This is a genomic window from Sphingomonas aquatilis (assembly GCF_014196115.1).
GTDB lineage: Bacteria > Pseudomonadota > Alphaproteobacteria > Sphingomonadales > Sphingomonadaceae > Sphingomonas > Sphingomonas aquatilis.
Window position 1 is genome coordinate 1 of record NZ_JACIDB010000010.1, and the last position, 55412, is coordinate 55412.

At 66.3% G+C, this 55412-nt stretch carries 59 protein-coding genes and 1 pseudogene (1 of these 60 running past the window's edge); 35 read left to right on the plus strand and 25 right to left on the minus strand.

From position 1 onward, the window contains the following. Window positions 1–285 (minus strand): annotated as a pseudogene (locus GGR47_RS16015) (IS21 family transposase); the annotation flags it as partial. Window positions 286–413: 128 nt separating this feature from the next. Between GGR47_RS16015 and GGR47_RS16020 the strand changes: the two are divergent. From GGR47_RS16020 to GGR47_RS16040, 5 genes are all read left to right on the plus strand, one after another. Further along, entirely contained in the window at window positions 414–1043 is a 630-nt protein-coding gene (locus GGR47_RS16020; protein ID WP_183949589.1) for an NADPH-dependent F420 reductase, read from the plus strand. Between the two features lie 91 nt (window positions 1044–1134). After that, a complete protein-coding gene (locus GGR47_RS16025) occupies window positions 1135–2268 on the plus strand; it encodes a restriction endonuclease (RefSeq protein WP_147036664.1) in 1134 nt (377 codons plus the stop codon). Next, window positions 2265–3740 carry a pentapeptide repeat-containing protein gene (locus GGR47_RS16030; protein WP_147036665.1) on the plus strand — a complete coding sequence of 492 codons (1476 nt, stop codon included), beginning with the start codon at window positions 2265–2267 and terminating at the stop codon, window positions 3738–3740. Before GGR47_RS16025 ends, GGR47_RS16030 begins: the two co-directional genes overlap by 4 nt. Window positions 3741–3867: 127 nt before the next feature. Next, window positions 3868–4731: a LysR family transcriptional regulator gene (locus tag GGR47_RS16035; RefSeq protein ID WP_147036666.1), complete on the plus strand. Its 864-nt coding sequence runs from the start codon at window positions 3868–3870 to the stop codon at window positions 4729–4731. A 497-nt stretch (window positions 4732–5228) separates the two neighbouring features. After that, complete coding sequence (locus tag GGR47_RS16040) at window positions 5229–6320, plus strand: hypothetical protein (protein ID WP_147036667.1); 1092 nt, start codon at window positions 5229–5231, stop codon at window positions 6318–6320. 402 nt (window positions 6321–6722) lie between these two features. On the opposite strand, the gene GGR47_RS16045 is transcribed toward GGR47_RS16040, so the two are convergent. Continuing rightward, entirely contained in the window at window positions 6723–7184 is a 462-nt protein-coding gene (locus GGR47_RS16045) for a hypothetical protein (protein ID WP_147036668.1), read from the minus strand. A gap of 57 nt (window positions 7185–7241) precedes the next feature. Here GGR47_RS16045 and GGR47_RS16050 point away from each other — a divergent pair, with 57 nt between their 5' ends. The 4 genes from GGR47_RS16050 (at window position 7242) to GGR47_RS16065 (ending at window position 12376) form a co-directional block, all read left to right on the plus strand. Continuing rightward, window positions 7242–7943: a 3'-5' exonuclease family protein gene (locus GGR47_RS16050; protein ID WP_147036669.1), complete on the plus strand. Its 702-nt coding sequence runs from the start codon at window positions 7242–7244 to the stop codon at window positions 7941–7943. Between the two features lie 191 nt (window positions 7944–8134). After that, complete coding sequence (locus GGR47_RS16055) at window positions 8135–9499, plus strand: hypothetical protein (RefSeq protein ID WP_147036670.1); 1365 nt, start codon at window positions 8135–8137, stop codon at window positions 9497–9499. 155 nt (window positions 9500–9654) lie between these two features. Then, window positions 9655–11868: a site-specific integrase gene (locus GGR47_RS16060; RefSeq protein WP_147036671.1), complete on the plus strand. Its 2214-nt coding sequence runs from the start codon at window positions 9655–9657 to the stop codon at window positions 11866–11868. After that, window positions 11858–12376, plus strand: a complete 519-nt coding sequence (locus GGR47_RS16065; RefSeq protein ID WP_147036672.1) for a coiled-coil domain-containing protein — start codon at window positions 11858–11860, stop codon at window positions 12374–12376. Before GGR47_RS16060 ends, GGR47_RS16065 begins: the two co-directional genes overlap by 11 nt. On the opposite strand, the gene GGR47_RS16070 is transcribed toward GGR47_RS16065, so the two are convergent. Continuing rightward, a complete protein-coding gene (locus GGR47_RS16070) occupies window positions 12322–12774 on the minus strand; it encodes a hypothetical protein (protein ID WP_147036673.1) in 453 nt (150 codons plus the stop codon). The two genes, GGR47_RS16065 and GGR47_RS16070, sit on opposite strands and share 55 nt — an antisense overlap. 44 nt (window positions 12775–12818) lie before the next feature. On the opposite strand from GGR47_RS16070, the gene GGR47_RS16075 reads away from it, so the two are divergent. Beyond that, window positions 12819–13151, plus strand: a complete 333-nt coding sequence (locus tag GGR47_RS16075) for a hypothetical protein (RefSeq protein ID WP_147036674.1) — start codon at window positions 12819–12821, stop codon at window positions 13149–13151. A gap of 101 nt (window positions 13152–13252) precedes the next feature. Here the strand turns inward: GGR47_RS16075 and GGR47_RS16080 are convergent, their stop codons facing one another. The 7 genes from GGR47_RS16080 to GGR47_RS16110 form a co-directional block, all read right to left on the minus strand. Beyond that, window positions 13253–13960, minus strand: coding sequence for a hypothetical protein (locus GGR47_RS16080; RefSeq protein WP_147036675.1), 708 nt, complete (start codon window positions 13958–13960; stop codon window positions 13253–13255). Next, window positions 13950–14624 (minus strand): hypothetical protein, encoded by a 675-nt coding sequence (locus GGR47_RS16085; RefSeq protein ID WP_147036676.1) that lies wholly within the window; start codon window positions 14622–14624, stop codon window positions 13950–13952. Before GGR47_RS16085 ends, GGR47_RS16080 begins: the two co-directional genes overlap by 11 nt. Continuing rightward, the gene (locus tag GGR47_RS19340; protein ID WP_167509762.1) at window positions 14621–14980 is read right to left on the minus strand and encodes an antitoxin Xre/MbcA/ParS toxin-binding domain-containing protein; all 360 of its coding nucleotides are present in this window, start codon (window positions 14978–14980) and stop codon (window positions 14621–14623) included. The genes GGR47_RS16085 and GGR47_RS19340 overlap by 4 nt, the downstream gene beginning before the upstream one ends. Further along, window positions 14977–15318 (minus strand): hypothetical protein, encoded by a 342-nt coding sequence (locus GGR47_RS16095; protein WP_167509763.1) that lies wholly within the window; start codon window positions 15316–15318, stop codon window positions 14977–14979. Before GGR47_RS16095 ends, GGR47_RS19340 begins: the two co-directional genes overlap by 4 nt. Window positions 15319–15958: 640 nt before the next feature. Beyond that, window positions 15959–16600 (minus strand): hypothetical protein, encoded by a 642-nt coding sequence (locus GGR47_RS16100; protein ID WP_147036678.1) that lies wholly within the window; start codon window positions 16598–16600, stop codon window positions 15959–15961. A 13-nt stretch (window positions 16601–16613) separates the two neighbouring features. Continuing rightward, the gene (locus GGR47_RS16105; protein ID WP_147036679.1) at window positions 16614–17018 is read right to left on the minus strand and encodes a hypothetical protein; all 405 of its coding nucleotides are present in this window, start codon (window positions 17016–17018) and stop codon (window positions 16614–16616) included. Between the two features lie 101 nt (window positions 17019–17119). After that, complete coding sequence (locus tag GGR47_RS16110; protein ID WP_147036680.1) at window positions 17120–18109, minus strand: helix-turn-helix transcriptional regulator; 990 nt, start codon at window positions 18107–18109, stop codon at window positions 17120–17122. Window positions 18110–18173: 64 nt separating this feature from the next. On the opposite strand from GGR47_RS16110, the gene GGR47_RS16115 reads away from it, so the two are divergent. Genes GGR47_RS16115 through GGR47_RS16125 form a run of 3 tightly spaced genes read left to right on the plus strand, consistent with a single transcriptional unit; the run spans window position 18174 to window position 22236 of the window. Beyond that, complete coding sequence (locus tag GGR47_RS16115) at window positions 18174–21509, plus strand: TM0106 family RecB-like putative nuclease (RefSeq protein ID WP_183949590.1); 3336 nt, start codon at window positions 18174–18176, stop codon at window positions 21507–21509. Window positions 21510–21561: 52 nt separating this feature from the next. Beyond that, window positions 21562–21816 carry a hypothetical protein gene (locus GGR47_RS16120; protein WP_147036005.1) on the plus strand — a complete coding sequence of 85 codons (255 nt, stop codon included), beginning with the start codon at window positions 21562–21564 and terminating at the stop codon, window positions 21814–21816. Window positions 21817–21837: 21 nt separating this feature from the next. Beyond that, window positions 21838–22236 (plus strand): hypothetical protein, encoded by a 399-nt coding sequence (locus tag GGR47_RS16125; protein ID WP_147036006.1) that lies wholly within the window; start codon window positions 21838–21840, stop codon window positions 22234–22236. A gap of 60 nt (window positions 22237–22296) precedes the next feature. Here the strand turns inward: GGR47_RS16125 and GGR47_RS16130 are convergent, their stop codons facing one another. The 5 genes from GGR47_RS16130 to GGR47_RS16150 form a co-directional block, all read right to left on the minus strand. Continuing rightward, entirely contained in the window at window positions 22297–22896 is a 600-nt protein-coding gene (locus GGR47_RS16130; protein ID WP_183949591.1) for a nitroreductase family protein, read from the minus strand. 46 nt (window positions 22897–22942) lie between these two features. After that, entirely contained in the window at window positions 22943–23536 is a 594-nt protein-coding gene (locus GGR47_RS16135; RefSeq protein WP_147036008.1) for a 7-cyano-7-deazaguanine synthase, read from the minus strand. Beyond that, entirely contained in the window at window positions 23533–24726 is a 1194-nt protein-coding gene (locus GGR47_RS16140) for a PfkB family carbohydrate kinase (protein ID WP_147036009.1), read from the minus strand. The genes GGR47_RS16135 and GGR47_RS16140 overlap by 4 nt, the downstream gene beginning before the upstream one ends. Continuing rightward, window positions 24723–25109 carry a hypothetical protein gene (locus tag GGR47_RS16145; protein ID WP_147036010.1) on the minus strand — a complete coding sequence of 129 codons (387 nt, stop codon included), beginning with the start codon at window positions 25107–25109 and terminating at the stop codon, window positions 24723–24725. The genes GGR47_RS16140 and GGR47_RS16145 overlap by 4 nt, the downstream gene beginning before the upstream one ends. Window positions 25110–25287: 178 nt before the next feature. Continuing rightward, window positions 25288–26052 (minus strand): 8-oxoguanine DNA glycosylase, encoded by a 765-nt coding sequence (locus GGR47_RS16150; protein WP_147036011.1) that lies wholly within the window; start codon window positions 26050–26052, stop codon window positions 25288–25290. 97 nt (window positions 26053–26149) lie between these two features. On the opposite strand from GGR47_RS16150, the gene GGR47_RS16155 reads away from it, so the two are divergent. The 6 genes from GGR47_RS16155 to GGR47_RS16180 all read left to right on the plus strand — a co-directional run bounded on the left by GGR47_RS16155 (window position 26150) and on the right by GGR47_RS16180 (window position 29145). Beyond that, window positions 26150–26476, plus strand: a complete 327-nt coding sequence (locus GGR47_RS16155) for a helix-turn-helix domain-containing protein (RefSeq protein WP_147036012.1) — start codon at window positions 26150–26152, stop codon at window positions 26474–26476. A gap of 93 nt (window positions 26477–26569) precedes the next feature. Then, a complete protein-coding gene (locus GGR47_RS16160) occupies window positions 26570–27250 on the plus strand; it encodes a helix-turn-helix domain-containing protein (protein WP_147036013.1) in 681 nt (226 codons plus the stop codon). A gap of 32 nt (window positions 27251–27282) precedes the next feature. Next, window positions 27283–27630, plus strand: coding sequence for a hypothetical protein (locus GGR47_RS16165; RefSeq protein WP_147036014.1), 348 nt, complete (start codon window positions 27283–27285; stop codon window positions 27628–27630). Window positions 27631–27662: 32 nt separating this feature from the next. Continuing rightward, entirely contained in the window at window positions 27663–28136 is a 474-nt protein-coding gene (locus GGR47_RS16170) for a hypothetical protein (RefSeq protein WP_167509731.1), read from the plus strand. Window positions 28137–28174: 38 nt separating this feature from the next. Beyond that, window positions 28175–28705, plus strand: a complete 531-nt coding sequence (locus GGR47_RS16175; RefSeq protein WP_167509732.1) for a JAB domain-containing protein — start codon at window positions 28175–28177, stop codon at window positions 28703–28705. Beyond that, the gene (locus GGR47_RS16180) at window positions 28702–29145 is read left to right on the plus strand and encodes a helix-turn-helix domain-containing protein (protein ID WP_147036016.1); all 444 of its coding nucleotides are present in this window, start codon (window positions 28702–28704) and stop codon (window positions 29143–29145) included. Before GGR47_RS16175 ends, GGR47_RS16180 begins: the two co-directional genes overlap by 4 nt. Window positions 29146–29231: 86 nt before the next feature. Here the strand turns inward: GGR47_RS16180 and GGR47_RS16185 are convergent, their stop codons facing one another. The 3 genes from GGR47_RS16185 to GGR47_RS16195 all read right to left on the minus strand — a co-directional run bounded on the left by GGR47_RS16185 (window position 29232) and on the right by GGR47_RS16195 (window position 31857). Continuing rightward, window positions 29232–30179 carry a hypothetical protein gene (locus GGR47_RS16185; RefSeq protein WP_147036017.1) on the minus strand — a complete coding sequence of 316 codons (948 nt, stop codon included), beginning with the start codon at window positions 30177–30179 and terminating at the stop codon, window positions 29232–29234. Next, the gene (locus GGR47_RS16190) at window positions 30176–30415 is read right to left on the minus strand and encodes a helix-turn-helix transcriptional regulator (protein WP_147036018.1); all 240 of its coding nucleotides are present in this window, start codon (window positions 30413–30415) and stop codon (window positions 30176–30178) included. Before GGR47_RS16190 ends, GGR47_RS16185 begins: the two co-directional genes overlap by 4 nt. Window positions 30416–30486: 71 nt before the next feature. Next, window positions 30487–31857: a tyrosine-type recombinase/integrase gene (locus tag GGR47_RS16195; RefSeq protein WP_147036019.1), complete on the minus strand. Its 1371-nt coding sequence runs from the start codon at window positions 31855–31857 to the stop codon at window positions 30487–30489. 577 nt (window positions 31858–32434) lie between these two features. Here GGR47_RS16195 and GGR47_RS16200 point away from each other — a divergent pair. Together GGR47_RS16200 and GGR47_RS16205 are read left to right on the plus strand one after the other, a co-directional pair. Next, window positions 32435–33334 carry an HNH endonuclease gene (locus GGR47_RS16200; RefSeq protein ID WP_147036020.1) on the plus strand — a complete coding sequence of 300 codons (900 nt, stop codon included), beginning with the start codon at window positions 32435–32437 and terminating at the stop codon, window positions 33332–33334. Between the two features lie 345 nt (window positions 33335–33679). Beyond that, window positions 33680–34135, plus strand: coding sequence for a glutathione binding-like protein (locus GGR47_RS16205; protein WP_147036021.1), 456 nt, complete (start codon window positions 33680–33682; stop codon window positions 34133–34135). 5 nt (window positions 34136–34140) lie between these two features. Here the strand turns inward: GGR47_RS16205 and GGR47_RS16210 are convergent, their stop codons facing one another. Beyond that, window positions 34141–35025 carry a LysR family transcriptional regulator gene (locus GGR47_RS16210; RefSeq protein WP_147036022.1) on the minus strand — a complete coding sequence of 295 codons (885 nt, stop codon included), beginning with the start codon at window positions 35023–35025 and terminating at the stop codon, window positions 34141–34143. A gap of 25 nt (window positions 35026–35050) precedes the next feature. Between GGR47_RS16210 and GGR47_RS16215 the strand changes: the two genes are divergently transcribed. Beyond that, a complete protein-coding gene (locus GGR47_RS16215) occupies window positions 35051–36640 on the plus strand; it encodes an MFS transporter (protein WP_338112063.1) in 1590 nt (529 codons plus the stop codon). A 216-nt stretch (window positions 36641–36856) separates the two neighbouring features. On the opposite strand, the gene GGR47_RS16220 is transcribed toward GGR47_RS16215, so the two are convergent. Further along, window positions 36857–38122 (minus strand): type II toxin-antitoxin system HipA family toxin, encoded by a 1266-nt coding sequence (locus tag GGR47_RS16220; RefSeq protein WP_147036023.1) that lies wholly within the window; start codon window positions 38120–38122, stop codon window positions 36857–36859. Then, the gene (locus GGR47_RS16225) at window positions 38119–38367 is read right to left on the minus strand and encodes a helix-turn-helix domain-containing protein (protein WP_043061094.1); all 249 of its coding nucleotides are present in this window, start codon (window positions 38365–38367) and stop codon (window positions 38119–38121) included. The genes GGR47_RS16220 and GGR47_RS16225 overlap by 4 nt, the downstream gene beginning before the upstream one ends. 444 nt (window positions 38368–38811) lie before the next feature. Between GGR47_RS16225 and GGR47_RS16230 the strand changes: the two genes are divergently transcribed. Then, window positions 38812–40083 (plus strand): dicarboxylate/amino acid:cation symporter, encoded by a 1272-nt coding sequence (locus tag GGR47_RS16230; protein ID WP_147036024.1) that lies wholly within the window; start codon window positions 38812–38814, stop codon window positions 40081–40083. 41 nt (window positions 40084–40124) lie between these two features. Here GGR47_RS16230 and GGR47_RS16235 read toward each other — a convergent pair whose 3' ends face one another. Then, window positions 40125–41906 (minus strand): cytochrome d ubiquinol oxidase subunit II, encoded by a 1782-nt coding sequence (locus GGR47_RS16235; RefSeq protein WP_147036025.1) that lies wholly within the window; start codon window positions 41904–41906, stop codon window positions 40125–40127. Between the two features lie 59 nt (window positions 41907–41965). Here GGR47_RS16235 and GGR47_RS16240 point away from each other — a divergent pair, with 59 nt between their 5' ends. Continuing rightward, window positions 41966–42397, plus strand: a complete 432-nt coding sequence (locus GGR47_RS16240) for a GtrA family protein (RefSeq protein WP_043060904.1) — start codon at window positions 41966–41968, stop codon at window positions 42395–42397. Window positions 42398–42400: 3 nt separating this feature from the next. Then, the gene (locus GGR47_RS16245; protein WP_147036026.1) at window positions 42401–43129 is read left to right on the plus strand and encodes a class I SAM-dependent methyltransferase; all 729 of its coding nucleotides are present in this window, start codon (window positions 42401–42403) and stop codon (window positions 43127–43129) included. Window positions 43130–43301: 172 nt separating this feature from the next. Here the strand turns inward: GGR47_RS16245 and GGR47_RS16250 are convergent, their stop codons facing one another. Together GGR47_RS16250 and pyk are read right to left on the minus strand one after the other, a co-directional pair. After that, window positions 43302–44321, minus strand: a complete 1020-nt coding sequence (locus GGR47_RS16250) for a glycosyltransferase family 2 protein (RefSeq protein WP_017980422.1) — start codon at window positions 44319–44321, stop codon at window positions 43302–43304. A gap of 113 nt (window positions 44322–44434) precedes the next feature. Further along, on the minus strand, window positions 44435–45889 hold the full coding sequence (gene pyk / locus GGR47_RS16255; protein WP_147036027.1) for a pyruvate kinase: 1455 nt from the start codon (window positions 45887–45889) through the stop codon (window positions 44435–44437). Window positions 45890–45964: 75 nt separating this feature from the next. On the opposite strand from pyk, the gene GGR47_RS16260 reads away from it, so the two are divergent. The 4 genes from GGR47_RS16260 (at window position 45965) to GGR47_RS16275 (ending at window position 47585) form a co-directional block, all read left to right on the plus strand. Further along, a complete protein-coding gene (locus GGR47_RS16260) occupies window positions 45965–46354 on the plus strand; it encodes a DUF1244 domain-containing protein (RefSeq protein ID WP_063689793.1) in 390 nt (129 codons plus the stop codon). A gap of 118 nt (window positions 46355–46472) precedes the next feature. Continuing rightward, window positions 46473–46736, plus strand: a complete 264-nt coding sequence (locus tag GGR47_RS16265) for a DUF2312 domain-containing protein (RefSeq protein ID WP_018250588.1) — start codon at window positions 46473–46475, stop codon at window positions 46734–46736. Between the two features lie 52 nt (window positions 46737–46788). Then, window positions 46789–47079 (plus strand): DUF1294 domain-containing protein, encoded by a 291-nt coding sequence (locus GGR47_RS16270; RefSeq protein WP_063686916.1) that lies wholly within the window; start codon window positions 46789–46791, stop codon window positions 47077–47079. A 68-nt stretch (window positions 47080–47147) separates the two neighbouring features. Then, the gene (locus tag GGR47_RS16275; protein ID WP_147036028.1) at window positions 47148–47585 is read left to right on the plus strand and encodes a nuclear transport factor 2 family protein; all 438 of its coding nucleotides are present in this window, start codon (window positions 47148–47150) and stop codon (window positions 47583–47585) included. Window positions 47586–47591: 6 nt separating this feature from the next. Here GGR47_RS16275 and GGR47_RS16280 read toward each other — a convergent pair whose 3' ends face one another. Then, window positions 47592–49055 carry an AAA family ATPase gene (locus GGR47_RS16280; protein ID WP_063686920.1) on the minus strand — a complete coding sequence of 488 codons (1464 nt, stop codon included), beginning with the start codon at window positions 49053–49055 and terminating at the stop codon, window positions 47592–47594. A gap of 122 nt (window positions 49056–49177) precedes the next feature. Between GGR47_RS16280 and GGR47_RS16285 the strand changes: the two genes are divergently transcribed. The 6 genes from GGR47_RS16285 to ptsP form a co-directional block, all read left to right on the plus strand. After that, window positions 49178–49717: a DUF1003 domain-containing protein gene (locus GGR47_RS16285; protein ID WP_063686922.1), complete on the plus strand. Its 540-nt coding sequence runs from the start codon at window positions 49178–49180 to the stop codon at window positions 49715–49717. A 29-nt stretch (window positions 49718–49746) separates the two neighbouring features. Beyond that, a complete protein-coding gene (locus tag GGR47_RS16290) occupies window positions 49747–50490 on the plus strand; it encodes a YebC/PmpR family DNA-binding transcriptional regulator (protein ID WP_017980430.1) in 744 nt (247 codons plus the stop codon). 154 nt (window positions 50491–50644) lie between these two features. Next, window positions 50645–51151 carry a crossover junction endodeoxyribonuclease RuvC gene (ruvC, locus tag GGR47_RS16295; RefSeq protein ID WP_017980431.1) on the plus strand — a complete coding sequence of 169 codons (507 nt, stop codon included), beginning with the start codon at window positions 50645–50647 and terminating at the stop codon, window positions 51149–51151. Beyond that, window positions 51148–51744, plus strand: a complete 597-nt coding sequence (gene ruvA, locus GGR47_RS16300; protein WP_147037458.1) for a Holliday junction branch migration protein RuvA — start codon at window positions 51148–51150, stop codon at window positions 51742–51744. Before ruvC ends, ruvA begins: the two co-directional genes overlap by 4 nt. A gap of 203 nt (window positions 51745–51947) precedes the next feature. After that, window positions 51948–52976 (plus strand): Holliday junction branch migration DNA helicase RuvB, encoded by a 1029-nt coding sequence (gene ruvB, locus GGR47_RS16305; RefSeq protein ID WP_183949592.1) that lies wholly within the window; start codon window positions 51948–51950, stop codon window positions 52974–52976. A 203-nt stretch (window positions 52977–53179) separates the two neighbouring features. After that, window positions 53180–55412, plus strand: partial view of a phosphoenolpyruvate--protein phosphotransferase gene (ptsP, locus tag GGR47_RS16310; protein WP_147037416.1) — the 5' portion only. 41 nt of this gene lie beyond the right edge of the window; 2233 of the gene's 2274 nt are visible here — the first part of the coding sequence; it begins with the start codon at window positions 53180–53182; the stop codon falls past the right edge of the window.

Genomic DNA, 55412 nt, shown 5'->3' on the forward strand with positions numbered 1-55412 from the left:
GCCATGCTCGTCGCGCAGCCGCTCGAAGATCCGTTTGGCGGTGTGCTGCTGCCTGGCCGGCGACAGGCGGTCCTCGCGCAGCATGGCGTCGATGACCGGCAACAGCGGCCCCAGCTTCGGCTTCTCCGGCGGCTTCGCGCGCCGGTAGCCTGGTGGCAGCGAGAACGCGCACATCTTCGCCACCGTGTCCCGGCTCAGACCGAACACCTTCGCCGCTTCCCGGCGACTATGACCTTCCACGAACACGAAACGCCGAACGACCGCGTAGCTCTCCAAGGCAAACATCCTCGCCGCCCCAAATGGAGCAGCTTACCACTGGCAGGATTTCTCTCCGCCGCACCGGCACCTATGCCGGCGCTCCCGTGGCCGGGTTTGTCACCGCCCTACACACTGTCGGACGAGAGGATCGCCGCATGAGGATCGGCGTGATCGGAGCCGGATGGTTGGGGAGCACGGTCGGCAGGCTGTGGGTCGAGGCGGGTCACGAGGTTCTCTTCTCGTCCCGCACGCCGTCCAAGCTCGAGGAATTGACGGCCGAGCTCGGCGACAACGCAATAGCGGGCAGCTTCCTGGACGCCGCCGAGTTCGGCGAAGTGGCGCTCCTCTCGGTCCGGTATCCCGCGCTGCCGTCGCTAGTGATGCAGGTCGGCGACGCTCTGGCGGGAAGGATCGTGCTCGACGCGTGCAACCCGTTCCCGCCTGACCGCGCCGAGGTCATAGCGGCCGTCGAAGCCGCGGGCGTCGCCCGCACCACGCAACGGCATCTCCCACGCGCCAGGCTCGTCAGGGCGTTCAGCTCGGTCGACGCGGACGAGATCGCCGTTTCGGCCGAGCGCCGACACGGCGGGCGACCGCTGGGAGTGCCGCTCGTGAGCGACGATGTCGAGGCGATGGCCGTGGCGGAAGATCTGGTCCGGGACTGCGGCTGCGACCCGCTCAACCTCGGGACCATGGCGCACGCGCGGATCATAGAGAACGGGGAGGCCGGCTTCAGGCTGCATGCGAACGTCGACGGATTGCGGTCGATCCTCATGAGGGCGTGATCGGCAACAACCGTCGCATGGCAGACGGCGGGTCGGATTCCGCGTCGATCCGGCCCGTGACGAACCGGCGCGGACGTGTCAGAACATCCCCATGGCGATTCTAGACTTTAAGGAGATCGCGCCAGCTCACGTCGGCGACGATCGCGATGCGTTCGAGCTGTTCGCCAGAGAGTTTTTCCAGGCGAAAGGCTTCGACGTCGTCGAGCATCCGGATCGTGGCGCCGACAACGGGCGAGACCTCATCGTCGTCGAGAGCAGAAGGGGCGCAATCGGCACGAGCGAGGTGCGTTGGCTGGTCAGCTGCAAGCACAAGGTTCATTCCGGCAAATCCGTCACGTCCAAGGAGGAGTGGAACATCTCCGACCGGGTGAGCTCGAACGGCTGCCATGGCTTCATGGCCTTCTATTCCACATTGCCGAGTTCCGGCGTGACGGCGATCGTCGATGGTCTGAGGGACGTCCAGTACGTCCAGTACGACAGGGAGCGGATCGAGCGCGAGCTGCTGAGCGATGAGCCCGGACGCGCCGTCGCGCTGCGCTTCATGCCAAGGTCGTTCGCCGCCTGGAGGGATCTCGACGGCGGAGTCACCGGTATCGATCGCCATCCCGCGAAGCCGGCGTCCGTCTCGACGGGGGCGGCTGCAGAACCGGCTGAATGGACAGCTTCGAAGCCCGAGCGGCTCCACTTCGCCGTGCAAGTCCGAAATCACCGTGCACGCTGCGCCCAGATCGAGGTGGAGGAAAAGCTCAACCAGGGAAGCACCGTCGAGAGCTTCGACGTCTCACCCGTCCTCTCGTTCGGCACCATGGAGTACGACGTGAAGGATCTGAACGTGTCGGTCGGCCTGAGGCGGGCGCTGTGCCACGTCACCTCCGAGACCGGGAAGGTCGAGAACGAACGGCTGGGACGCGGCACGCCGGCGCCCACAGGCATGACGGCGAACGCGGGCGACGTCTGGGAGATGACCAGTTGCGGAGGGGGAGTGCTGAAGGGCGACGTGCTCGGTCATCACGTGCTCTGCCGCATCAGGACGCCTCCGGGCGAACGGGGGCATGCGCGACTGGAACTGACCGCATCGCGCAGCGACATCGTGTGCAGCTTCTCGTCGCCGGGCAACGTCGCGCGCGCGACCAAGCGGGTGATGGAGCGCTTCCTGGAGAACGCGCTCTTCCAGAAAGTCTCCGGGCACCTTCTCCTTTCAGAAGTGGAGATGCGCAGCAAATGATGTCCTCAGACGAGATCAGGGGTACGCTGCATAAGCTGTTGGAGGCGGACGGTCTGCCATTCGACCATCTGGTGGAGATCGCGAGGCTCAAGCCGAAGCGCGACTTCATCGATGCCGATCTCAGCGGCGTCGACTTCGCAGGTTCCGACCTCACCGGCTACGACTTCACCGGAGCGAACCTCACAGGCGCATCGTTCGCGGGCGCGATCATCGACGGCGCGCGCTTCACGCGGGCGAACGCGACCGACGTGGTCTGGCCTGAGGGCTGGGACGGCAGGCGGCTTGGATTGAGCCCGCTCCTGTACGCCCTCTCACCCTCACAGACGATGCTGGTGGACCAGCTGCTGGAGGATCTGGAATACAGCCCGGAACGTCGGGCGATCGCCGTGGTGCCGACGGGCGCGGGGGTGTCCGCCATGCTGGCGCAGATCCTGCGACAGGTCGAGGAGGAAGGCCGCTTCCGCAGCGCCCTGGTTCTCACCGAGACGAAGGCGGAGCGGGATCAGCTGACCTCGCTGCTGCAGCAGTCGGGCTTCGCCGCCCCCTTCGGCGACAAGCCACTCGAGAAAGGTGCGATCCCGCTGCCAGGGGAGATATGGGTCGAGACGTTCGGCAACCTGCGGCGGTGGCTTCAGGACGTCGAGCAGGATCATCGCCGGAAGGCGGCCGATCTGGGCTGCTCGCACGTCGTCCTGATGTCGGTCCCCCATCGCAGACGAAAGGACATCGTCACCCTCTCCCACCAGCCGACCTCGCCGGCGATGCTGGCCTTCACCCAGCCCCTGGTCGACAAGATCGACGAGCAGGGCATGCTTCTGGGCGAGCGGATGCGGGAGGTCTTCCCACGCCCCGCGACGATGTTCCCCGTCTACAGGGCGGTCGAAGAAGGTCTGCTGGTGCCGGCGGTGGTCACGATCTTCGACGGGCCGGCGCGCAGTCTGCGGCGCATCTTCGGAGAGAACGTGACCCTGGTCGCACAGAACGCGCAATCCATCGCTTACGACTTCATGCTGGCGGTGGACGCCCTTTCGACCGACGCGCCCGCCCTTCTCCTCGCCCCTGATCGCTCGACGTCGGAGCTGCTGACCAATGCGCTCGACGAAGCCATCCACTTCAGAGGTTCGCGCGAGTGGCCCCGCTCGGCCATCGCCGTCAACGGCAGGAACAAGCGTCTCGAACCATCGGAGCGTGATGCGGTGAAGGGGAGGATCATCGTCACGACGCCCAGCACCCTGGACGGCATGCACATCGGGGACGTCGGCATCGTCGGTCTCGCCAGCAGGCTTCCGGGCCGCCTGGTGACGAAGGTGCTGTTCGGTCCGCCGCGGTCCGAGCGGCGCCGCGTCGTGGACTACACCGGCGTGACGCTCACCGAGAGCCTGCGCCAACTCCACGGCGTCGTCGAGATGCGCGGCGTCTTCGACGAGGGCGTGAGCGTCGAGCCGGCCCATCGATACACACGCGCCGATTGACGCGTGCGCGGGTCCACGTTCTTCGTCCCATCGCTTCGGGCGGGTCGACGCTGTCTTGGCTGGTGCGTGCGAAGGCGTAGATGCTAGGCATCCTCCACTTCGGGAATGAAGGCATCGTGGGAAGGCCGTGACGGACAGATTCGAGGAACTCCGCACGTTCGTCACCGTGGTCTCCTCGGGCGGCATCAGTGCGGCCGCCGCCGAACTCGGCATCGCGAAGTCCGCGGTCTCCCGGCGCGTCAGCGACCTCGAGGGGCGGCTCGGCCTCGATCTTCTGGAACGGTCGGGTAAGCGGACGTACGCGACCGCGGTCGGTCTCGAGTACGCCCGCCGGGCCGCGGAGATCCTCGGTGCCCTCCGGGATCTCGAAACCCCTACAGGCGGGGACGCCACCAGGAGGATCGTGTCGATAGCGGCACCCCCTCTCGTCGCTTCGCGAATCCTCGTCCCCGCCATCCAAGCCTCCGCCGCACCTGGGAAGAGCGACACCGTCTTCCGTTTGATCGAGGAGGGCGCGGAAGGCGCGGACGTGACGTTCCTCCTGCGGGACGAGGCTCGCGCGCAGGACCATCTGGTCCTCGTCAGTCCGCTGATCGTCTGCGGATCGCCGCGCTATCTCGCAGGCGCGCGCTCGCCGCGGCGAATGGCCGAACTCGAAGGACACGCCGCGATCATCGTCGGTACGGATCCCGCGGCCGACTGGCGGTTCGGCGAACGGACGTGGCGGCCGAGGACCGTCGCGATGGTGGCGTCGAACCTCGAGGTGGCCGCCGCCGCCGCGATCGCCGGCCTCGGGCTGGTGCGGATTCCGGAATCCCTCGTCCTCCAGGACATAAGTGAAGGCAGGCTGGTCCCCGTGCTCGCAGACGAGCCGATGGGACATGCGCACCTGTACGCACACGCCGAGGCGTCCGCCGAGATGCACGTCCTAGCCTGCATGGACAGGCTGGTCTCGCTGATCGGAAGCACCATCGGACACGCCGTTCCGTAATTCGACACGGCCGCCGAGCGCAGAGCCATCGGGCTCGCGGCTCACCCACATCCAGTCGTTCCGCATCCCGCGGCGCCGCTTCCGCATCCGAAGCTTACCGACGGAAGGCTCAGCTCCGCGATCGATCGCGAGCGTGCGCGATCGATGCGCCGGCTCGAGCGACAGTGACGGAAATCAAGCCGCGACGGCCGCATCTTTACCGATCCTAAAGAGCATCAAGCGGACAAGCATTGTCCGCTACCACTCGGGACTGCGGCGGCTCGGCAGGGAACAAGTGCGTCGGTGAGGATCACTCGATCGGATCGGAGATTGCCGGCGGAACATCGACGTCCGCTCCGCAAGCGGCGTCGCATCGTCGCTTCATCGCGGGCGGGCTCGGAACCGCGCAGTCCGGCTCCGGCCGGTGCGCCGCCGCCCCGTCGATGTCCGAGACGTGTGCATCAGGACCTGTCCAGCTCTGGCCTCTTTCAGCCCGTGGTCGGGCAGGAGAAAATGAAATGAAGAAGTGCATCATCGATGGTGAACTCCAGCGGGACCTCCCCACCGGAGCGCTGCTGACCATAGAAGCTCTGCTGGACGCCCTCTCGGACGCCCAGATACCATCGCCGCCGCAGCTGCTGAGCTTCGAGGTCGTGGAGGAGGACGAGGAAGGCCGCTGGTCCTACGACATGGATCTCGAAGTCGCGCACGGGGTCGTCCTTCGCGCCGAAGGTGAATATCAAGACGGCGATCATGGGCCGGCGACCCGAGCGTCAGTCGTGGCGGACGCGATGGAGGGGCTGGAGGTCGTCCGCCGCGACCTCGAACGTTACGCTCAGATCCTGCACGAAGCGAGGCTTGCGGCCCGCAAGGTGCTCGCACGGTGGCACGATGCCGGCACACCGACGAGGCTCATCGATGTTCGACTGGACACCTACGACCGCTGGCGTGGATCGATCATTCCACACCTCCAGGTCATCATCGAGGCTCTCGACGAGCGTCTTCGTCCCGCGATCGAGAAGGTCAACATCCTACATCCCTCCATGCTGGTGCCGATCCTCGACGTCGAGCAGGAGGCCGTCCGGAACGGCCTCCGCAAGCGGCGGAGCATGATGGCGGAGGGAGCGGACGGGATGGTTGACCAGCTCGCGATCAACGCCATGGCTCATCACGGCGACGTCGCCGCGCATCTGCGCCTCCTGGGAAAGCACGCCATATACTGGCTGGCCGACGCCACGTGCATCGCCGCGCGCAACGGCCATGTGACCGCGGGGACCGGTGATCCCAACGCCGACGTCCAGTGGATGGAGAACGGCGTCTCGGTGCGGGGCACCACCATTCCGGAGACGCAGCTGATGGCCGCCGTCGGCCGCCCGGTCCAGACGTTGATGGAGCACCCGTTCCTGTCGCCGGACATGATCATCGAGCACGCCTCGTGCGAGGACGACGACGAGGGAGAGTCCATGCTCTCCATCACGTTCTCGCAGAGGACGCATTGGTTCTGCATGTCGTCCGGGCGCTTCTGGGATGGAGATGAAAGGCGGAGCGGCATCGGCGCGCCCTTCGATGCCGCAGGTTTGGTCGAGCGCGCGGTAGGATCCATGCGATAACTTCCGAGCCGCTTGGACCAGCCCGCACACAGGGTTTAGCGTCGTCCAATTCGGGTTCATCGGGGGGCGTGGATACGGCGCGCTGGATCTGTTCGCCTCCCAATTGCGGTCGCGGCGTGGTCGTCCCGACCGGCGAAGGTAGGCGAGGGCACTACGCTTTCCGACGCAGCGCGAACTCAGGTTCGTCGACCAATGCTCTTACGGCGACTTGGCCTCGGACTTCTACTGCGCCGGAGACTTCAGCGCGACGTCGTCAAAGCGCTCAGGCTTCGCCCTGTGGGAGGTGCCCCTAGCGCTTCTTCGCCGAAGGCCGATGCGTGCTCGCGATCGCGGGACGATCGCATCCTGAAGGACGGCTGACCGTCGGTTGAAGGCTCATCCGCGCTCCCGCAACACGTCCGTTTACCTTTGGCGTTGAACTCCCCGCCGCAATCGCTGAACGAGATCGCTGACACGAAGAAGAAGCAGCCGCCCTACAGCGTCGGTCTTTGCTTCTAGCCACTCGAAGACCGCAGCGGCGTCGACTAAAGCGAGTGGATCCCTCCCCACTGCGATATCCGAGTTGACGGTCATGCGGGTCGGAAACTGGGCGATCAAGAGTGGCACTGAACCGGGCTCATCCCACTCTCTCTGCAATGCATCGAGAATTCGGTCCGCCGGCGCCACAAGCGCGACGGCACGCTCAGCGGGAATGCCGAACTGCATGAGCTCCATCGCTACCCCTTCGGCGAGGAAGGCCCTGTCTCGATGCCAATTGGTCGTCTGACCGTAGTGCCGCATCAGGTCCGTAATGAAGGCGTAATGCTGGCGCAACTCGCCGACCCGGTCATCACCGATCCCGAGGGAAAAAGCGAAGCTCAGCACAGCGTCCGCTTCTCCCATCGTCACACTCCACAGATCAAATAGCCAAGGAAATAGCCATTGAGAGACATTCAAGCGACTCTAAAAGAGGCCACGCGGAAGATCATCGTCCTCGACATCGAGACTGGCAATGACCCGGCGGCACTCGCGATGCTGGGCGAGCCACGCGGGCGCGGCGAGCGACCCGCAATCCAGCGGATCCGATCGGCATGTGTGCTGATAGCTTCATCGACCCATCATCGACCCATCGAACTACGATCATATCACGAAGATGGCGAGGACCTGATCCTTGAGAGGTTAGCGGACGATCTCGATCGCGGCGCGGAAGAGGGGGCGCTGTTGGTGACGTTCGAAGGCCGTCGGCATGATCTCCCTACGATACGTCGGCGGGCGGGGCGTCACATGCTCTTCCAACGAGCCGGCCTCACGCACTGGTGCGGCGGGGGCGGAACGCACCTCGATCTTGCCAGAGATGTCTATCCGCCGAACAATGCCGGGTCGCTTCGAGAGGCATGCGCTGGCTTCGACATCCCATTACCGGAAATTGGACGACAGGGTGATCCGCCGCTGCATGTGCGCAAAGGGCAGTTGGACTGCATCGCAACATACCTATTGCTGTTGCACGAGCAGGCGCTCAGCCGCGGAGATGGGAGTTATCTTCTGACCGGTTGGCGCATGGTCGGCTCGCTTCTCGACAGCCGATCCGACCTCGTGAACCTTAGATCCATGGATCGCCCGGCAAGTCTCCCCCGGCGCTTATGAACGGGAAGGCCTCTGTTGGCGATCAATGCGAGACCCATCCAGAACGCCGACGGAGACGTTCCGGACAACTATGTCACGCATGCGCATATTGCACGTGCAATATGCTTAAAAACGCACGGAATTGGGTAGCTCCCGTGCGTTCCTAAGCATGTGACATTGTGAAACTTGATCAGTATACCCAGAGGGCCGGCATGCCAGATCGATATTCCATTCGTTATGAGGACAACGGCACCGCCCACGTTCTCGGCCCCGAAGGTTGGGACGACGACCTCGCCGAGGCTGCCCGCGAGGCGCTAGCCGATCTTTCGAAATCCTCCGAACATGGCAAATACAGTCTTCAGCTCGAACGCTTTTTGAGCTTCGAGTTCGAGGACGGGGAGCGGTGCGACGCCCTGCTCGACGAGGACATCGCGACCGCGCGGGCGCGCTTCGAGAAGTTTCTAGAATCCTTGGGTTGCACAGTGGGGCCAGCGCGCGGACGCCGGGACAAATCCAGATCGGTCAAGCGCAGCGACGGCAACACTGGCGACATCCAGATCGCCATCCGCGTGACGCGCGACTTCTACGACGCCCTTCGAACCAACGGCTTGTACACCGACTGGAACCCCCTCGAGGTGAATGGCTGGGAGCAGGGTTCGGCCGCGCGGGTCGCAGCGGGCAACACGGGAAAGAACGAGCAGGGGCACATCGGTGATGACAGCGGCAACCACTTCCGAATCGCAAACCGCGACTGGTATCCACCGCTGCCGCACGATCCTGTCGGGTTGGGTCGCCGCGTGCTGGCAGCCGTCAATGCGGATCTCGCGGCTGGCCACGAATGGCCACCCGGCGCGGTGTTACTCGTCAGAGCACTCGTCGACGGTGGTGGCCGGTTCGAGGACACGCACGTTCTGACGGCCGCCGACTGGGCTGTCGGGTCACGCTTCGGCCGCGCCATGATCGCCCCGGACAAGGGAACGAACGGCGTCCGGGACAAGGTCGTCGTCATCAGCGAAGAGCATCGGCAAAACCTCGCCGACAGCTTCGACCGCAGGCACAAGGCGGACAGCTCGATACCCAGCATGGCGGCACTCAGAGAGCTGCTCGGCGAAGGGAAGCTAGATGAGTTGATGCGACACCCGCTTTATCCCAACGCCCAAGGGAAAAAACTCACGGGCTCGAACTTCCGCAGCGACTGGTTCCGGCCATGCATGATCCGGCACAAGGTCTACGTGGAGTCGACGCGGGGACAGAAGCTTGCGGCACCGCATTGGCTGCGACGGGCCAACGTCACCGCGCAGGTCGCCCGGACCTTCGGCGCGGGAGGGACGGTGGATGAAATACGAAAGCGGCTGAAGGAGCTCGAGGAGGACTTCGGTTGGAAGTCGAGCATGCTCGAAAGGTACGCCGCAAACTTCTTCCTCACGATCAGGCTTGAAAAGCGCATCGCCACGATGGACGCGATGAACCTCACCGAGGAGGTGCGTCCGCGCCTGACCACCATGAACCGCAGCGACACGGCGTCGGACTTACTCAGTCCTGCGATCAGGGGCCTGCACGGGAGTCTGCCGAGATGACCAAAATAAGCGGGAGGGGGCGGATCCCCGACCTAATCCGCATCGATGGACGCGTCCACATTCTTTCCCGCGCCCTCCGTCCCGGGACGCCGGGCCGCCCCGCAAGCAGGACCGACTACCTCGATGTCGAGCCCTTCCGAGGATCGACACTGTGGATGTCGCGATCGGCTGCGAAGAACATAATCGGGATCCATGGTGAGTGGGTCGACCGCGTCGCCGATCTCGGTCTCCTAGATCGGGAAATCGATGAGGATGCGCACCATTGGTTCAGCATGGACCTCGACTGGACCAAGGAGCGCCTCCAGCAGATCTTCCGCGCCCAGACGCATGTCCCGCGCACGTATGGCGAATTCGAGCTCTACAACGCCCGAAGAAGGATCTTGGGCATCCCGACGGATGAGCCGTATCCCGACGCGATCCTCGATGCCGCAGTCGAGTTCATGGTCGATCTTGGCGTATTTTCCATTCCGGAGGCGAGGGGGCTGCTTATACTCCCCAAGCAGCCGCAGGCGGCCTACGCTGATCTGCGACGCCGCAAAACCGGTATCTGGCGAAGACTCGCGAGATCCAAAGATGAGATCCTGCCGGACGAGTTCCGCGAGCTACTGCCTGAGCCCGTCATCCAGGCGCCGGCAACATGCTACGATCTGGAAGGCGAAGAGCGACCTTCGCCGCCGCCCAAGATCCTGGCCAGGCTCGCCAAGCTTGGATCGCTCATGCCGGCCGCCAGTCTGTACGCGCTACGGATCGCGGGTCGCGGCCTTCAGCTCGCTTTTCTAGAGCAGGTAGTGCGCAATTTCGAAATCCTCGACAGCCTGATTACTGAGGCCGATGTAGACATAGCCGACCAGACGCAGGTCACGCGGTTTCTTGACGGGCTGGCGATCGACGACACGGTGGGCGAAGGCCTAAGCGCTAATCACCGCGACGATCTCACGAGCCTATGGCTCAGTCTGGTCAAGCAGACTGACGCTGTCGCCAGTTCCTCGCCGACCGGGGGCGCTGACCTGCGACCGTTCGTTCCCGTGAGCCACGTCGCGCCGAATCAGTTCCGCTCACGTTACAAGCAACGATTCCAGGGCGCCCGGGAATACAGCGTCGAGCGCAAAAAGCGCACAGCCGAGCTTTCGGACAAGTTCGACTTCATCATCGCCGCCGCACGCCGACGCTGCGATCAATTGGCCGACGTCACAGACGATGTGTTTGCCGAAAGGTCCGCGGTGCTCGACGAACCTTCCGGCAGGATCAAAATCGAGACCCTGAGCTGGGCACTGAGTGAGGACGGGACTTACGATGGCGCTGGCTTGCAGACGATTCATGGTTGGCTCTGGACGGGCGACGCGCTTTGGAAGCGTCTCGCAGGCGATGGGCCCAGGCGCGCGAACCAGGCGGCGCGTCGACTTTATGAGGCGGAAGCCACCGGCGAGAACCTCGGCCTCGGGCGTTTCTATTATCAATACGATCGGACAACCCGTCACGACGGAAGCGACGGCATCACTCCATGGTTCGCAACGATCTTCAACGCCGGCGCGCCGATATCACCGTCGCATCTCGAGGTTGAACATCGCGAGCAGCGTGCCACACTCATCAAGCGATGGAGACTGCCCGGGTTCCATCCGGGTGCATCGGGTCTCCTCTCGTTCGATCATGAAGGAAGCCTCCTGTATCGTCTCGCGCGCGAAGAGGGAATCGATCTGATAGCGCTGGACGAGTTCGATGCCCTCATCCGCGCTTCGCACCTCGCGTTCCGAGCGGGTGCGATGACCGGATGCAGGCTTTTCGAGACTGTGCAGATGGCGCACAAATTCGACTGTTGGCCGGTGATCTCCGTCGGTCCGGCGACGGGGAGGACGGGATGGATGGCTGTTCCCGGAAAATCGACCGATCAGGTCGTCATCGGGAAAAAGGATTTTGCGAAACGCTTCTACATGGTCGACGACGAGACCTACATATATTTCGACGACATGGCGAAAGTGGTCGTACGGCTCTGCCATGCGGACACCGGAAGCATTCCGCTCATCGAGCCACATGCAAATACCGCTGAACGCTGTTATCCACTCCCCTACGTGCTAAGCTTTAACGGGCGCCCGATCTCACCGGGCGACTTGCTCACAGGGTTGCGATACCTGCTTGCCGGGATTCAAGTCTGCACGTTCCACGACACGCGCCACTCGAGCGCGAACCGTGGTTGGACCGAAGGCGAAGACATCGAAACCACGATGCTCAGGCTCGGTCATGCGGTCGAGCGGCACAGTCGATACTATCGAGCTGGGGCGGCCAAGGGCGCCAATGTTGTGTCGAGCGATCAACTCAGTCGTCGATCAGCGGCCGCCAACATGCGATACTGGGAGACGTTCTGTGCCTCGTAACAACGAACGAGATCCGGCAAAACGACCCAGCGGAAAGTCGAAGGTCACGCGGCTGCCGGTCGCGCCGGAGAGCCTTAGGCCTAGCTACGCGAATAGGAAGGAGACGTCACGAAAGGCGGCGACGGCGATCCTGCAGGCCATCTTCGACGCGGGAATGCCCTTCAACAAGCAGAGTTGGATCAAGAAGAAGAACGAGCTGAATGAACAGTGCGATTGGCGAACGACATACGCGCGGCATCTGGCGGATCTGTTCGAAGGTCATCGTCGGCCGACCGCCGACGTTCCCCTTTCCAGGGAGCTGAAGAAGAAGGATGTCGAGATATCGAAGCTGCTCGCTGCGGTTCGTGAGCGGAACACCACGATCGCTAAACTCGAAGAGCGGATCAACCAGCTGGAGTGGGACAACAACCGAATGTCCCGTGGGACGCGCGAACGAAGAAGACGCAAGCTGGCTCAGGGGCGCCATAGCGAAAGCGCGGACAAAGGCAGCGAGGCGATCGCGACGTGAAATCGCTCGACAAAACACTGCGCGGCGGCCGGCGCCAGCACGCCGGCTGCGACCAGGCCGCCCATAGCTTTACGAAACCCCTCGATCGCCTCGGCCACTTCGGACATATGGGCCATATCAACACGCCAGATGGTGTCGGGCATCTCCCGCGGCAGACCGGTCGGATCACTGGCCCAGCGCTCCAGTTCCGCTCCGTGCACCATCAGAACGGCGCCGGATGCCATCGTCAACTCGAACTCGCCGCCGTGAGCACGCGACGCGGCATATCCGACGATACCTGCAAGTGTCTTCGGCGAGACCACGATGCGGACCGGTTGCGCGAGCCGGTGTCCGCGCCCGATCCGTTCCTCGCGCCAGCGAAGCTCGACGGGCCATATGGCATCCGTGGCGCAGGTCATGAACACTTAGCTCTTAGCGAGCCCGCTGCAGGGAGATGTGCTGCATGAACCGCGATCACACCCGCTTGCTGCTGGACATAATGGAGGCGGTCCCGCCCGACGCGCTGCGTCGCAATCGCGTGGGGCTGCTCGCCCGTATGCACGGTCATCTTCTCGCCGAGGCGGCATTTGGCGTCGACGACGTGGGCGAAGTGCCTTTCGCCACTGCTTTGTGCCTCTATGGGGAGCTCACCGGTGCGGAATGGATCAGGCCTACGTCTATTCCGCATTCCGATCTGCTCGTTGCTTCGGCCATGCTTGGGCCGCTCGCGCAACCGGAATCGTTGCACCGTCTTCTCGTTCGACGCCTCGAAGACGCATTCGCGGCAGGTGAGTAGATCGACGCGTTGGCGCCCTCCGGTTGCTTTAATCACCCCAGCCGGTCCCGTTCGTGAAATCGACCGCCACATGTCGGAAACAGTGGACCTGATCATATCCGTCAGTCCTTTGACGAAGATCCATCGGCCATCGCGAAGTTCAAGAGGCCCGCCCAAGGCATTTCGAACGGAACGACGTTCGTCCGGAAGACGAAAGCGACCGCGGGCTGATCGTAGATTCGGATTGCACGTGTCACCGGATAGTCGCGTCCGTCGAGGGTCGGATGCGAGATGATCTGCCCTATCGTACGACCGACTGAGGCCGCGATGAGGGTCTCCGGCATCTCGCTGCGCAGAACGATGTGCGCCAGGTCACCGTCAGTGTGGAACCAGCATTCGCCCAACCAGCCGGCAGCGAGCAGATGCGCGCCGGACACCATGAAGCCGAGCTGCCCGCTGTTGGGCCGCGTCCGAAGGATCACGCCCTTACGGGACATCGAATACGCCATCAGCCTGTCGGACTCCCTCGACCAGGGCGAGTTCGGCGATTTTCGTCCCGCGACGCCCTTGGCCGGACGCAGCGACTGCCGCCGAGGAGGCAGTAGAGCCGAGCGCTTCCCGAGAAGAGGATGGGGCCTGAGCATGTCGGCCAAGCCTTCCAACCCGATCTGGCTGGCGTCGGCCAGATCGCGGACGAAGGGCGATATCCAGGTCACGTTGAGCTGGAGCCTCATCCGGAAGATCCGCAGCTGCTCGACGCGATGGGCCGCCTCGACGCGGGCCTCCTCGGCGTCGATGCGACGCATCACGTCGCCAAGTTCAATCGCCATCGTCGGACACCCCGCCGCCGCACGGGTCGCCGCCCGCCATCAGTCCCACATCGCGCATCCCGGTCCACAGCGTGACCAGCGTTCGCCCCGGCACGAAGCCGTCGTCGACGCGCTCGATCCCGTAGCCCCGCCCGGAGAGAAGATCGGTCGAAGGCAGCAGATCGGCGTCGTCGCCGACAACGAGGCGGACGTCATCCTCCGTCGCCGGCAGCAGGATGCTGGCGCGATCCACACTGGTCTGGATCGAAGCGCCGCCGATGACCGCCATCGCCTCGATCCGACCATTCAAGAGCGTGAAGCTGCAGGTCACCTGCTCAGGCGAGAGGGCGTGCGACCCGGTGAACCAAACCGAAGCCTCGGCTCCCAGCATGCCTCCGTCGAGCCCCGCATTGCGCGAGCTTCGCTCCTGCGGCCCATCCACCATGCTCAGGTGAACGGCAGGCCACTGCGGCGACGGACGGAACGCCGCCGCGACGTCATCGATAGTTGTACCGACCAGCTCGGCGAGGTCGACGACGATGGGGGAGATCTTCCGGATCGCCGACTGCAGATGGAGGCGGAAAACGCGCAGCCGCGCGGACTCCAGAAGTTCCGAGAGCTTGAGGAGCTCCGCGACCTCGTCACGGACGTCCGGCCCTCGTCCGGTGCGCCGGCCGGCGGTCACGAGGCCATGCCCATGTTGTCGATGACCCAGCGCACCCATTCGGGGGAACGCGACATGACGTCGATGGGCGGCCGATCGGCCAGGCTGGGGTTGGCCGCGCGCAGCCATTCGCGGATCCTGCGTTCGTCCCTCCAGATGCGCGAGAGGATGGGATCGAGCTCGACCAGCAGGCGCATCCGCTGCTCTCCGCACAGGACCTCGTAGGTCTCGATCCTGTCGATGGGCCCGGGAGCGAACCCGCCGAGCAGTCCGCAGCGCTCCTCGGGATCGAGCGCCCAGCGGTTCACGACCTCATCCCACCGGCTGAGCACCTCGTGAAGCGGCAGGGCGGGTCCCCGCAGGTACGGCCCGCTCACGCGCCCAGTCCCAGCTCGACGAACGCACGGAACCGCCGCAGATCCGGAAGCGAGGCGGACATCACCTCGAGAGGCGAATGCCAGTTCCACATCTCCGTAGGCGTGCGCAGCCATTCGCAAAGCGTGGCGTCGTCCTCGAACCTGAGGCGGTAGCCGACCTCGATGAGGATGCGCATGCGCCTTTCGGTATCCTGCGGGGGCGAGAAGGTGTCCTCGCCCCCGCAGGGCAGGAGCGCGACCCGCTCGTGCCACGTCAGTTCCCAGCGGACAGCGAGTTCCCGCCAGGCCTTGATCATCTCCATCGTCTCGATGGCGCTTGCTTCGGTTCCGTTGAGCATCGTCGCTCCTCCATGGTTCATGGTGGGCCTCGCGCCGCCGGACGATCCCGACGACGCGAGCCGGGTGGCGACGTCGGGTTGATGGGGAGCTGTTCGTTCTTCATGGGAGAACGATTATCACATATTTCGCTGAATGTAAGAACAAAAGGTGGTTAACGAGAAGTTCTGCCAAACAAGCGGCTTCGAGACCACTGTTCATCCTGCAAATTGCACCACCATCCTGAAATCATCGCACTCCTCTCATAATCGATGTGCAAGAAATCCACAGTGGATTGTCAGTATCGGCGCCATTCTTCATTGGTCTTCCGGGGGCACGTACATTCGGATGGTCGAGAGAAGGAGACGAACGTTGCGCCTTGCCTGGTTCGACATTGCAGCCCGTATCGCGGTGACTGGATCAAGGAGCGGGCAGGCCTCCCGTGTCGGCCTTGCGCGCATCGCCGTGAACGCGATCGGGCGCAGTCCCCGACGCGCGGGTGCCGCGAGCACCGCCGGGACGACATCGCATGTGTACGCCCCCCCTGCCGCCTAGTCCGCGGTCGGGCGGGTGATCGTCCAGAGAACCGAAGCGGACCCCATGGGCCGACGCGGGTCACGTTTCCGCGGTCCACCGTCCACGTGGCGGCGGGCGCCGCCCGAGTCAGTTCCCGGACCGCTCAGACAGTCCGCGCCCCGTGTAAATCGTGAAGCTGACCACCAGCAGCAGTAGGCCGCAGAAGACCTCGTACGTGCTCATCAGCTGAAGCAGCGGATGGCACGCGACGAAACCGCCGCCGCCGCTCGTGGTGATCGTCATCGCACTGTACGTCAGCAGGTCGGTGAACATTCCCGGGCGCTGCGCACCCTTCTGCCACATGTCGGCGGGCAACATGGCGTAGAGGACGGAGAAGTCCAGGATCAGCTCGACGTAGCTGTTCAGCGCGAGGCGCACCCTGGTCGGCCACTCCAACGTGCTCGACGGCTCCAGTCCCGGTCTGAGCTTGTCGAACGCGTCGAAGTAGAAGGCGAGGAAGATCTCGTGGCACCTGGACTGCAGGTACCACGCGATCGGCGCCATGATCGGCCACCACGTGCTCCAGGGCGGCCGCCCGGTCCCATGGCGCGTCACGACGAGGGCGATGCCAGCAAGGATCATACCCGTCACGAGATAGACGACGTTTCGGCGACGGATCAGCATCGTCCTGCCGGCAGGATCGCGCTTCCGCTTCTGCACGTCCGCCAGGAGGTAGGTCGGGGAGAGCGCGAACAGCGCTACCGCCACGGCCTTCGAGCGGTCGCTCATCGGCATACGTCGTTCAAGATTCCAGACCCGTTTCACCGAAGGTCGCCCGGTTGCTAGCGCTCACCCAGGTAACGTGGAGGCCGTCCAGATCGGCGTCGAGCGGCGCGCAGAGGAGATCGGAGAGCTCCTTCGCATCCTGGATGTTGGCGATGACCAACCAGGTCGATGTGGAGATGTGCTTCTCCAGCAACCGGAGGGACTGGATCATCTCGACGAGGGCGGAGCGTCGCTGACCTTCCGTCCCCTTGGCGACGCTGTTCTCGGTGCCGACGCGGTAGTTGATGAGGTAGGAACGAGGCTTCAGCTTCTCAGCCGCATCGACCTTCGATCGTGCCTGATCCTCGGCCTTGGTCAGACTCGCGATCCAGGCGTCGACGCGTCGGCGGCGATCAGAAACACCCGTGGTCGCCTCGATCATCCTCATGAACCCTTCGCCCCCGAACAGCCTGCGACCGATCGCCGTACTCGGCGGAATCCCGGCTCGGAACATGCTGCACAGGCGCGCAGGCGGGTGTCAATTCACGGCAGCGCCTCGAAGTCCCGTCGATGACCGTCCACCAGGCGACGGAGGGCTTCGGGGGCGATCACCTCGACGGACGAACCCCAGGCGTAGAGGTGCCAGCACATCTCCAGGTGCCCGGATGCCATGAATCTGACGAGCAGCGAACCATCGGCCTCGTCCTCGAGGCGCTGGGTCGGATGGAAGACGTATCGGCGAGCATGCGGCGCCGCGTTCGGAGAGAACCGCCAGATCACCTCGCCGTGCTGCGCCTCGCTCTCGAAGGATCCGAAGCCCCGCTCCGCGTGCCTCTGGATGCTGAAACCGCTGTCCATGACGAACCCCTCGTCCAGCACGACGGCCTCGTAGATCTCCTCGACCCGGTAGTGCTGCAGGCGCCCTCCCGTCTTCGCCACGTCGAGCGCCACGAGATAGCGGCGAACGCCGAGAAGCAGACCATGCGGCGCGACCACGCGTTCCCTCGGCTCGTCCTCGTCGCGGCGCCGGTAGAGTATGCGCAGGAGCCGAAGGCCCTTGATGGCATCGTATATCGCATCGTCGACCGCAGCGAGGTTCGCGGGGCGGGGGCCGGGACGGGCGGCGTGCCCCAGCGCCTCGAGCATCGCCTCCTCGTCGACCGCGAGACGCGCATCGACCTCGGGCGGGATGAGCGCGCGCACCTTGCGTTCGAGACGCCGGGCAGTCGCCGCCTCCCGCGTCATACCTGCCTGATCGAGCTCCGCGATCGCCGCCACCAGAGATGCGAGTTCGTCGGGAGAAGGTGTGAGAAGCGGCGCGACCGCCCTCACCGGCAACGACCATCGCGCCCGCGCATCGTCCCCGATCCGCCGCTCGGTCTGAGGAAACGCGCTCTCCAGCGCTTCGGTCATCCGCTGGGCGGTCCGGTGCGAGCAGCCGAACTCGTCGGCGATGTCGTTCAGCGTCACGCCGGAGCGGCGCGTCGCCATCTGCGCCAACCTCACCAGTTCGACCGCCTTCGAAAACGACAACAGACAGACCCCATGACAAGTTCTGACACCCCTTCTATGCTATTCCGGAAGCGAAAGGAACACGATGCGTCTCCTCGACGGTGAACTGCGCCTCTCGGCGACCGACCTGATGCGCTTCAAGGGTTGTCGACATGCGACGACGCTGGATCTGCGGCAGCTGGAGATCGGCGACATCGTGCCCGCAGCCGAGTCCGACGAGGCCGAGCTGCTGCAACGTCAGGGCGATGCGCACGAGATGAAGTTCCTGGAAGGCCTCAAGTCGGCCGGTAGGAGCGTCGTCGAGATACCGAAGGGAGGACTGTCGATCGCGACGTCCACGGCACTGACGAGGGATGCCCTTCGACAAGGTGCGGACGTCGTCTTCCAGGGCGCGTTCCTCCAAGGCGCCTGGGGCGGCTACTCCGACTTCCTCGAGAAGGTGGAAACGCCCTCCGCGCTCGGCGGATGGTCGTACGAGGTCGTGGACACCAAGCTCAAGCGCCGCCCCGATCCCAAGCACGTCCTGCAGCTTGCCCTCTATTCGGATCTCCTCGCCGAGATGCAGGGTACGACGCCGTCGCAGGCGCATCTCGAACTTGGAAACGGCACCCGACACAGCGTTCGTCTCGCTGAGGTCTCCTCCTATGCGCGTTACGCCCGCGAGCGCTTCGAGGAATTCCTGAGCGAGCGACCCGCCACCGCGCCTGATCCCGTGGCAGCATGCGGTCTGTGCCGCTGGCGCGAACACTGCAGGCTCGAATGGGATCGCACCGACAGCTTGGCGCTGGTGGCCGGCATCTCCCGTTCTCAGCGCGGGAAGCTCGAAGCCGTCGGCGTCACCACCATGGCAGGTCTCGCCGGCCTCCAGGATCGGGTTCCCCGTCTTGCGCCCAACACGCTGGCTCGACTCCGCGTGCAGGCCCGCCTGCAGTCGAACCGCCGCGCCGGCGGCGATCCGGCCTTCGAGCTGCGCGATCTCGACCCCGGCAAGGGCTTCGATCTGCTGCCCGAACCTCATGAGGGCGACGTCTTCTACGACATCGAAGGGGATCCGTACTTTCCCGGCGGCCTCGAGTACCTGCATGGCGTGTGGTACCGGCAGGACGGCGAGTGGATCTTCCGCGCGTTCTGGGCCCACGACCGCGCCGCGGAGGGCCGCAGCGTTGCCGATCTGCTGGACTTCCTGACCACGCACATGCAGCGGCACCCCGGCGCGCACGTCTACCACTACGCCAACTACGAGATCGCCGCGCTTCGTCGGCTGACCTCCGAACATCGGGTGCGCGAGGCCGCGATGGACCAGCTGCAGCGCGACCGCCGCTTCGTCGATCTGCTGAAGGTCGTGTCCGGCGCCATGGTCGCCTCCGAGAAGGGCTATTCCATAAAGGACCTCGAGGCCTTCTACATGGAGAAGCGCGCGGGCGACGTCGCCACGGCAGGTGCAAGCGTGGTCTTCTACGAGCGCTGGCGGGAGGACGGCGACGACGAGCTCCTCGCCAAGATCCACGACTACAACCGAACCGACTGCATCTCGACGCAGCTCCTGCGGGACTGGCTCGTGCGGGAGGTCCGACCCGCCGATCTGCCGTGGCCGATCCGCGCTACGACGGCGGCGACGGATGGTCTGCTGGAGGCGGCGGACGAGGATCGCATGGCGGAAGTTCTCCGCGGACGATTGGCACCGGTGCGAAATCATCTCGGCGACGACGTCGCCGAACTGCTCGTGGATCTCGCCGGCTTCCATCAGCGCGAGGACAAGCCGGTGTGGTGGTCGATCTTCGACAGGCTGGCGACCGAGAGCGACGACCTCATCGACGATCTCGACTGCCTTCAGGGCCTGGAGGCGGAGGCAGCCCCCGTGCAGGTCACGGCCAAGTCGTTCGAGCGGACCTACCGCTTTCCGCCCCAGGAGACGAAGCTGCGCTCCGGATCGAAGCCGTGCGTCAAGCCGGCGTCGCTGCCGGAGGACGTCGACCTCAGGTCGATCGATCATCGGGCCGGTACCCTCGTTCTCCGTCGCTCCGCCGCCAAGGGCGCGCTGCCCGATCGCCTGGACCTGATCCCGGAGAAGCCGATCTCCAACAAGACGCTGCGCGAGTCCGTCGCCGCCGTGATCGAGACGCTGATCTCGCGACCCGGAAGCCTGCAGGCCGTCGAGCATCTTCTCGCGAAGGCTCCCCCGCTGTTCATCGACGGTCGACGTCCGGACGGCGTGGTCCCGTCGGAAGCGGAGCTTCCGGAACGGACCAGCGCGGCGATCGGCGCGATGGCCGACACGACCCTCGCCATCCAGGGACCGCCGGGGACCGGGAAGACGTACGTGAGCGCGCTCTCGATCGTCGATCTCGTGCGATCGGGGCGGCGCGTGGCGGTTTCCTCGAACAGCCACAAGGCAATCGGCAACCTGCTCGAAGCCGTCGCCGACCGCGCGGCGGCCGACGGCGTGGCGTGTTCGGTCGTCCAGAAGGGCGGCGGCGACGGCGGGGAAGCACCGCACCCCGGCGTGACGCTCGTGCAGGACAACGACGCGCCCGAGATCGCGGGTGCGCACGTCGTCGGCGCGACCGCCTGGCACTTCGCCCGCTACAAGGACGCCGTCTTCGACCATCTGTTCGTCGACGAAGCCGGTCAGGTCTCGCTCGCCAACATCCTCGCGATGAGCCGGTGCGCCCGCAACCTCGTGCTCGTCGGCGACCCCATGCAGCTCCCGCAGCCGCTGAAGGGCAGCCATCCCGGCAGCAGCGGCCAGTCCTGCCTCGAGTATCTGATCGACGGGCACCGCGTCATCCCGTCCGACCGGGGCGTCTTCATCCCCGTCTCCCGCCGCATGCATCCCGACGTATGCGGATTCGTCTCCGAGGCGGCGTACGAGGGCAGGCTCCACTCACATCCGGTCGCCGCCGAGCAGTCGCTCCACGACGCCGACGGCGTCCGCCTGGTCGGCGCGGGACTGCGGCCGGTGTCCCACGAGGGGAGATCCCAGGTCAGCCCCGAGGAAGTCGACGAGATCGGCGGCATCGTCGAACGCCTCGTCGGAGGCAGGTTCCGCGCCTCGGACGGCACCGAGCGGACGATCGGCCTCTCCGACATCATCGTGGTCGCGCCGTACAACGCGCAGGTGAACGCCCTGCGCACCGGACTGCCGGCGCAATTGAGGATCGGCACCGTGGACAAGTTCCAGGGCCAGGAGGCGCCGATCTGCATCGTGTCGATGACGACGTCCAGCGGCGACGAACTGCCGCGGGACATCGAGTTCCTCTTCTCCCTCAATCGGATCAACGTCGCGGTCTCCCGCGCAAAGACCACCGCCATCGTGCTCGCCAATCCGAAGCTTCTCGAAACGCCGTGCCAGACCGTCGAGGAGATGGCTCTCGTCAACGCCCTCTGCCTCCTTCGCGAACATGGAGGTGACAGGTTCTGACGCTCCGAGCCGCCATGGTGGACCCGCAACTGGAAACGACGGAGCTGGCGACATGGGAGTGCATCGGGAGTTCAGGCACATCGTCGACGTGGACGGGATGCTGATCGGGGTCGATCCCGTCATCGTCACGCCCGCCTCGCTGCTCGCCCGCGCGGGCGTGGCGACGGACCGTGCGGTCATGCTCGTCGTCGACGACGTCGAAACCACCATCGCGGCGGACGTCGCGATGACGCTCTCAGAGACGCAGGTCGTCTTCCTGAGGACGCGGCCACCCTGCGCCGCGATCGAGTTCCGCCGGGCCGCCTAACGCCCAGGGAAAGGAGAGACGATGACGCTTCGGGTCGAGGACGAGTGGAATGGTTGGGATGGCGACACGATCGTCAAGCTCACCGACGGCACGATCTGGCGACAGGTCGAATACCGCTACGAGTACAGGTACGCCTATCGGCCCCGGGTCGCGATCACGGGCGGTGCGATGCTGGTCGAGGGCATGAGCCGTCCGGTACGCGTCGAACGCGTCACGGGTGCCCGCGAGGCGAACGTCGACGGCGAATGGACCGGCTGGTCCGGGGACACCGTCGTCAGACTGACGGACGGCAGCGTCTGGCGGCAGGCGGAGTATCTCTACGAGTACAGCTACTCGTTCCGCCCGGAGGTGCTGGTCGACGGCGACCGCATGCTGGTCGAGGGGATGTCGCAGCCGGTCGGCGTCCGCCGGATCGCCTGACCGCATCCCTCGATCGCTAGATCGACGTCCGCCGACGCGATCGCGAGACCGATGCCCTCGTCACGAACCGAGATGGATCGCGCCGACCGCCGTCCATCTCGGCACGTCGAGCACCTCGACCACGCGCCCTCCCTCGCGCCCCAGGATCACGGATCTCAGGCCAAGGCTCGTGCTCACGAGCGAAAGCACCGCCAGAAGAGCGCCCGCGTCCCGCCACATGAGGCTGTCGTGGTCGTCGTAGCATGCCGCGTAGCGAGACGCGTCGGCTACAAGCTGTACCGTGGTTCCGGCGGTCGCGCCGCACAGCATCGCGACGCTCGCGCAGTTCCTCTCCCGAACCGCCGCGTCATCCTCTGGATGGAGCAGCCGGTGCTTCGCATCGTCGTAGAGCCCGAGAGGTCCCGACCCCAGCGGCAGGGCGACGAGCGACACGCCGTGGATGCCGCCTGCCGAGGGCGCCGTGCGGCTTTCCCACGCGCCGAATCGACCATCCTGTCGGCGCGAGCGGAGCATCGTCGACAGACGCAGCACGGTGGCGAGATCGACTGCTTCCAGATCGCCGCCGATCCCGGACCTGCGCGCGGTCAAGGTGGCGAGGAAGTCCGCTTCGGGAGTACGGATCGGTCGTGGCAGATCCGACGATGAAGACCACTTCGGCAACCACCGCGGCAACCCGGCGGCGTCGGCCCGAGGGGACGGCTCCCGCTCAGTAGCCGACGCCACCGAGCGCCAACGTCGTCTCGAGATGCTTGACGCAGCCCCGGCAGGAGCCACAGGCCAAGGGTCCGGTATGGCAGGAGTGAGCCCAAGCCAGCAGATCGCGCGGAATGCCCGATTGCCGGATCAGATCAACCGTGCTCATTCCGATCGCCGGGGCCGTCACCCGCAATCCACCCTCCTGCTCCCTCATCAACAGGTCGAGCGTCCCGTAGAACGCCGGCCGCCCATCCGCGTGGACGCCGTCGGAAAGAACCGATCCCACCATGATCTCCGTCACGCCCATCGCGACGGCCCTCATTCCGGCGAGCGTGACCAGCAGCTGATTGCGGAACGGCCACCATTCCGAGGCGGGCGCCACGTCGAGCGCCGTGGATCCGGCCATGTCGCCGGACCCGAGGGAGGAACAGTCCACCCGGATCACCTCGTGATCGATGCCCAGGTCGTGGGCGATCTGCACGGAGGCGTCTATCTCGGCCGCGGCGGCGGCCTGCCCGTAATCCATCGTGAACGCGAACGCCGGGCGCAACCAGTACGCCAACGCGATCGAGTCCATTCCTCCGGACAGCAGGATGGCCTTCATGGAAGGGCCCAGACCGCATGGTAGATCGCCGTCACCAGGTCCTCGACGATCCGACAGCCCGTTCCTTCCGGCATCTTGAGATCCTCGGGCCGGACGTTCTGCGCCAGTGCGACGACGGGCAGCCCGCGGGCGACGGCGTAGCCGATCTCGAAGATCGTGCCGGCGTCTCCGCCGTTGAGGATCGCGAGTACCACGTCACACCGGTCGAGACCCTCCAGATCGAGCTTGGCGACCAGATGACCCGGCCCCCTGCCGACGTCATGCAGCGGCGAGAAGACCTCGACGCCCATCTCCAGAAGACGTCTGCGCACCTCGCCGAGCATCCAGAGCTCCGCGAGATTGAAGAAGGGCGCGGCGATGTAGACACGGCCGCTCCCGGGCGTGACGGGCGCGGCCTCGTCCGCGTCGAGTTCGGCCGCGGACGGCGACGGCAGCGCCCTGCTCGCCGAGTAGCGGCTGACCGCACGCGACGCGAGATCGGCGGCTCGGGCGGGCGAGGCGCCGTTCACCCCCCAGTGCAGCGCGAAGTTCGCCGAGAACACGTCGCCCGAACCGATCTTCCAGACAGTTTCGCTGCGATAGGCGGGGATCAGGACGCGGCCCTCCGCATCGGCAACCAACGCGCCCTTTCCGCCCATCTTGAGCACGACGACGTCGGCGTCCTCCCGCGACATCAGCGCTTCTATCGCGCGATCCGGATCCCGCTCACCTGTAAGCTGCAGCGCTTCGAGCCGGTTCAGGATGAGGGCCAATTCGTCGGCGGTGGACCCGTTCTCCCTGAAGCCGCGCGGATCGAAGGCGGACTGCGGATCATAGATCGCACGCCTCGCGTGAACCTCGGCTGTGCCCTCCAACATGCCGAACCGCAGCACCACGTCGTCCCGGACGACGATCGGCTCCCGTCGCACGATCGCATCGGGACGGGGGGCGATGGCGGGTTCGGCGAGCGAGTGCATGTAGTCGAAGGCGATGCCGGGGCCGTCGATCACCGGTCCGCGGACATCGAGGCCGTAGACCGCGGCGAGATTCTCCAGCCCCTCGGCCATGCCGTCGGCCTGGTACGTATGGAGCGCCACCCCGTCCACGGCACCACTCATGGCGGCAGCCGCCCTTCCCGCGGAGCCGTACACGTCGTCCCAATGAGGCTCCACGCACCTTTCGCGATAGACGCCGCCGACCACGCTGATCATACGCGCTCGATCCGTACGACCACGTTCCCGCCCGCCTTGCTGATGACCTCCGCCTGATAGACGTTCCCGAGATCGATGCAGCGGAGGATCTGGAGGTGGCCGACATGGGTCAGCGTACCGGCCACCCCGGCCCCTGGCGCATGAACCTCGAGCACGCGGCGCGGCGGCGCTCCCGTGGCGACGACGTCGAGCACGTTGCCGAGCGCAAGCCCTGCGATCACCGCCGGTCTGGGCGAGTTGAGCGGCGCATCCTGCACGATCGCGCAGGGATCCACCTCACCGCCACCGCCACCGCCACCGCCGCCCCCACCGCCGCTCTGCTTGGCAGGCCCCACCGACGCGGAGGGCTCATAGCTGCTTCGATCCGAACCGCTTCCCGACATTCCCGGCAATCTCCCAGATAAGAGAGACGAAGGTGCGGCGAACGTTTCGGCCCTGACAAGCGGAGACGCAGCCGAACTGGCAGCATCGTCCCGGTTCATCAAGGGTGCGGGCGGGCATGCAGACTTCGACCGCCGTTCCAAGGTCGTCGCCCATCGGGACGGGCCGTCCCGTGACCTGTCAGAACGCCAGCTGCCCCTGCGCCCCCGGAACGGTGGTCTTCGATCCTCGGCCGGGGCCGTCCTTGAGCGAAGCCGGTCGTCGCTCACCCAGCTGACGCATCGTCATCCACATGACGGAGTCGAGGATGGAGGCTCGCGTCCCTATCGCCGAGGCGAAGGCGAGATAGGCGGCCTCCAGCTCGGCGTAGTGCCGCTCCACCGTCCTGCCTTCCTCGAAGATGCCGAGATGCCGGCCGGCACGCAGGATATGGATGTCCAATATGGCCACCCCGTCGCTCGCCCGCAGGTTGCGGACCACCCAGGACGCCGTCTTGGGCCCGATGCCCCTGATCGCCATCAGCCTGTCGCGAAGCGGAATGTCGTCCAGGCCCTCGTCGATGGCTCCGAGTTCGCGGAACGCACCGGTCACGTACAGGGCCTTCTGACGGGCGAAGCGGTAACGCACCCGACGCCCGCCGACTTCCAACGGTTCCGCCAGGAGCTCCTCCACCTGCCGCTGGTCGGTCAGCTCGCGACCGGAAAGGTGATGCTCACGAAGGCGCTGGTAGGCCGCCAGACCCACCTCGGCAGGTATGCCGTAGCCCCCGAGCATGCATGCAAGCAGCTCCTCCGCCAGGCTGCGGCCCAGCTTGTAGTGATGCGGCGCGTCGATCTGCCACATCCAGGTCTGCGCCGCCCAGTAGGCCGGCGTCAGCGGCTCGTCGGCATCGCCCCACGAGAGGCCGAACATCCCCAACTGCGCCGAAGGCGACGGCAGATCCAAGGTGGTCAGCTGTCCGTCCCGAAGAGCGAGGATCTGCTGATTTGCCGCTCGATGTGAATGCATATATGCATGCTACAATGCATGATTCGAGAGTGCAATGAGCGACCTGCTGGACCAGGTCGAAACCAGGAGGCTCGCGCTCGCGATCAGTCAGAAGACGGTCGCCGAACGGCTGGGCATCACGCAGCCGCACTACAGCAAGGTCGTCGGTCGCCTGGTTGTTCTGACGCCCAGGATGGAAGAGGCGATGCGGGGCTGGCTCGACGACGTGCCGACCCCGCCCGCGACGCTGGGACCACGCGCCTCCAGGATCAGATCGCTGACGCGCTCCATCCAGAGGCAGCTGCGGGAGCTGAACGCCCTTGTCGAACAGGATGGAGCGCAGTCGAGGAGACCGCCGACGCGCACGACCAGGCGGAACTAGACGCCGCAGCGTCGAACGTCGCTTCGTCGGTACTGGATGCGACGGTCCCCATAGTCGCGTGCCGTAGGCCCGCGGTGCTGGCATAGACCCGTCATGGATGGCCAGTCGTACGAGTCGTTGACGCGAATGGAGAGGAACTGCCTCCGCCTCGCACGTCATGACCGCAAGACGGAGCAGATCGCCCACGAGCTCGGCATAAGCGCGTCCACCGTCAACACCCACATCTTCAGCGCCAGGCGAAAGCTCGGCGGCGTCTCCCGCCTCGCTGCCGCGGACATGGTCCGAGACTACGAGCTCAGGCGGACCGACGATGGCCCGGTTCCGCCCGCCGGTCGCGGTCAGACGGCCGTCGCCACCCTTCCGCACGCGCCCACATCGTTCCCGCCGACCGACCCCGACGGATCGTCTCAACACAGCCGCGAGCAGCCGCCTCGGCAGCCTCCGAGCCAGCCCGAAGATCCGTCCGCGGGGTCCATCGCCACCGATCATCGGCTATCTAGACATCCGATGTGGATGGCGGCGGAGGCCGCCTCCAACCCAAAAGCGCCGCACCCTACCGACGTTCGCGAGGTGCGGACCGCGTTCGTCTTCGACGACGACCGGCCCGATGCTCGCGGTAGGCAGGCTGACGACGGCGACGCGCCCCTGCGACGCCTTGCGCTCATCCTGGCGATCGCCGTGCTCATGGCTCTCGTCGCGATCGCCGCTCCGGCGATCTACGACTCGGCCGCGATGCGCATCGCCAACAGCCTCGAACGGCCTCACCCAAGGTAGCCCGGCCCCGACGCCGTGCTGGAGATCAACGAATGCGCCGCGTCACCGCAGATCACGTAGAGACGACCCGCAAGGCGGTGATAGCCGTCGAGCGGTCCACCAACCGCGGCATCACCGATACGCTATGCTGCCTCATGGCGATGCAGGGCGAACGGACGGATGCCCGGGTCTTCATAGACGAGCGCACCATCGAGGCGATGTCGCTCGTCGCGGAGAGCCTCGACCTGCAGCTCAGATCGCAGGCGAAGATCGCGCGGGCACACGACGCGATGACCGGCCTCATCAGCGTCTTCGACGTCCCAGGCTATGGTCCCGGAGGATGCGTCCCCAACGAACCGGGTGGCGCGATCGCCAGCGAAGCCGTCGGCGTTCCCGCTTGACGCCCGAAGGGGGTTCCTGATGCATGCGCACCATGAACCTCTACATCACGAGCTTCTGGCTGATCCTCGTCACGCTCTCGGCGGCCGCCCTGGTCCTTCGGGACCGGCCGACGATCAGGCCGATCTCCGTGACGCAACCGCAGCTGCCCGTCGTGGCGATGTTCTGGACGGCAGCCGTGCTCACCGTCCTGCTGCGTCCGTCGGTCGACCAGCGCTTCATGTACACCGAACATGCGCTCCTGCTGATCGACTTCGGACTATTCGGAGGCCTCGCGTGGGTGGCGGTTCGCTCCGGCAAAGGTTGGGTCCTGTGCACCGCCGCCCTGCAACTGGTCTCGGCGACCGCTCATCTCGCGCGGCTCGTGACCCCGAACATGTTCCGCCTGGGCTATCAGGTCATGGAGGAGGCATCGAGCTACCCGACGCTCGTTCTGCTGGCCTGGGGCCTCATCGGCCATGCGAGATCACGACGTCGCTCCGAGCGCTCCAGAGACTTGTCGAGCTGACCTCGGGAGCCAGGGCCGTCGGACATCAGACCGCGGCGTTGCTCCTCCGCGAATTCGGCTCCCTGTCCTCGGTTCTCGCCGGTTCGTCGGCGCGTCTTCGCCGGGTCGGAGCCGACCCGAAGGTGGCGGAGATGATCGGGTGCTGTCGCGAAATAGCGTCACTGGCCCTGTTGGACGAAGTTCTCCAACGACCCGTGATAGCATCCTCGTCCGCCCTGATGGACTACCTGACCTTCGATCTGCGTTCGGAGACGAACGAGACGTTCCGCAGCCTTTACCTGAACGCCAGGCATGAGCTGCTGGCGCAGGACACGACCGCAAAGGGCACCATCGACGCCGCGCCGTTCCTGCCGCGCGAGATTATCGGCAGGGCGCTCGAAATCGGTGCGACGGCCATCATCGTCGCGCACAATCACCCAAGCGGCGATCCCAGTCCGAGCGCACGCGACCTGGAGTGCACACGCCTTCTGGCTCGGCTCTGCCACGACCTCGACATCTCCTTCCTGGATCACGTCATCGTCGGCAGGGGATCCTTCGTCAGTCTCCGCCGCGAGGGAGCTCTGGAATGACCATGAGCGCGCAAGCTGCCGCCGCGTCCGGTCACGACACCGCGCGATCATCACGTCCTCCGAACGCCCTACAGCAAGAAATCGCCGGAAAATGTATCGACCGGCACGATGCCGAGCTGATCGAGAAGGCGGAGTCGCTGGCCAGGGAACGCAGGGCGCGGGCACGCGATACCGGCGCGCATTCAAGGTTCCTCATGGGACCCGCATGGAGCCTTCTGCTGGCCCTGTTCATATCCCGGATCGCGAACGTCGAACCGGCCGTGACGGCGGTCAGCTACGAGGTCGAGCTTCCGATCTCCACGTGTCTCAGATGGCTTCGACAACTCGAGGACGCCGGGCTCGTCACCAGCAGGATTGACGTCCGGGATGCACGGGTGCGGAGGGTCGCGTTGACCAAGGAGGCCGACATCCTCGTGCGCCGCCACCTCGAACGCACGTGACGCCACGGCGATGTTTCGGCATGCAGCGCCTCGAAGGCGGCAGCTACCGCCAGACCACGCTCAAGCCCGGCGCCGACGAATGGATTTCACCGGATCAGACGTTCCCGGGCATCGGCGATGTAGCGCAACGCGATCTCGCCGACGTTCTCGCGATCTGCGATGGCCAGAGTCTCCGGGTAGCGTTCCCGAACGACGAGCCCCAGTCGTTGGGCGTGGATATTGAGCAGGTGCTTCAATCGTGGTCGATCCTCGTCGCTCCCGACCTCGCTCTTCCAGGCGTCGACGGGTGCGGGGCGCTCGAGGTAGTCGACGACTCCCTGCAGACGATCGCGCTCGAAGGTCGATCGGGGCGCCGCCGCGCGCAGCAGCATGCCGGCGCGCTCAAAATAGGGACCGTCCTCGAGAAAGCCACGGCGGCCGGGCATCTCCGAGACCACGGCGCGGTGAGGCAGCTCCGGTCTTCCCCATCCGAAGTAGGCGTCCAGATCGCCGAAGGCGGACGACGCGGCGGACCGATCCCGCGAGGCCGCGCCGATAGCCGCGACCATCCGCTCGGCGTCGACGAGCAGAGCAGGCGCGGCGGGATCGTCGGCGTTGGGCGGTTCTGCCGCCGTGAACACGACCTGCGGAGCCTGCTCATCGGCTCCGAAGGCGTTGACGCACAGCCGCAGCACCGAGACGGCATCATCGGGGGCGGACGTCGCAGCGGGTGCAAGCCCCAGGCGGTGCGCCGCCACGAGCGACGCGCGGCACCATTCGACCCAGTGCGCCTCGACGAGCTGGACGCAATGCCCCTGGGGCACGAACAGCCGGTTCAGTTCGAAGACGGCGCAAAGCGCCAGCAGTCGCCTCAGATCGTAGACGACGCGGTTGCCGGTGCCGGTGCGTATCTCGTCGGGGAACGGCCGGAGTCGCAGCTTCCGGAACCGCGTCCGCACGCCTTCGACCGACGTGTCGTTGAGGTCGGCGAGAAGGCGCTCCGTCGCTCCGTACGTCAGACCAGGCCATGCGCCCGGAGCGGCGGTGGCGGTCAACGGAAGCTCTCCGGGTACTCCGAAGTGGAGCCGAAGCTGCGGGCGGCGCGCCAGGCGTCGATGTCCGAACGCAGATAGATGATGCCCTTGCGGGTGCCGAAGCGTTCGTAGCGCGGACCGGCGCCGGTGCCGCGAAGCTTGACCAGATAGCCCGGGCTGCAGCCGATGTAGTCGGCCGCCTCGGGCGTGCTGAACCTGTCCTGCGGGACCGGTCCCGCGCCACTCTGCAACGTCATGCAACACCCGCCGAAATGCCAAGATTGATCACCTAGTATCCAACAGGACACAATCCGTCAAGCGTTGTATCCTAGAGTACACTAGACGGCCGGTTCTCCCGGGTGCGCGTCCGCCGGGTGCGCCGCGCGGGATCGAGGGCGAGAACGCCGGCCACGTCCCCATCGCGCCAGCGGGCGACCGCGGCGTCGATGAGGTCCGCCCACCGCTGCAGCGCGTCGGCCTTCTCGTCGTAGAAGTCGTAGAGGTGGTAGACGCCCGCGACGCCCGCCTTCGAACCGGAGACGTGGTTCAGTATGGCTTCGGTGACCGGGAGCTGGATGCCGAGCGCCTGGCAGTTCGTGGTCAGCGACCGCCTCAGATCGTGGACCACCCATTCCCCGACTTGAAGCCCGACGCCTCCGGAAGTCGTGCCCGTGCCCGCGACCAGCGCATCGACCAGTTCGTCGACGCGCGTCTTCAGCTTGCTGAATCCGGAGATGCCGACCTTGCCGTCGGTCGTAAGGATCGGACCGGTACGCGCCTTGGCGTCGGGCCTGATGCGGGCGACGATCGCCAGGGCCTGATCCGGGAGGGGCACGACGTGATCCCTGCCGTTCTTGGTACGGGCACCGGGGATGAGCCAGTCGCCCGACGTCATGTCGAACTCCGACCAGGGCGCGTTGGCGACCTCGCGCAGGCGTTGACCGAGGAGGATCAGCAGGCGGTAGAGATCGCGAAACGGCGCCGGCAGCGTCGCCACCGCCTCCCAGACGATCACGAGCTCCAACAGCGAAAGCGCGCGCGTCCGCCTGCCCTCCTTGTAGGGCATCCTCATCCCGGCGAGCGGCGTGACGGCGATCACGCCCATCGCCACCATCCAGTTCGTCATCTGCCGGAGCCACTTGAAGGCCTTGTTGGCGGCGTCGTGGCTGCGCCCGCCGACGGTCTCGACCAGCCTCGCGACGGCGGCCTTGTCGATCTCGTCGACGGTCATGCCCGCGAAGGCGGGCTTGAGATCGCGCTCGACCACGCCCTCGACGTCCTTCAGACTGCGCAGGCCGCCGCCGCGCACGTGCTGGTCGAACCATCTGTCGGCCACGGCGGCGAACATCCGCTCGGCCCGCCCTGTCTCGTCGCGGGCGACCGCGCCCCGCTCGGCGGCGCGTTCGGCGGCGGGATCGACGCCGGAACGCACCTGCGCGAGGAGCTCGAGCGCCCGGCGGCGCGCCTGATCCACCGTCCACGGCGAGCCGTGCTGACCGATGGTGAAGGTCCGCAGCGGGGTGGCGCGTCCCCCCATGCGGTAGCGCAGGACGTACGTGCGCGTGCCGGACGCTGCCACGCGCACGCCGAAGCCCTTGACCTCGACGTCCCAGGCGACCGATCGTCCGCCGGGCGCCGGACGGGGAACCTTCTCCACCGCAGTCTTCGTCAGCCTGAACACCGCACCGTCGGAACCCATCGCGCCATTCCCCGAGACCTCCGGAATGGAGGCGAACCGGGCATCACCGGGGCATCACCGAAAAGTAATGTGTGGCCACCTGTGAATACCTATGGGCACTTATAATCGAGCGCGATCAGCCAGTTACATCCCCGCTGGATACCTATGGGCATCTATGGATATCTATAAAAACATTCTTGGTAAGGCTGAGGTCGTGAGTTCAATCCTCACCGGCAGCACCATTTTCTCCTGATATTATCGCCGGTTGGCGGAAGAAGGCCTCGAAAGAGGCTGCTTACAATGGGTCAGAACAGGCCATTGTCAGCACATCGTCAGCAAAGTTCATAGAGCCTCAATTTCTGGGGGTGTGCCTGCTGGCTGCCCAAGGCGATCCGCACACCGAGTCGAGGGAGCAATTCGGCCGCCGAGCATCCCTTTGGCCGGGGAGGCGAGGCAGAGAGCGTGAAGGTTACGATGGCGGCACGTAGCCCTGCGGGGCGCTACAGGGGCACCTCATAGCAGTGTGCCTGTGAGGTTACGCCGCGTCGCATGCTGAAAATCCCGTTCCGTTCGGCACAGGCCGGCCTTATCGAATGGCATGGCATTCGGCGTCTTCATCCACCGATCTGATTCGATCTATGACGACACACCGGCCGAGAAGTACCAGTTTCCGAAGCAATATCTCGACCGTGCGCGCGCCTGCATCGGTGACTGGATCGTCTATTACGAGCCACGCAAGGTCATCGGAACGAAGGGCTATCATGCGGCCGCTAAGGTCGAACGCATTATCCCCGATCCCTCCACGCCAGGCATGTATCTCGCGCTGATCGAACCCGGCAGCTATCTCGATTTTGCGACATCGGTCCCGTTCGCTGACGCGAATGGCCCGATCGAGCGCGGCGTGCTCAACGACCAGGGCCGCATCTCCGGTCGAGCACAAGCAGCCGTCCGCGGGCTGTCGGCAAGCGACTTCAACCGCATCGTCGAAGCCGGTCTTGCCGAAGGCGATGCGTTGCTGCCGCGCACCGACATCGCATCTGACGCAAAAAGCGTGCGTGAAGAGCGCATGCCTTTCGCGTTCGACGAAGCGCGCGAGCGGGTCTCTAGCCTGGTCTCACGCGTGGTCCGGGATCGTGTCTTCCGACGGATCGTGCTGCGCGCCTACGACGAGCGCTGCGCCGTGACCGGCCTGAAGCTCATCAATGGCGGTGGCCGAGCGGAGGTGGAAGCAGCTCATATCCGTCCGGTCGAGGCAAACGGCCCGGACATCGTCAGCAACGGCATCGCGCTTTCGGGCACCGCGCACTGGATGTTCGACCGCGGTCTGATCGGCCTGGATGACGATTTGCGCATCATCGTATCTCGTCAGGCAAACGACCAAGACAGCATCCGCTCCGTAGTGAATCCGAGCGGTCGCATCCTCGTGCCTCCCCGCGAAGCCGATCGACCCCACCCGCAGTTCGTGCGCTGGCATCGCGAGCATCGTTTCAAAATCTGATCTCGCAGCAAGGCAGACGGTCGGGGTTGAGGCAAAACTGGTGGAAAGCAGCCTGTTCGCTTCTGGGCGAGCCGGCTCGGTAAGCTGCCGTTGGTTAAGGGCGAGGGCAGGGGGTCTCCGACGCCCGTGGATGGTGGAAACCGGCCTGGCCGGTTTGGTGCGCAGACCGCGTTGGATGGCCCCTCGTGAGGCTAAAATCGTCGGCAGCATGAAAGCCTCACGGTACGGCTAGATCAACCTTGGGCGGATGCGCTTGCTGGTCGCCGGGCATACTCTCAGCGGAGCGTGTGCTCCGAAAAGCCGCTTTCCCTCACGATCAACCCGAAAGGCTATGTCGCGGCGCTCATGCTCGACGATGCCCAGGTGCTCACCGAAGGTCCTGCGATCCTTCAGTATCTGGCCGACCTCCGTCCGAAATATGGACTCGCACCGGAGAACGGCAGTCTGGAGCGGGTTCGTCTCCAGGAATGGCTCAACTTCATCACCGCGGAGATTCACGCCGGATCAAGTCCGCTGTTCGACAAGAGCCTGCCGACTGCCGTGCAGGAGACCGTCAAGGCGAAGCTGTTCCGCCGTCTCGATATCGTCGAAGCCCGGCTCGCCGATGCCGACTATTTGATGGGCAAGCGGTTCACGGTCGCGGACGTCTATCTCTTCACGGTCCTGGGCTGGATGCGATTCTTCTCGATCGGCCTCGACCGGTGGCCTTCGCTACCCGGCTACATGCGGCGGGTTGCGGAGCGGCCGTCCGTTTCTGCAGCGCTCGCACGCGAGCAAGAGATCGCGCCGGTTGCCGAATGAGCGTATTAGGCTCGAAGCGCGACAGGTCTGCTGCTCGGCGCGCGATGCTCCCGGAAGGCCGCGGTGATGGCGCGCAACGTGTCCTTCGTCCGCGGATCGGAAAGCGAGGAATGGAGCACGATCGACAGCGATGGAAGCGGCGGGAGCCCGAGCGCGTCGCCGATATCGAGCGTGTCCGCAGGCGCCAGACGGCGTGGGAAGGCGGCGACCGCAAGACCGGCAGACAGTGCCGCAGCGATGGCTGTCGTCCCGCCGATGAAGACTTCCTCCCACGCGATCGAGGCGCGGTCGAGCGAGCGAACGGCCACGTCGCGGACCGCGCAGCAGGGCGAGGTCGCTGCGAGTTGGAGCGGTTCGCCGGGATGATGCTCGAAGGTCGGCGAGGCGAACCATCCAAAATGCTCCGGCCCGAGGATTTCACCGTCGCGTCGATCGTCGTCACTGCGGATGATGACGGCGTCGAGCGTGCCACCCTCGAAACCGTCAAGCAGCACGCGCGAATTGTCGAGCAACACCTCGATCGTGAGCGCCGGGTCCTGCGATTTCAGGCGCGCCAGCAGGCTCGGCATTTCCGGCCCCATCACATGGCCCGCGATGCCGAGCCGGAAGCGGCGACGCGGCGCGGTCAGTCCGGCAACCGCCCGCTCGTGCGCGGCGAGGAACTCGCGCGCGGACTGGATGAAGATCTCGCCCTGCGCGGACAGCCTGACCTGGCGCGGCGTGCGCTCGATCAGACGCAGCCCGATCCGATCCTCCAGACGCTTCAGCTTGACGCTGACGGCACCCTGGGTCGTCCCCAGCGCCTCGGCCGCGCGGGTGAAACTCGCGTGATCCGCCACCGCGAGGAAAGCCCTGACAGCATCCACCTCAAGCGTCGCCACCACCATCATCCAAATTCGTTGTCACTGATATGTTGTGCCATCCGGGTTGCAGGATGCTCAAGCTCCCACCACCGACGCGCTCATCACCATGAAAGGTTCGATGATGGGTATGCAGACATCACGCGGGAACAGGGTGGCATTGGCAGCAGTCTGTTTATCGGCCCTGATGCTGGGGCTGGAGATTTCGAGCATCCCGGCGATCCTGCCGACGCTGGAGCATGTCCTTCCAGCCGACTTCCGGCAGCTCCAATGGATCATGAACGCCTATACGATTGCGATGACCACCTGCCTGATGGCGATGGGCGCGTTGGGCGACCGCTATGGGCGCAGGCGGGTCTTCCTGATCGGCATCGTGATCTTCGGCGCCGCCTCGCTGGCGTGCGGGCTTGCGCCGAATGCGCCGATGCTGATCGCCGCCCGCTTCCTCCAGGGTGGGAGCGGCGCGGCGATGCTGGCCTGCCAGATCGCCGTCCTTTCGCACCAGTTCCGTGCAGGCCCGGAGCGCGGCATGGCGTTCGGTTGGTGGGGCATCGTCTTCGGGGTCGGCTTGGGCTTCGGCCCCCTGGTCGGAGGTCTGATCGCTACCGTCGCGAGCTGGGAATGGGTGTTCCTCGTCCATGTCGGGTTGGCGATGGTTACGCTCGTGCTGGCGCGCTTGGGTATCGTTGAATCGTGCGATCCCCAAGCCGTTCGTATCGACCTTGCCGGGATCGCGACCCTGTCACTCGCCGTATTCTGCCTCGTCTTCCTCATCACGCAGGGACAGCGCGTGGACGCCGGCAATCCCGTCGGGCTCGCGCTGGCAGGCGTCGGCATCGCGAGCCTTCTCGCCTTCATCGCGGTCGAGACGAGGACTGCCCGACCGATGTTCGACTTCGGCGCCTTCCGTGCGCGCGCCTTCTCGGGCGCGCTGCTCGGATCGGCGGGGATGAACTTCAGTTTCTGGCCGTTCGTCATCTATCTGCCCATCTATTTCCAGGCCGTCCATGGGTTGAGCAATGTATCGGCCGGGTTGGCACTGCTCGCCTACACGTTGCCGACGCTGGTCGTGCCGCCTTTCGCCGAACGGCTGTTGCTGCGCCGCGGGCCGGGCGTGGTGATTCCGCTCGGTCTCTTCACGATCGGGCTGGGGTTCGTCGTCATGCGGGTTGCTGCCTTAAGCCAGGACGCGAGCTGGCTGGCGATGTTGCCCGGCTGCATTCTCGCCGGCATCGGCCTCGGCCTCACCAATACCCCCGTCACCAACACGGCGACCGGCGCCCTCCCGGTCGAGCGGGCGGGCATGGCCTCCGGCATGGACATGAGCACGCGCATGATCTCGCTCGCCATCAACATCGCGCTGATGGGCTTCATCCTTCTCGAAGGCATCCGGTCGGGGCTTCACCGCATCGTGCCCGAGGCAAGCGCCTCTGCACTGGGCGCTCTTGCCGAAGCCGTCGCGGCGGGAAACCTGGGAACGGCGGTTAGGGCGAGCGTGAGTCTTTCGGATGCACGCGCAGCATTGGTCGACGGCTTCGGCTGGGTTATGCTGTATGCGACGGCCTGCGTCTGGGGGTTGGCGCTCCTGAGCTATGTCGCGTTCGGACGACATCAAAGGGCGTCCACCGACATGGAGCGCGTATGAATTCGGAGCTGATGCTTCAGATACGCACGAGGAATATCGAAGCACGCCGAGCGGGCAGGCGCTCCTGGATTGCCCAGAACGGATCGGCGGGACCTGCTGACATTTGACGTCCTCCCTATTTTTTAATTATGTTGAGTGAGAGTTTTCCGGCCCTTTGAAGCCTGCGGGCAAGGATCTTGGCCCCCGCGCCACACCAGTGGCGCGATCAATAGCGACCTACTTCACGCCTTCCATGTCATCGAGACCAGCGAGGATAGCGCGGCATCGTGCGGCAACCGCATCGACGATCATCGGCAGCATCGCGTCACCGCCTGCGGGCATGGTTTCGACATCCATCCGCGCCCGATCGACATTGGCGAGCACCCGGTTCGCCAGCGCGCGGACGCGGCGGATGGTCGGTGCAGCGCCCAGTCCGCAGGCAGCGGCAAGCCGCAGCCAGTGTCTGCGCTTCAGATAATCGCCGCGGTTCTTGTCCGCGACCGTCTGTGCGAGATTGCGTGTGACGCCATCGAACACCTCCGCGCACATCACGTCGTACAGCGGGGCGGTCCGCACTCGCGATCCTGCGGGGATCAGGATCGAGTAGTTCTTGGCATGGGCATCGGTGTTGCACGCAAGTACGTTGAAGACGACGGCGTCGAACAGCCGCAGTGCATCAGGACCGAGCGCCTGGCGCCGGACGAGGTTCATCATGTCGGCGACGGTCGGGCCACGGACGCCCGTTCTGTTCCGCTCGTACTTGGCGGACGGTGGCTTACCCAGCGCTTGGCAAAAGTCCTCCTGATGCAGCCGACGCCATTGCGCTCCGTCTGGCACGCGGTCGTAGCGCGGGATCAGGAAGTAGCGCCTTCCGCCCGCCACTCCGGTCGTCACCGGCGGCACCGTCAATCCGCAGAGCCTAGCCAGCGTCAGGCACCAAGCCTCGTTCTGGACGCTGCCGTGGAGGCGTTCGCTGTCGGGCTTCAGGATATGGGTCGAAGGCGACCCGTCGAGCGGAATGTAGATCCGGCCGTCGGCGTCGCAGGCCACCGCCAGCTTGGTCTGGACGCCCGCCAGCGACATCGACACGCCGTCATCGCCCGCGAGGAACGGCTTGCGGGGAAGCTCCTCGATGATGCGTTCGAGATCGTTCTCGGTCTCGATCCGCTGCCAGTGCTCCGTGCCGGTCAGCCCCGGCGCACCGAAGGAGAGCGCGCCGGCGGTGTCGCGTCCGATCGCATCCAGTAGGGCGAGGATGTCGGTCTGCGCGACACCGAGTTGACGAGCGATGACCACGAGCTGCTCCGCCTCGGGAAGCAGGTTGCTGGCCCAGGTCAGGAACCGGGCAGGCTCCACCTCACGCTCGGCGAGCGGCATCGTGACCGAGATTGGAAAGGCCTGCCGGTCGTCCGTCCACGATGCGGCGTATACGAACCGCGGCCCGTCAGCATCCTCATGGACGTCGCCGACCAGATGCTCCTCAAAATAGACTGGAAGGGTCATGAGGCGCTTTGCTGTTCAAGCAGGGTGACCGGGTCCAGCCCGACCAGCCCGGCGACGACGAGGGCGCGGCCGATCTGGCAGGTCGGCTTGCCCTTCTCCAATTCGTGGATGAACCGGATACCCACGCCCGCGACGGTCGCCAGATCCTCAAGGCTGAGCCCCATCTGCTGGCGGCGCGCGCGGACAAGGGCACCGAAGCGGCGCGAAAACCATGCGGCATCGTTTTCCGTGTCAGCCTGATCCATTGAGCCACCTTTCCCGAGCGGGAAAGATCACCCTACAGAGTTGCAAAATCAAGCGGGCTTTTCCCGTTCGGGAAAGATTGATGCCAAGTGGAGCACCTGAGGCCCGATCTTTCCCGTTCGGGAAAGATGCCGCGCTACCCGGCGGAAAGCCGCGCGACAGCAGTCCGGAGCTGATCCGCGTCGATGCCGCCGCTTGCGAACTGCGCGGCCAACGTAGCGATGAGCATGTTGTCGTCCACCTCGGCAGGCATGGACCGGCTCACCGTGCGCGCTGGGACCTGAGAGACAGTCCGCCGCCTCGGCGCAATCCGTCGTTCCTTGCCATCTAGGACAGGGTACGTGACTCGCCGAAGCAATCATCGGCTTGATACCGGCATCGCTTTTCTTGCCTCCCCTTCCGCCGCGACGGGCCTACATCGGTGCGATGACACAGGAATTCGGCGCATGACTCGCCCCTCGTTCGGCGTACAGGTCTTCATCGGCATGGCCCTTGGCCTCGTGCTGGGCTTCGTCGCCCGCAGCTATGACCTCACCGGCCTGGCCGACGCACTGCGGATCGTCGGCGAGATGTTCGTTCAGCTGTTGAAGGCGCTGGTGGTGCCGCTGGTGTTCACCGCGATCGTCGCGTCGATCGCGGCGCTACGCGACCTCAACAATGCGGCGAAGCTGGTGGCGAGCACGTTCATCTGGTTCGGCATCACCGCGCTGATCGCGGTGTCGATCGGGCTGACGCTCGGCACCGTGCTGCAACCGGGCGCACATGCCGGGGTGAGCGCCGCCGCCGCGGTGCGCCCGGATACGGCGGGGTCGTGGCTCGATTTCCTGCGCGGGCTGGTGCCGGCGAACATCCTGGGGCTGGAGGCATCGACCGCGCTGAAGGACGGCGGCGCGAGCACCAAGCTGTCGTTCAACGTACTGCAGCTGATCGTCGTCTCGATCGCGATCGGCGTCGCCGCGGTGCGGACGGGCGAGGCGGGCGCGCCGTTCCTGGCGTTCAACGCGTCGGCGCTCGCGATCTTCCGGCGCATCCTGCGCTGGGTGGTGCGACTGACCCCGATCGGGACGGGCGCGCTGCTGGGCAGTGCGATCGTCCGCTACGGCTGGCAGTCGCTGTCGGCGCTCGGCACGTTCGCCATCGCGGTCTATGTCGGCCTCGCGCTGGTGCTGTTCGTCGTCTACCCGCTGCTGCTGCTGGCGAACGGGATGAGCCCGCGGCGGTTCTTCGCCGCCGCCTGGCCGGCGATCCAGCTGGGCTTCGTCTCGCGCTCGTCGATCGCGACGCTGCCCGTTACCGAGCAGGTGGTCGAGCAAGGGCTGGGCGTGCCGCGCAGCTATGCCGCCTTTGCCGTGCCGTTCGCGGCGACGACCAAGATGGACGGATGCGCCGCCATCTATCCCGCGATCGCGGCGCTGTTCGTCGCGCAATATTACGGCATCCCGTTGCACGGGACCGATTATCTGCTGATCGTCGCGGTATCGGTGCTGGGATCGGCGGCGACCGCGGGGCTGACCGGCGCGCTCGTGATGCTGACGCTGACGCTGTCGACGCTGGGCCTGCCGCTGGAGGGCGCGGGGCTGTTGCTGGCGATCGACCCGATCCTCGACATGGGGCGGACCGCGGTGAACGTCGCGGGTCAGGCGTTGGTGCCGGCGATCGTCGCCAAGCGCCAGCGGCTGGCCGAAGACCTGCCGGCGGGGGAGGCGCTCGCCGCCTAGGGCCAATCGACGTTTGGAGCGCTGCGCGAAATGCCGATCGGTCAGTCGACCTTGAACAGCCGCAGCGGCGACCCCTTGGGGAGCGGCAGCGGCGTCAGCCACGTCGGCGTCTGGCCGTGGGCGAGCTGGTCGTAGAAACCGCCGGGATCGCGCGCGCGGTAATTAGTCGATTCCGAATGGTTGGGGCAGACGAGCAGCATCGTCGCGCCGTGGCGGCGGATGATGGCATGGGCCTGATCCGCAGTCCCGCCGAACGCGTGCTGCACGTCGAGGATCGCGTCGCCGTTGCGGTGATAGGGCCCGGCGATGGCATTGTGGTGCGTCACGGTGATGAGCCGCGGCCCCAGATCGACGAAGGTGAAGATCGTCTGCGCCGGATAGTGATCGAGCGCCTTCAGCACCGTGTAGCGGACGCAATTGCCCGTCGCGCCGTTGACCCGCTTGGTATAGGCGTTCGGGCGCGCGACCGGCAAATATTTGATGATCAGCCCGGCGAACATCCCGCTGACCAGCAGGAACGCCGCCACCGTGCCGCCGATGCGCACGGGCAGCGAGCGGTGGTTGAGCAGCCACGGCAGGATGATCCAGCCGAGCAAGGTGGCGCCCGGCACCGCGAGCATCTGCGCCGCCGGCCCGGCCCGCACCTGCCACAGCAGCATCAGCGTCGCGAAGACGACGAAGAGCGCGACCGCGGTCCAGCCTATCAGCGCCGGCGTCCGCCGCGCGCGCCACGTCCCCCACAGCACGCCGATCGTCCCCACGATCGGCAGCGCCGCGATCGGGAAGGCGAGGCGGAAGGGGTGTTTGTAGATCGGCTTGGCTTCGCGGACGTTGTTGAGCCAGTTCTTCTCCAGCTCCGGCGACACGCCTTCGGGCCGGCCGAGACATTGCGGGAAGAAATGGACGAAGCCCGCGACGATCACGCCGCCCGCGACCACCGCCATCGCGATGCGCAGCCCGCGCGACGCGGGGTTCGCCCATGCCATCAACAGCAGCAGCGCACCCGCCGCGACGCAGACGCTGAGCCACACCGGCGTCAGCGCGTCGCAGCGCATCGCGTAATTGGCGTTGGAGGCGAAGGCCGCAAAGCCCAGCGCCGCACCACCGCCCAGGCTGACCGCATAGGCGGCGAGCCGCCGCGCCTCGGCACGGTCCCACACCCAGCGCAACGCCAGGATCGCGCCGGCCATCGCACAATAGGGCAGCATTTCCAGGCCGATCGACAGGCTGACCGCGCTGGCGAGGCCGACCATCAGGCCCCCGCGGCGGTCTTGCTGGTCGCACAGGCCGGCAACGGTCAGGCTGAGCATCGCGAGCTGCCAGCCATGATGGTCGATGCGTTCGGGCAGGAACATCAGCATCGTCGCGGCGGTGCCGAGCAGGAAGACGATCGCCAGCGGCCACGCCAAAGGATGGATCAGCCGCCGCACGGTGGCGCCGACGCCCAGCATCGTGATCGACAGCGGGATCAGCGGCGCGATGCCGCAGGCCAGCCGCTCCGCCCAGTCATTGCTGGTGAACAGGCGGAAAAACAGGATCAGGCCGGCGATCGGCAGATCGACGATGCGGCTCCAGTGGATATTGAAGCCGACGGGCGGATTGAGGCGATAGTTGGTGAGGTCGTACCAGCCCTGCCCCGCCAGCCACGCGCGGACCTGCATCAGCCGCATATTGTCGTCGGTGTCGCCCAGCGACAGCCAGCGCACCATGTTCCAGTCGTTCCAGACGTACCAGGCCGCGACCGCAACCCAGGCGAGCAGCGTCAGCGCGATCCAGCGCCTGTCGAGCGTATCGGCCAGCCGACCGCGGGGGGGATTATACAAACTGGCGACCCTCGAATTGACCGTTTCGTTCCCGGCGCATTGCCTTTAGGGGCTGGCCGATGACGAGGGAAGCGCCTGCCCTGCTCCACATCCTGCAAGCCGACGACATGCGCGGCCAGATCCTGCGCTTCGGGATCACCGGCGGTCTGTCGACGCTGATCTATTCGGCGGTCTATCTGCCGCTGACCCTGTGGGTCTTCGCGCGCGAGCATGCCGTCTATGCCGTACCGCCCGCCTTTGCGGTGGCGGTGATATTCGGCTACGTCATGCACAGCCGCTGGAGCTTCAAGGGACAGGGCGCCGAGCGGCGCGGCCCACGCCAGCAGCTGCAGTTCGTCGCGGTACAGGGCACCGGCATGGCCCTGAACGCGCTGGTGACGTGGATCGGCACGGCCGTGCTGGGGCTTCCCGGCTGGGCGCCGCTGCTGCCTGCGGTGGCATTGGCCACCATCGTCACCTTCATCCTCAATCGCTGGCTGGTGTTCGCTTAAATCATGGACCGCATCGTCTACGACCGCATGGCGGCGCATGATTCCACCCATTGGTGGTATCGCGCGCGTCGCGACATCCTGAGCGATTATCTGGAGCGCTACGGCAACGTACCCAAGGGCGCGCGCATCCTGGAGATCGGCTGCGGCACCGGGCACAATCTGCCGATGCTCGGCCAGTTCGGCGACGTCGACGCGATCGAGATCGATCCCGCCGCGCGATCGATCGCGAGCGAGCGACTCGGCAAGCCGGTGGGCGATGCCCCCCTGCCCAACCTGCCCGGCGTGGCGAAGGGATCGTACGATCTGGTCGCGGTGCTCGACGTCCTCGAGCATATCGAGGACGATGTCGCCGCGCTGAAGGGCATGGCGAGCCTGTTGAAGCCGGGCGGCAAGATCCTGATCGCCGTGCCGGCGCACCAGTGGATGTGGAGCGCGCACGACGTGGTGAACCACCACCACCGCCGCTATTCCAAGGCCAGCCTGGTCAAGGCGATCGAGGCGGCGGGGCTGAAGAGCCGGAAGCTCACCTATTTCAATTCGCTGCTGTTCCCGCTGGCGGCTGCGGCGCGGATCGCAGGCCGTTTGACCGGCCGCGACGACAGCGACGATTCGCCGCCCGCCAAGCCGCTGAACGCGCTGTTCGAGGCGATCTTCCGGCTGGAGCGCCATGCGGTCGGCCGCGTGCCGCTGACGCCGGGCGTGTCGATCGTGACGCTGGCGGAGCCGCGGTAGGCCGGCGCCTCACGGTCTTCGTCACCCCGGACGTGTTCCGGGGTCCACCGGGCCGCAGGGGCAAGGCAAGAGGCTCAAGCGCTTCCCCTCACCGCAGAGTGGACCCCGGAACCAGTCCGGGGTGACGGACGTGGTTGGGCGAGCGTCGCGCACAGGCACGATGCTCCAGTCCTCACTCCGCCGCCTTGCGCTCCTCGGCGACTTCAAACTCCGGCGAGGGCTCGGCGGCGTTGAAGCCGAGCGTCGAATGGCCTTTCACCGGGCCGGCGATGTCGGCGACGAGGTACAGCGGCCGCCGCTTCGATTCGATGTAGAGCCGGCCGAGATATTCGCCGATCATCCCCAGCACGAACATCTGCACCGCGCTCAGGACGGTGACGACGAGCATCGTCGACGTCCAGCCCTGCACCGGCGAGCCTTCAAAGAAGCCCCACAGGATGTAGACGAGCAACAGCAGCGACGCCGCCGCCAGGATCACCGAGGCGTGACTGGCGAAGCGCAGGGGCGCGGTGGAGAAGCCGGTCACCGCGTCGAAGGCAAGGCGCACCATCTTGCCGAGCGGATAGTTGGTCTCGCCCGCGTGGCGCTCGGCGCGATCATAGGGGAACGGCACCTGGCGGAAGCCGACCCAGGCGACCATGCCGCGGATGAAGCGCGCCTGTTCGGGCAGCGACAGCAGCGCGTCGAGCGCGCGGCGGCTCATCAGGCGGAAGTCGCCGGTGTCCAAGGGGATCGGCGTGTCGGTGACGCGGTCGAGCACGCGGTAGAAGGCGGCGGCGGTCGCTTTCTTGAAGATCGTCTCGCCATCGCGCTTGCGGCGCACCGCATAGACGACGTCCGCCTTCTGCGCCGCCATCGTCGCGCGCATCTCGGCGAGCAATTCGGGCGGATCCTGCAGGTCGGCGTCGATGATGAGGATCTGCTCGCCCGAACACAGATCCAGCCCCGCGGTCAGCGCGAGCTGATGGCCGTGGTTGCGCGACAGGTTGATCGCGACGACGCGCGGGTCGGCGGCGGACAGGCGTTGCATCACCGGCCAGCTGTCATCGCGGCTGCCATCGTTGATCAGGACGATCTCATGATCGTCGCCCACCGCCGCCCGTGCCGCGGCGGAGACACGCGCGTGCAGCAGCTCGAGGCACGCGGCCTCATTGTAGCAGGGAATGACGACGGACAGCGCGGGACGGTACATAACGCTCCGTCTGTAACGGGTCCGGCCCCCGTCATCCATACGTATCGTATGGGGGAAACCAGCCCACCTACCGTCACCCCGGGCTAGACCCGGGGTGACGGGGGGAGGTCAGTTCAGGCGTAGTCGCGCAGTTCGTCGCCGGTGATGTGGACGACGTGGAGCACGTTGGTCGAGCCGGGCGTGCGGAAGGGCACGCCGGCCATCACGATCACGCGATCGCCCGCATGCGCGATGCCGGTGCGCAGCGCCATACGCTTCGCCTTGCCGACCATGTCCTCGAACGATTCGACGTCGCGGGTGTGGACGGCATGCGTACCCCACAGCAGGCCGAGCCGGCGCGCGGTGTCGCGGTTGGGGGTCAGCACCAGCAACGGCACCGACGGCCGCTCACGCGCGATGCGGCGCGCGGTCGAACCCGAGGTGGTGAAGCAGATGATCGCGGTCGCCGACACGGTCTTGGCGATCTGCTTGGCCGCTTCCGCCAGCGCGTCGGCGGTCGTCGGATCGGGACGCATCACGGTGAAGTGGACGCGGTCGCCGTGCATCGGATCGCTTTCGACCGAGACGCCGATCGAGTTCATCATCGCGACCGATTCGACCGGCCACTGGCCCGCAGCGCTTTCCGCCGACAGCATGATCGCGTCGGCGCCGTCGTAGATCGCGGTGGCGACGTCGGACACTTCGGCGCGGGTCGGCGACGGGCTCTGGATCATCGATTCGAGCATCTGCGTCGCGACGACGACCGGACGGCCGAGGCGGCGCGCGGTTTCGACGATACGCTTCTGCAACGGCGGCACCGACTGCGGCGGCAGTTCGACGCCCAGGTCGCCGCGCGCGACCATCACACCGTCGCACGCCTCGACGATCTCTTCCAAGCGATCGATCGCCTGCGGCTTTTCGATCTTGGCGAGCAGCGCGGCCTTGCCGCCGATCAGCTTGCGCGCCTCCCACAGATCCTCGGGCCGCTGCACGAAGCTCAGGGCGATCCAGTCGACGCCCTGGTCGACCGCGAAGGCGAGGTCGCTGCGATCCTTTTCGGTCAGCGCCGCCATCGGCAGCACGACGTCGGGAACGTTCAGCCCCTTGTTGTTCGACAGCGGGCCGCCGACCTCGACGACCGTCGTGATCCGGTCGGAATCATGGTCGGTGACGCGCAGCACCAGCTTGCCGTCGTCGAGCAGCAGGCGCGCGCCCGGCTCGATCGCTTCGAAGATTTCCTTGTGCGGCAGCTCGACGCGGGTCGCATCGCCCGGCGTGGGATCGCGATCGAGCACGAAAGTGTTGTTATGCTCCAGCACGGTCCGGCCGCCGTCGAACTTGCCGACGCGCAGCTTGGGACCCTGCAGATCGGCGAGGATCGTCGTCGGACGGCCGAACTCTTTTTCGAGCGCGCGGATCGCTTCGATCACCGCGACCTTAGACTGTTGGTCGCCGTGGCTCATATTGACGCGGAAAGCGTCGGCGCCCGCCTGGAACAGCGTGGCGATCATCTCGGGGGAATTGCTCGCCGGACCGAGAGTCGCGAGGACGCGGACCTTCCTCGATCGGGGCGCGATGGCAGTGGTCATGAAACAGGCTCCTGGGGAATGGCCGCGCTTCCCTCTAATCCCTATCTACCCGCGATCAACCTATCGGAGACGCCCGTGACCGACAAACTCGATTCGCTGCCCGATGCGGTCGCCGCGCAGGCGTTCCGTCGCCTCGTCCGCCACCTGCGCCACCGTACCGACGCGCAGAACATCGACCTGATGGGGCTGGCCGGATTCTGCCGCAATTGCCTGTCGGACTGGATCGAGGAAGCCGGCGGGCTGGACAAGGCGACCGCGCGCGAGACGATCTACGGCATGCCGCAGGCCGAGTGGAAGGCGCGCTACCAGACCGAGGCGACGCCGGAACAGCTCGCGCGGATGGACGAGAGCATGACGCGCAATCCCCCCGCCGACGCCACCAAGGATGCGGCTCTGGACGAAGCGCTGGACGAGAGCTTTCCCGCATCCGATCCGCCCGCGATGACCGAGCCCGGCCGGGGTTGAGGGCTGGGGTTGAGCGCAAACCGGTTAACGCCTAGACGCACCCCCCTGCCGGCCCGGCGCCGGCATCCTTTTCACGCGAATCAGAAGGGCCACGGGCGACCCGTGGCGGGTGGGACATATGGAAGACCGGCAAGAAGGCATGGGCGGCGGCCAGGTCGCGGCGGATGAACTGCGCCTGCTGATCGAACGCGCCGAGCGACTCGAGGAAGAGAAGAAGGGCATCGCCGACGACATCAAGGACGTGATGGCCGAAGCCAAGGGCCGCGGCTACGACCCCAAGGCGATCCGCAAGATCCTCTCCATCCGCAAGAAGAAGAAGGAAGAGTATCAGGAAGAGGAAGCGATCCTCGAGGTCTATATGCAGGCGCTGGGCATGATCTGATCTGCGAATTGCAGGTCGCGATTTTCTAAGACGTCGATACGAATCGTGAGGGATGCCGAATCTGTCCGTATTCCTCGTCCCCGCCGCGCTAGCGCTGGCGGCGATCAACCTGATGACGGTGCTCGCCTTCGCCCATGACAAGGCGCGCGCCGCATCGGGCGGCTGGCGGGTACGCGAATCGACCCTGCTCGTCTTGGCGCTGTTCGGCGGATCGCCAGGCGCGCTCTGGGCACGACGGCGGTTTCGCCACAAGACGCGCAAGCAGCCGTTCGCAACGCAGCTCGACCTGATCGCAATGGTCCATGCGGGCCTTGCCATCGGTCTGGCGACGCTGCTGGTCTGACGCCCGGCTTGACCCACGCCGCCCCACCGTATTAGCCATATATGTCACTTGGGCGAAGGGCGGGGTATATGGCGATCGGATGGGCAATGGCGATGCTGGCAGCGGCGACGCCCGCAACCTCTTCCCCCGATGCGGCAGCGATCGATCGGCTGGTGGAGCGCTTCAACACCGCCCGCACGGACTTCGACGCAGCGGCGCTCGCCGATACGCTCGCCCCCGAGTATCAGGAGATCTCTCCGGTCGGCGACGTCGACGATCGGGCGAAGGTGCTCGGCTTTTACCAGCCCGAGGATCGCCGGCCGGCGCCGCCGATGCAGGGCAGCGAACGGGAGATCGTCGTACGCGGCGCGATGGGCATCGAGACGGAGCGGCGGACGATCACCATGACGCGTCCCGACGGCACGACGGTCACCCGTTCGATCCGCGTCCGCTATGTCGCGATGCGCGCGCCGAACGGATGGAAGCTCGTATCGGCGCAATACACGCCGATTCCTCCGGCGAAATAGCGGCGCCTAGGCCGCCTCGCTCGCCGCGGTCGTCCAACCCAGCCGCGGAATCGTGATCGAGCGCTTGCCGGACAGGTCGACGCGCGCGACGATCAGCTCGCGGCTCTCGATATAGCCGATCAGGCGGCGCACCCGGCCGAGCGAGCTGGTGCCGTAGGTTTCCGCCAATGCCACGTCCGACGGACATGGCTCGCCGGCCCGCGCCGCGCGCGCGATCAGCAGGAAGGCGCCGATCATGTCGTCGGGCAGCGTGTTGGCGAGCTCCATCGCCTCGGCCCAGTCGGGGTCGGTGACGTCGAAGATGCCGGCGCGCGCTGCGGACAGTCGCCGGGTGAAGCCGGGCAGGTCGAGCGGCGGCTTGGCGAGGCCGGCCATGCGGCAGCGGACCTGGAAATCCTGGAACAGCACCGACGGCGGGCGCAGCGCGGAATCGCGATCGGCGACGATTGCCTCCAGCACGCTGGCATAGATGCCCTCCACCTCTGCGTCCGATTTGTCCGGAAGCGGCGCGAGCGTCGCGGGGGCGGCGGGGCGTTCGATCGTGTCGAGCAGTTCGTCGGTCGGCACGCGACGCGGGCGCGGATCGAAGCTCATCGGCAGCTGCGGCGCCTCTTCAGGCGGCGGCGCGAAGATGAGTTCCTGCAAATTCTCGACCGGCGCGCTGGGCAGCGGCGTGAGCTTGGGGCTGCCCGAGCGCGCAGAGGTGGCGACCGCGCCGATCTTCACCGTGATCGGCCGGCGCGACACCGCGGGGCCGAGCGCCAGGAAGGTGCCGCGCGCCAGATCGCGGATGCCGTCCGCCTGCCGTCTCTCCATGCCGAGCAGATCGGCGGCGCGCGCCATGTCGATGTCGAGGAAGGTGCGGCCCATCAGGAAGTTGGACGCTTCCGCCGCGACGTTCTTGGCAAGCTTGGCGAGGCGCTGCGTTGCGATCACGCCGGCGAGGCCGCGTTTGCGGCCGCGACACATCAGGTTGGTCATCGCGCTGAGCGACGCACGCCGCACCTCTTCGGCCACCTCGCCGCCCGTCGTCGGCGCGAACAATTGCGCCTCATCGACGACGACCAGCGCCGGATACCAATGTTCGCGCGGCGCATCGAACAGCGCCGACAGGAAGGCGGCGGCGCAGCGCATCTGGCCTTCCGCTTCGAGCCCTTCGAGACTCAGCACGACGCTGGCGCGATGTTCGCGCAGGCGGGTGGCGATGCGCGCGATCTCGGGCACCGAATAATCCGCTGCCTCGATCACGACATGGCCATAGGGGCCGGCGAGCGTGACGAAATCGCCCTCGGGATCGATCACCACCTGCTGCACCTGCCCCGCCGATCCTTCGAGCAGGCGACGCAGCAGATGCGACTTGCCCGACCCGGAATTGCCCTGAACGAGCAATCGGGTGGCAAGGAGTTCTTCGAGGTCCATGGTCACGGGCGCGCCGCGCTCGTCGGCTCCCATGTCTACGCTGACGGTCATTGTGGCTGCCGTTTGGCCGATCCGGGGGGCATCGGGCAAGCGGTTTGCGCCCGGTTGCCCCGTGGCGATCGGGCCAGTACGGGCCGGTTCCGTTCCGCTATCCCTGCGCGAGGATGCCCCGCATGGCCCAGATCCCGTTCGCCGACCTCGCCCTGCGGCTGCTACGCAAGCCCGCGCATGCGCTCGATGCCGAGGAACGCCGCGTTCTCGACAGTATCGAAAGCGGTACATTGGTCAGCCGCGACGCCGCCGACGAGGCCGACGCGCGCGCCAGTTTCGGCGACCGGCTGGCCGACAAGGTCGCGGCGATCGGCGGGTCGTGGGGCTTCATCATCAGCTTCACCGTGGTGCTACTCGGCTGGATGCTGCTCAATTCGGACGTGCTCGCGCATTTCGGCGCGGCGTTCGATCCCTACCCCTATATCTTCCTCAACCTGATGCTCTCGACGCTCGCCGCGATCCAGGCGCCGGTCATCATGATGAGCCAGAACCGCCAGGCGGCGAAGGACCGGCTGGCGGCCAGCCTGGACTATGAGACCAATTTGCGTGCCGAGCTGGACATCCTGCGCCTGCACGAAAAGCTGGACGGCGTGATCCTCGATCGCCTGACGGCGTTGGAGGAAAAGATCGACAGGCTGGCGAATGCGGCGTCCGCGGCGTAAGGGCACGGGATTATCCGCTAGAGGCATCCATGGCAGGCCATTCCAAGTTCAAGAACATCATGCACCGCAAGGGCGCGCAGGATAAGAAGCGCTCGGGCATGTTTTCCAAGCTCAGCCGCGAAATCACCGTGGCGGCGAAAATGGGTCTGCCCGACCCCGACATGAACCCGCGCCTGCGCGCGGCGGTGAACGCCGCCAAGGCGCAGTCGATGCCCAAGGATAATATCCAGCGCGCGATCGACAAAGCGTCGAAGGGCGATACCGAGAATTACGAGGAAATCCGCTACGAGGGCTTCGGCCCCGGCGGCGTCAGCCTGATCATCGAGGCGCTGTCCGACAACCGCAACCGCACCGCCACCAACGTGCGCACCGCGGTGTCGAAGAACGGCGGCAACCTCGGCGCGTCCGGGTCGGTGAGCCATGCCTTCGATCGCGTCGGCCTGATCAACTATCCCGCATCCGCGGGCGACGCCGAAAAGGTGTTCGAGGCCGCGCTGGAGGCGGGGGCCGAGGACGTGACCTCCACCGAGGAAGGTCATGAAATCTGGACCGCACAGGCCGATCTGCACGAGGTCGCCAAGGCGCTGGAGCCGGTGCTGGGCGAAGCGGAGGGCGCGAAGCTCGCCTGGCGTCCGCAGACGATGGTCGCGGTGACCGAAGCCGATGCCGCGACGCTGTTCAAACTGATCGACGCGCTGGACGACGACGACGACGTGCAGACCGTGTGGGGCAATTACGAAGTGTCCGACGAGGTGATGGAGAAGCTGGGCTAATGATCCGGTCCTCCCTCGCTTTAGCGGGGGAGGGGGACCGCTCGCCGGAGGCGAGTGGTGGAGGGGGGCCGCCGTGGAACGGCGGCTGCGCCGCCGCCCCCTCCACCATGCTACGCATGGTCCCCCTCCCCCGCTGTGCGAGGGAGGAATTGTTGTGATCATCCTCGGCCTGGACCCCGGGCTCGGCACGACGGGCTGGGGGGTCATCCATGCCGACGGCAACCGGCTGCGGCATATCGCCAACGGCCAGATCAAGACCGATCCGTCGATGCCCCTGCCCCGCCGCCTGTCGAACCTGCACGCCGCGCTGGTCGACGTGATCCTGGCCGAGCGGCCCGACGGCGCGGCGGTGGAAGAGGTGCTGGGCAACACCAATGCGCAGTCGACGCTGAAGCTGGGGCAGGCGCGCGGCGTGGTGCTGCTCGCGGCCGCCAGTGCGGGGCTGCATATCGGCGAATATCACCCCTCGACGGTCAAGAAGGCGGTGGTCGGCACCGGCGGCGCGGAAAAGCGGCAGATCCAGGCGATGATGGCGGTGCTGCTGCCGGGCGCCAAGCTTGCCGGACCCGACGCCGCCGACGCGCTGGCGGTGGCGATTACGCACGCCCACCATCTTGCCTCTGCCCAGGGCATGGCGCGCCGCGCTAGGGTAACGGCATGATCGCACATCTGAAGGGCCGGCTCGATTCGACGGGCATCGACCATGCCGTGATCGACGTCGGCGGCGTCGGCTATCTCGTCGGCGCCTCGGCCCGTACGCTCGCGGCGATCGGCCCGGTCGGCGAAGCGGCGATGCTGCACACCGAGATGCTGGTCGCCGAGGATTCGATCCGCCTGGTCGGCTTCGCCCGTGCCGAGGAGCGCGACTGGTTCCGGCTGCTCACCGGCGTGCAGGGGGTGGGCGCGCGGGTGGCCCTCGCCATCCTGTCCGCGCTGGATACGCAGGAGATCGCGCGCGCGGTGTCGGCGCAGGACAAGGCGATGGTCGCACGCGCGAACGGCGTCGGCCCGAAGCTCGCCGAACGAATCGTGCGCGAGTTGAAGGACAAAGTCGGCACCGTTGCACTCGGCCCCGCCGCCGCAGCGCAGGTGGTGCCCGTCGGCGCGAGCGCGGACGCGGTATCGGCGCTGCTCAACCTCGGCTTCCGCCCCGCCGAGGCGGCGAGCGCGGTGGGGGCTGCGGAGGAAGACCTGGGACCGGGCGCGACGCTCGACGCGCTGGTGCGGTTGGCCTTGCGCAAGGCAGCGAAGTAGGGCGTTGCCGCTTCGTTCCGCACTGTTTAGGAACGACCTATGGCGACCGTGACGATCACCGTGGATGACGCGCCGTCGGCGTGGATCGCAGGTCGCGGAGACGCGGGGGTATGCCGACGTCTCCGCTTGTCCCTGCCACCTCGTTCGGCAAGACAGGCAAACCCATGGGTCGCGCTGTCTGAGTCAGAACACGACAGCGCGTCGTGACCGATAGCGACCGCCTCCTCACCGCCAGCCGCCGTCCCGAGGATGTGGACGCGGCGCTGCGCCCCAAGAGCCTGGACGATTTCGTCGGGCAGCAGGCGGCGCGCGAGAACCTGCGCGTGTTCATCGAGGCGGCGCGGGGGCGCGGCGATGCACTGGACCATGTGCTATTCTTCGGGCCGCCGGGGCTCGGCAAGACGACACTGGCGCAGATCATCGCGCGCGAGATGGGCGTGGGATTCCGCGCAACCAGCGGCCCGGTCATCGCCAAGTCGGGCGACCTCGCCGCATTGCTGACGAATCTCGAGGACGGCGACGTGCTGTTCATCGACGAGATCCACCGCCTGCAACCCGCGGTCGAGGAGGTGCTGTATCCGGCGATGGAGGACCGCGCGCTCGATCTGATGATCGGTGAGGGGCCGTCGGCGCGCTCAGTCCGGATCGACCTGCCGCGCTTCACGCTCGTCGGCGCGACGACGCGGCAGGGGCTGCTGACGACGCCGCTGCGCGATCGCTTCGGCATTCCCGTCCGCCTGCAATTCTATACGGTCGAGGAGCTGACCCGCGTGGTGACGCGCGCCGCCGGGCTGCTCGAGTTGGCGATCGCGCCCGACGGCGCCGCTGAAATCGCGCGGCGCGCGCGCGGCACGCCGCGCATCGCCGGGCGCCTGCTGCGCCGGGTGCGCGACTTCGCCAATGTCGCGGGCACGCCGACCGTCGACCGCACCGCCGCCGATCGCGCGCTCAACCGGCTGGAAGTCGATGCGCTGGGCCTCGACGCGATGGACCGGCGCTACCTCCACATGATCGCCGACATCTATCGCGGCGGGCCGGTGGGCGTCGAAACGCTGGCCGCGGGCCTCAGCGAACCGCGCGACACGATCGAGGAGGTGATCGAGCCGTATCTGATCCAGCTCGGCCTCGTCGCCCGCACCGCGCGCGGGCGCGTGCTGAACGCGGGCGGGTGGAAGCATCTGGGGCTGAACCCGCCGGTGGGCAGTCAGGACGGGCTGTTCGATTCGCCTTAAAGTCCTCCCCCGCCAGGGGGAGGTGGCGCGGCGGAGCCGTGACGGAGGGGGAGGAAAGGGTCGCGCTTCACTTCGGAAGACATCGCTGTCCTCCCCCTCCGTCAGCTGCGCTGCCACCTCCCCCTGGCGGGGGAGGACTTTGATGCCGGCGGAAACACAATGTTGCGTGGCACCCGCCCGCGGCATCTGTTAGCCCTAGCGTCATGCCCAGCTCGGCCGTCGCCTCCGCCCGCGAAATCCTCACCCGCCTTCACGACGTCATGGCCGGGCGCAACCCGGCGCAGGCGAAGCTGAACGCCGTCGTCGGCATCATCGCCGAGGCGATGGATAGCGAGGTCTGTTCGATCTATCTGCTGCGCGAGGGCGTGCTGGAGCTGTTCGCGACGCGCGGGCTCGATCAGGCGGCGGTCCATGTCACCAAGCTGGCGCTGGGCGAGGGTCTGGTCGGCACGATCGCCGACGATGTCGAGGTCCTGAACCTCGACGAAGCCGCGAGCCACCCGGACTTCGCCTACAAGCCCGAGACGGGCGAGGAACGCTATCACAGTTTTGCCGGCGTGCCGATCATCCGGCGCGAGCGCGCGGTGGGCGTGCTCGCGGTGCAGCACAGCGAGCAGCGCAAATATCAGGACGTCGAGATCGAGGCGTTGCAGACGGTGGCGATGGTGCTGTCCGAGCTGATCGCCAATGCCGGACTGATCGACACGGCGGCGGGCGCGAGCGGGCGCGAGAAGTCAACCGCGGCGATCCGCCTGCCGGGGCAGAAACTGGTCGAGGGCATGGGGTCCGGCTATGCCGTCTTCCACCAGCCGCGCATCATCGTCGAGCATACCGTCGCCGAAGACACCGACGCCGAGCGCCACCGCGTCTATGCCGCATTCGACAAGATGCGCGAACAGATCGACCGGATGACGCGCGAGGCGGAGTTCGGCGTCGGCGGCGAGCATGAAGAGGTCCTGCAGACCTATAAGATGTTCGCCTATGACGAAGGCTGGGCACGGCGGATCAACGAGGCGATCGACAGCGGCCTGACCGCGGAAGCGGCGATCGAGCGCGTGCAGCAGCGCACCCGCCAGCGCATGCGCCAGATCGACGATCCGCTGCTCGCCGATCGCATGCACGACCTGGAGGACCTGTCGAACCGGCTGCTGCGCATCGTGTCGGGCCAGATGGGCACCGCCGCGCAGCTGGGCCTGCGGCAGGATACGATCCTGATCGCGCGCAATCTGGGGCCGGCCGAGCTGCTGGAATATGACAAGCGCCGGTTGAAGGGCGTGGTGCTGGAGGAAGGGTCGCTGACCGCGCACGTCACGATCGTCGCGCGGGCGATGGGCGTGCCGGTGCTGGGCAGGGTGCGCGACGTGCGCCGCCAGATCGCCGAGGGCGACCTGCTGCTGCTCGATTCGGTGGCGGGCAACGTGTTCGTGCGGCCGTCGGGCGGGATGGAAGAGGCGTTCGAGGCGAAGCTGGCGCTGCGCCAGAAACGCAAGGCCGCCTTTGCCGCACTGCGCGACGTGCCGCCGGTGACGAAGGACGGGCATCGCATCACGCTGATGGTCAATGCCGGCCTGCGCGACGACGTCGCGGCACTCGACACGACGGGGGCGGACGGCATCGGGCTGTTCCGCACCGAATTCCAGTTCCTCGTGTCGGCGACGCTGCCCCAGCGCGAGCGCCAGCAGCGCCTGTACAAAGAGGTGATGGACGCCGCCGGGGATCGCCCGGTGATCTTCCGCACCGTCGACATCGGTGGCGACAAGGCGCTGCCCTATCTCAACAAGGCCGATGCCGACGAGGAAAACCCGGCAATGGGCTGGCGCGCGCTGCGGCTGGCGCTCGATCGCGACGGCCTGATGAAGGTACAGGCGCGCGCGCTGATCGAGGCGGCGTCGGGCCGCACGCTCAACGTCATGTTCCCGATGGTCAGCGAGGCCTGGGAGTTCGCCGAGGCGAAGGCGCTGTTCGAGGCGCAGCGCCAATGGCTGGGCGCGCGCGGCCGGCGGCTGCCGACGGGCATCCGCTATGGCGCGATGCTGGAAGTGCCGGCGCTCGCCGAGCAGCTCGACCTGCTGCTGCCCGATCTCGACTTCCTGTCGGTCGGCACCAACGACCTGACGCAATTCCTGTTCGCCGCCGATCGTGCCAACCCGCGGCTCGCCGAGCGCTATGATTGGCTGAGCCCGTCGATCCTGCGCTTCCTGTCGCGCGTCGTCGGGCCATGCCGCGAAGCGGGCGTCGACCTGGGGGTGTGCGGCGAGATGGGCGGGCGGCCGGTGGAGGCGATGGCGCTGATCGGCCTGGGCATCAACCGCCTGTCGATCACCCCCGCCGCGATCGGCCCGATCAAGGCGATGGTGCGCAGCCTGGACTATGACGCGGTCCGCGCGTTCGTGACCGAGCTGATCGCCCGGCCGCCGCGCGACATGCGCGCCGCGC

What these genes read in the sequence shown, in the direction of transcription:
- GGR47_RS16020 (WP_183949589.1), top strand. Translation starts at nt 414, where the DNA reads ATGAGGATCGGCGTGATCGGAGCCGGATGGTTGGGGAGCACGGTCGGC.
- GGR47_RS16025 (WP_147036664.1), top strand. Translation starts at nt 1,135, where the DNA reads ATGGCGATTCTAGACTTTAAGGAGATCGCGCCAGCTCACGTCGGCGAC.
- GGR47_RS16030 (WP_147036665.1), top strand. Translation starts at nt 2,265, where the DNA reads ATGATGTCCTCAGACGAGATCAGGGGTACGCTGCATAAGCTGTTGGAG.
- GGR47_RS16040 (WP_147036667.1), top strand. Translation starts at nt 5,229, where the DNA reads ATGAAGAAGTGCATCATCGATGGTGAACTCCAGCGGGACCTCCCCACC.
- GGR47_RS16055 (WP_147036670.1), top strand. Translation starts at nt 8,135, where the DNA reads ATGCCAGATCGATATTCCATTCGTTATGAGGACAACGGCACCGCCCAC.
- GGR47_RS16060 (WP_147036671.1), top strand. Translation starts at nt 9,655, where the DNA reads ATGTCGCGATCGGCTGCGAAGAACATAATCGGGATCCATGGTGAGTGG.
- GGR47_RS16070 (WP_147036673.1), bottom strand. Translation starts at nt 12,774, where the DNA reads ATGACCTGCGCCACGGATGCCATATGGCCCGTCGAGCTTCGCTGGCGC.
- GGR47_RS16075 (WP_147036674.1), top strand. Translation starts at nt 12,819, where the DNA reads ATGAACCGCGATCACACCCGCTTGCTGCTGGACATAATGGAGGCGGTC.
- GGR47_RS16080 (WP_147036675.1), bottom strand. Translation starts at nt 13,960, where the DNA reads ATGGCGATTGAACTTGGCGACGTGATGCGTCGCATCGACGCCGAGGAG.
- GGR47_RS16095 (WP_167509763.1), bottom strand. Translation starts at nt 15,318, where the DNA reads ATGCTCAACGGAACCGAAGCAAGCGCCATCGAGACGATGGAGATGATC.
- GGR47_RS16100 (WP_147036678.1), bottom strand. Translation starts at nt 16,600, where the DNA reads ATGAGCGACCGCTCGAAGGCCGTGGCGGTAGCGCTGTTCGCGCTCTCC.
- GGR47_RS16105 (WP_147036679.1), bottom strand. Translation starts at nt 17,018, where the DNA reads ATGATCGAGGCGACCACGGGTGTTTCTGATCGCCGCCGACGCGTCGAC.
- GGR47_RS16115 (WP_183949590.1), top strand. Translation starts at nt 18,174, where the DNA reads ATGCGTCTCCTCGACGGTGAACTGCGCCTCTCGGCGACCGACCTGATG.
- GGR47_RS16120 (WP_147036005.1), top strand. Translation starts at nt 21,562, where the DNA reads ATGGGAGTGCATCGGGAGTTCAGGCACATCGTCGACGTGGACGGGATG.
- GGR47_RS16125 (WP_147036006.1), top strand. Translation starts at nt 21,838, where the DNA reads ATGACGCTTCGGGTCGAGGACGAGTGGAATGGTTGGGATGGCGACACG.
- GGR47_RS16135 (WP_147036008.1), bottom strand. Translation starts at nt 23,536, where the DNA reads ATGAAGGCCATCCTGCTGTCCGGAGGAATGGACTCGATCGCGTTGGCG.
- GGR47_RS16140 (WP_147036009.1), bottom strand. Translation starts at nt 24,726, where the DNA reads ATGATCAGCGTGGTCGGCGGCGTCTATCGCGAAAGGTGCGTGGAGCCT.
- GGR47_RS16145 (WP_147036010.1), bottom strand. Translation starts at nt 25,109, where the DNA reads ATGTCGGGAAGCGGTTCGGATCGAAGCAGCTATGAGCCCTCCGCGTCG.
- GGR47_RS16155 (WP_147036012.1), top strand. Translation starts at nt 26,150, where the DNA reads ATGAGCGACCTGCTGGACCAGGTCGAAACCAGGAGGCTCGCGCTCGCG.
- GGR47_RS16160 (WP_147036013.1), top strand. Translation starts at nt 26,570, where the DNA reads ATGGATGGCCAGTCGTACGAGTCGTTGACGCGAATGGAGAGGAACTGC.
- GGR47_RS16165 (WP_147036014.1), top strand. Translation starts at nt 27,283, where the DNA reads ATGCGCCGCGTCACCGCAGATCACGTAGAGACGACCCGCAAGGCGGTG.
- GGR47_RS16170 (WP_167509731.1), top strand. Translation starts at nt 27,663, where the DNA reads ATGAACCTCTACATCACGAGCTTCTGGCTGATCCTCGTCACGCTCTCG.
- GGR47_RS16180 (WP_147036016.1), top strand. Translation starts at nt 28,702, where the DNA reads ATGACCATGAGCGCGCAAGCTGCCGCCGCGTCCGGTCACGACACCGCG.
- GGR47_RS16190 (WP_147036018.1), bottom strand. Translation starts at nt 30,415, where the DNA reads ATGACGTTGCAGAGTGGCGCGGGACCGGTCCCGCAGGACAGGTTCAGC.
- GGR47_RS16195 (WP_147036019.1), bottom strand. Translation starts at nt 31,857, where the DNA reads ATGGGTTCCGACGGTGCGGTGTTCAGGCTGACGAAGACTGCGGTGGAG.
- GGR47_RS16200 (WP_147036020.1), top strand. Translation starts at nt 32,435, where the DNA reads ATGGCATTCGGCGTCTTCATCCACCGATCTGATTCGATCTATGACGAC.
- GGR47_RS16205 (WP_147036021.1), top strand. Translation starts at nt 33,680, where the DNA reads ATGCTCGACGATGCCCAGGTGCTCACCGAAGGTCCTGCGATCCTTCAG.
- GGR47_RS16210 (WP_147036022.1), bottom strand. Translation starts at nt 35,025, where the DNA reads ATGATGGTGGTGGCGACGCTTGAGGTGGATGCTGTCAGGGCTTTCCTC.
- GGR47_RS16220 (WP_147036023.1), bottom strand. Translation starts at nt 38,122, where the DNA reads ATGACCCTTCCAGTCTATTTTGAGGAGCATCTGGTCGGCGACGTCCAT.
- GGR47_RS16225 (WP_043061094.1), bottom strand. Translation starts at nt 38,367, where the DNA reads ATGGATCAGGCTGACACGGAAAACGATGCCGCATGGTTTTCGCGCCGC.
- GGR47_RS16230 (WP_147036024.1), top strand. Translation starts at nt 38,812, where the DNA reads ATGACTCGCCCCTCGTTCGGCGTACAGGTCTTCATCGGCATGGCCCTT.
- GGR47_RS16240 (WP_043060904.1), top strand. Translation starts at nt 41,966, where the DNA reads ATGACGAGGGAAGCGCCTGCCCTGCTCCACATCCTGCAAGCCGACGAC.
- GGR47_RS16245 (WP_147036026.1), top strand. Translation starts at nt 42,401, where the DNA reads ATGGACCGCATCGTCTACGACCGCATGGCGGCGCATGATTCCACCCAT.
- GGR47_RS16250 (WP_017980422.1), bottom strand. Translation starts at nt 44,321, where the DNA reads ATGTACCGTCCCGCGCTGTCCGTCGTCATTCCCTGCTACAATGAGGCC.
- pyk (WP_147036027.1), bottom strand. Translation starts at nt 45,889, where the DNA reads ATGACCACTGCCATCGCGCCCCGATCGAGGAAGGTCCGCGTCCTCGCG.
- GGR47_RS16265 (WP_018250588.1), top strand. Translation starts at nt 46,473, where the DNA reads ATGGAAGACCGGCAAGAAGGCATGGGCGGCGGCCAGGTCGCGGCGGAT.
- GGR47_RS16270 (WP_063686916.1), top strand. Translation starts at nt 46,789, where the DNA reads ATGCCGAATCTGTCCGTATTCCTCGTCCCCGCCGCGCTAGCGCTGGCG.
- GGR47_RS16275 (WP_147036028.1), top strand. Translation starts at nt 47,148, where the DNA reads ATGGCGATCGGATGGGCAATGGCGATGCTGGCAGCGGCGACGCCCGCA.
- GGR47_RS16280 (WP_063686920.1), bottom strand. Translation starts at nt 49,055, where the DNA reads ATGACCGTCAGCGTAGACATGGGAGCCGACGAGCGCGGCGCGCCCGTG.
- GGR47_RS16285 (WP_063686922.1), top strand. Translation starts at nt 49,178, where the DNA reads ATGGCCCAGATCCCGTTCGCCGACCTCGCCCTGCGGCTGCTACGCAAG.
- GGR47_RS16290 (WP_017980430.1), top strand. Translation starts at nt 49,747, where the DNA reads ATGGCAGGCCATTCCAAGTTCAAGAACATCATGCACCGCAAGGGCGCG.
- ruvA (WP_147037458.1), top strand. Translation starts at nt 51,148, where the DNA reads ATGATCGCACATCTGAAGGGCCGGCTCGATTCGACGGGCATCGACCAT.